Annotated in this window: 51 protein-coding genes (2 of these 51 cut by a window edge); 33 read left to right on the top strand and 18 right to left on the bottom strand. The window is 61.2% G+C overall.

The window, feature by feature from the left end:
- From CRO18_RS04730 to CRO18_RS18570, 3 genes are all read left to right on the top strand, one after another.
- Window positions 1-748 carry the 3' portion of a helix-turn-helix domain-containing protein gene (locus CRO18_RS04730; RefSeq protein WP_097081245.1) on the top strand. It extends 449 nt beyond the left edge of the window, so only the last 748 of its 1,197 coding nucleotides appear in the window; the start codon falls outside the window, past its left edge; its stop codon occupies window positions 746-748.
- A 115-nt stretch (window positions 749-863) separates the two neighbouring features.
- Window positions 864-1,985, top strand: a complete 1,122-nt coding sequence (gene ispG, locus CRO18_RS04725; RefSeq protein ID WP_076483416.1) for a flavodoxin-dependent (E)-4-hydroxy-3-methylbut-2-enyl-diphosphate synthase — start codon at window positions 864-866, stop codon at window positions 1,983-1,985.
- A gap of 346 nt (window positions 1,986-2,331) precedes the next feature.
- A complete protein-coding gene (locus tag CRO18_RS18570; RefSeq protein WP_139327781.1) occupies window positions 2,332-2,904 on the top strand; it encodes a hypothetical protein in 573 nt (190 codons plus the stop codon).
- 241 nt (window positions 2,905-3,145) lie between these two features.
- On the opposite strand, the gene CRO18_RS04720 is transcribed toward CRO18_RS18570, so the two are convergent.
- Window positions 3,146-3,892 carry a DsbA family protein gene (locus tag CRO18_RS04720; RefSeq protein WP_097081244.1) on the bottom strand — a complete coding sequence of 249 codons (747 nt, stop codon included), beginning with the start codon at window positions 3,890-3,892 and terminating at the stop codon, window positions 3,146-3,148.
- Between the two features lie 189 nt (window positions 3,893-4,081).
- Between CRO18_RS04720 and CRO18_RS04715 the strand changes: the two genes are divergently transcribed.
- The 4 genes from CRO18_RS04715 (at window position 4,082) to CRO18_RS04700 (ending at window position 10,213) form a co-directional block, all read left to right on the top strand.
- Window positions 4,082-5,221, top strand: a complete 1,140-nt coding sequence (locus tag CRO18_RS04715; RefSeq protein ID WP_076483595.1) for a pyridoxal phosphate-dependent aminotransferase — start codon at window positions 4,082-4,084, stop codon at window positions 5,219-5,221.
- A gap of 78 nt (window positions 5,222-5,299) precedes the next feature.
- Complete coding sequence (locus CRO18_RS04710) at window positions 5,300-6,529, top strand: N-acetylmuramoyl-L-alanine amidase (protein ID WP_097081243.1); 1,230 nt, start codon at window positions 5,300-5,302, stop codon at window positions 6,527-6,529.
- A 4-nt stretch (window positions 6,530-6,533) separates the two neighbouring features.
- Window positions 6,534-7,703, top strand: coding sequence for an RsmB/NOP family class I SAM-dependent RNA methyltransferase (locus tag CRO18_RS04705; RefSeq protein ID WP_097081242.1), 1,170 nt, complete (start codon window positions 6,534-6,536; stop codon window positions 7,701-7,703).
- A 242-nt stretch (window positions 7,704-7,945) separates the two neighbouring features.
- On the top strand, window positions 7,946-10,213 hold the full coding sequence (locus tag CRO18_RS04700) for an ATP-binding protein (RefSeq protein ID WP_249276001.1): 2,268 nt from the start codon (window positions 7,946-7,948) through the stop codon (window positions 10,211-10,213).
- On the opposite strand, the gene CRO18_RS04695 is transcribed toward CRO18_RS04700, so the two are convergent.
- Window positions 10,195-10,779, bottom strand: a complete 585-nt coding sequence (locus CRO18_RS04695) for a hypothetical protein (RefSeq protein WP_097081241.1) — start codon at window positions 10,777-10,779, stop codon at window positions 10,195-10,197. The two genes, CRO18_RS04700 and CRO18_RS04695, sit on opposite strands and share 19 nt — an antisense overlap.
- Before the next feature lie 224 nt (window positions 10,780-11,003).
- Between CRO18_RS04695 and recA the strand changes: the two genes are divergently transcribed.
- From recA to CRO18_RS04645, 10 genes are all read left to right on the top strand, one after another.
- Window positions 11,004-12,071: a recombinase RecA gene (gene recA / locus CRO18_RS04690; protein ID WP_097081240.1), complete on the top strand. Its 1,068-nt coding sequence runs from the start codon at window positions 11,004-11,006 to the stop codon at window positions 12,069-12,071.
- 140 nt (window positions 12,072-12,211) lie between these two features.
- On the top strand, window positions 12,212-14,869 hold the full coding sequence (gene alaS / locus CRO18_RS04685; protein WP_076483421.1) for an alanine--tRNA ligase: 2,658 nt from the start codon (window positions 12,212-12,214) through the stop codon (window positions 14,867-14,869).
- Complete coding sequence (locus CRO18_RS04680; protein WP_097081239.1) at window positions 14,869-15,159, top strand: DUF1330 domain-containing protein; 291 nt, start codon at window positions 14,869-14,871, stop codon at window positions 15,157-15,159. Before alaS ends, CRO18_RS04680 begins: the two co-directional genes overlap by 1 nt.
- Before the next feature lie 87 nt (window positions 15,160-15,246).
- Window positions 15,247-16,047, top strand: coding sequence for a class II glutamine amidotransferase (locus tag CRO18_RS04675; RefSeq protein ID WP_076483423.1), 801 nt, complete (start codon window positions 15,247-15,249; stop codon window positions 16,045-16,047).
- A gap of 165 nt (window positions 16,048-16,212) precedes the next feature.
- Window positions 16,213-17,616 (top strand): cysteine--tRNA ligase, encoded by a 1,404-nt coding sequence (gene cysS / locus CRO18_RS04670; protein ID WP_097081238.1) that lies wholly within the window; start codon window positions 16,213-16,215, stop codon window positions 17,614-17,616.
- Between the two features lie 139 nt (window positions 17,617-17,755).
- Window positions 17,756-19,378 carry a citramalate synthase gene (cimA, locus tag CRO18_RS04665; protein ID WP_076483425.1) on the top strand — a complete coding sequence of 541 codons (1,623 nt, stop codon included), beginning with the start codon at window positions 17,756-17,758 and terminating at the stop codon, window positions 19,376-19,378.
- The gene (locus CRO18_RS04660; RefSeq protein ID WP_170952558.1) at window positions 19,375-20,136 is read left to right on the top strand and encodes a squalene/phytoene synthase family protein; all 762 of its coding nucleotides are present in this window, start codon (window positions 19,375-19,377) and stop codon (window positions 20,134-20,136) included. Before cimA ends, CRO18_RS04660 begins: the two co-directional genes overlap by 4 nt.
- Before the next feature lie 113 nt (window positions 20,137-20,249).
- The gene (locus tag CRO18_RS04655; RefSeq protein ID WP_170952557.1) at window positions 20,250-23,372 is read left to right on the top strand and encodes a methyl-accepting chemotaxis protein; all 3,123 of its coding nucleotides are present in this window, start codon (window positions 20,250-20,252) and stop codon (window positions 23,370-23,372) included.
- Window positions 23,373-23,421: 49 nt separating this feature from the next.
- The gene (locus CRO18_RS04650) at window positions 23,422-24,492 is read left to right on the top strand and encodes a chemotaxis response regulator protein-glutamate methylesterase (protein ID WP_076483428.1); all 1,071 of its coding nucleotides are present in this window, start codon (window positions 23,422-23,424) and stop codon (window positions 24,490-24,492) included.
- A gap of 4 nt (window positions 24,493-24,496) precedes the next feature.
- Complete coding sequence (locus tag CRO18_RS04645) at window positions 24,497-25,021, top strand: chemotaxis protein CheD (protein WP_076483429.1); 525 nt, start codon at window positions 24,497-24,499, stop codon at window positions 25,019-25,021.
- A gap of 213 nt (window positions 25,022-25,234) precedes the next feature.
- Here the strand turns inward: CRO18_RS04645 and CRO18_RS04640 are convergent, their stop codons facing one another.
- The 10 genes from CRO18_RS04640 to CRO18_RS04595 all read right to left on the bottom strand — a co-directional run bounded on the left by CRO18_RS04640 (window position 25,235) and on the right by CRO18_RS04595 (window position 33,880).
- Window positions 25,235-25,630 carry a hypothetical protein gene (locus CRO18_RS04640; RefSeq protein WP_076483430.1) on the bottom strand — a complete coding sequence of 132 codons (396 nt, stop codon included), beginning with the start codon at window positions 25,628-25,630 and terminating at the stop codon, window positions 25,235-25,237.
- On the bottom strand, window positions 25,627-26,013 hold the full coding sequence (locus tag CRO18_RS04635; RefSeq protein ID WP_076483431.1) for a response regulator: 387 nt from the start codon (window positions 26,011-26,013) through the stop codon (window positions 25,627-25,629). Before CRO18_RS04635 ends, CRO18_RS04640 begins: the two co-directional genes overlap by 4 nt.
- A complete protein-coding gene (locus CRO18_RS04630) occupies window positions 26,004-26,873 on the bottom strand; it encodes a protein-glutamate O-methyltransferase CheR (protein WP_083951898.1) in 870 nt (289 codons plus the stop codon). The genes CRO18_RS04635 and CRO18_RS04630 overlap by 10 nt, the downstream gene beginning before the upstream one ends.
- 5 nt (window positions 26,874-26,878) lie before the next feature.
- On the bottom strand, window positions 26,879-27,346 hold the full coding sequence (locus tag CRO18_RS04625; RefSeq protein ID WP_076483433.1) for a chemotaxis protein CheW: 468 nt from the start codon (window positions 27,344-27,346) through the stop codon (window positions 26,879-26,881).
- A 5-nt stretch (window positions 27,347-27,351) separates the two neighbouring features.
- Window positions 27,352-29,667 carry a chemotaxis protein CheA gene (locus tag CRO18_RS04620; protein WP_097081235.1) on the bottom strand — a complete coding sequence of 772 codons (2,316 nt, stop codon included), beginning with the start codon at window positions 29,665-29,667 and terminating at the stop codon, window positions 27,352-27,354.
- Between the two features lie 11 nt (window positions 29,668-29,678).
- The gene (locus CRO18_RS04615) at window positions 29,679-30,044 is read right to left on the bottom strand and encodes a response regulator (RefSeq protein ID WP_076483435.1); all 366 of its coding nucleotides are present in this window, start codon (window positions 30,042-30,044) and stop codon (window positions 29,679-29,681) included.
- Window positions 30,041-30,316: an STAS domain-containing protein gene (locus tag CRO18_RS04610; protein WP_076483436.1), complete on the bottom strand. Its 276-nt coding sequence runs from the start codon at window positions 30,314-30,316 to the stop codon at window positions 30,041-30,043. Before CRO18_RS04610 ends, CRO18_RS04615 begins: the two co-directional genes overlap by 4 nt.
- Before the next feature lie 180 nt (window positions 30,317-30,496).
- Entirely contained in the window at window positions 30,497-31,474 is a 978-nt protein-coding gene (locus tag CRO18_RS04605) for a glucokinase (protein WP_097081234.1), read from the bottom strand.
- Between the two features lies 1 nt (window position 31,475).
- Window positions 31,476-32,804 carry a GH1 family beta-glucosidase gene (locus tag CRO18_RS04600; protein ID WP_097081233.1) on the bottom strand — a complete coding sequence of 443 codons (1,329 nt, stop codon included), beginning with the start codon at window positions 32,802-32,804 and terminating at the stop codon, window positions 31,476-31,478.
- Window positions 32,801-33,880, bottom strand: a complete 1,080-nt coding sequence (locus CRO18_RS04595; protein ID WP_076483598.1) for a LacI family DNA-binding transcriptional regulator — start codon at window positions 33,878-33,880, stop codon at window positions 32,801-32,803. Before CRO18_RS04595 ends, CRO18_RS04600 begins: the two co-directional genes overlap by 4 nt.
- A gap of 279 nt (window positions 33,881-34,159) precedes the next feature.
- Here CRO18_RS04595 and CRO18_RS04590 point away from each other — a divergent pair, with 279 nt between their 5' ends.
- The 6 genes from CRO18_RS04590 to CRO18_RS04565 all read left to right on the top strand — a co-directional run bounded on the left by CRO18_RS04590 (window position 34,160) and on the right by CRO18_RS04565 (window position 42,071).
- Window positions 34,160-35,512, top strand: coding sequence for an ABC transporter substrate-binding protein (locus tag CRO18_RS04590; RefSeq protein WP_097081232.1), 1,353 nt, complete (start codon window positions 34,160-34,162; stop codon window positions 35,510-35,512).
- 58 nt (window positions 35,513-35,570) lie between these two features.
- On the top strand, window positions 35,571-36,566 hold the full coding sequence (locus CRO18_RS04585; protein ID WP_097081231.1) for a carbohydrate ABC transporter permease: 996 nt from the start codon (window positions 35,571-35,573) through the stop codon (window positions 36,564-36,566).
- Window positions 36,566-37,699: a carbohydrate ABC transporter permease gene (locus CRO18_RS04580; RefSeq protein WP_097081230.1), complete on the top strand. Its 1,134-nt coding sequence runs from the start codon at window positions 36,566-36,568 to the stop codon at window positions 37,697-37,699. The genes CRO18_RS04585 and CRO18_RS04580 overlap by 1 nt, the downstream gene beginning before the upstream one ends.
- A 3-nt stretch (window positions 37,700-37,702) precedes the next feature.
- Window positions 37,703-39,349, top strand: coding sequence for an alpha-glucosidase (locus CRO18_RS04575; protein ID WP_076483441.1), 1,647 nt, complete (start codon window positions 37,703-37,705; stop codon window positions 39,347-39,349).
- Entirely contained in the window at window positions 39,342-40,427 is a 1,086-nt protein-coding gene (locus tag CRO18_RS04570; protein ID WP_097081229.1) for an ABC transporter ATP-binding protein, read from the top strand. Before CRO18_RS04575 ends, CRO18_RS04570 begins: the two co-directional genes overlap by 8 nt.
- Window positions 40,428-40,508: 81 nt before the next feature.
- On the top strand, window positions 40,509-42,071 hold the full coding sequence (locus tag CRO18_RS04565; protein ID WP_097081228.1) for a trimethylamine methyltransferase family protein: 1,563 nt from the start codon (window positions 40,509-40,511) through the stop codon (window positions 42,069-42,071).
- A 72-nt stretch (window positions 42,072-42,143) separates the two neighbouring features.
- Here the strand turns inward: CRO18_RS04565 and CRO18_RS04560 are convergent, their stop codons facing one another.
- From CRO18_RS04560 to CRO18_RS04540, 5 genes are all read right to left on the bottom strand, one after another.
- Window positions 42,144-42,677, bottom strand: a complete 534-nt coding sequence (locus CRO18_RS04560) for a hypothetical protein (RefSeq protein ID WP_097081227.1) — start codon at window positions 42,675-42,677, stop codon at window positions 42,144-42,146.
- A 77-nt stretch (window positions 42,678-42,754) separates the two neighbouring features.
- The gene (locus tag CRO18_RS04555; RefSeq protein WP_097081226.1) at window positions 42,755-44,074 is read right to left on the bottom strand and encodes an HlyC/CorC family transporter; all 1,320 of its coding nucleotides are present in this window, start codon (window positions 44,072-44,074) and stop codon (window positions 42,755-42,757) included.
- Window positions 44,075-44,108: 34 nt separating this feature from the next.
- Window positions 44,109-45,050 carry a site-specific tyrosine recombinase XerD gene (locus CRO18_RS04550; RefSeq protein WP_097081225.1) on the bottom strand — a complete coding sequence of 314 codons (942 nt, stop codon included), beginning with the start codon at window positions 45,048-45,050 and terminating at the stop codon, window positions 44,109-44,111.
- On the bottom strand, window positions 45,047-46,624 hold the full coding sequence (locus tag CRO18_RS04545; protein ID WP_097081224.1) for a tetratricopeptide repeat protein: 1,578 nt from the start codon (window positions 46,622-46,624) through the stop codon (window positions 45,047-45,049). Before CRO18_RS04545 ends, CRO18_RS04550 begins: the two co-directional genes overlap by 4 nt.
- On the bottom strand, window positions 46,614-46,865 hold the full coding sequence (locus CRO18_RS04540; protein ID WP_097081223.1) for a hypothetical protein: 252 nt from the start codon (window positions 46,863-46,865) through the stop codon (window positions 46,614-46,616). The genes CRO18_RS04545 and CRO18_RS04540 overlap by 11 nt, the downstream gene beginning before the upstream one ends.
- Window positions 46,866-47,088: 223 nt before the next feature.
- On the opposite strand from CRO18_RS04540, the gene CRO18_RS04535 reads away from it, so the two are divergent.
- From CRO18_RS04535 to CRO18_RS04520, 4 genes are all read left to right on the top strand, one after another.
- The gene (locus CRO18_RS04535; RefSeq protein WP_097081550.1) at window positions 47,089-47,634 is read left to right on the top strand and encodes a shikimate kinase; all 546 of its coding nucleotides are present in this window, start codon (window positions 47,089-47,091) and stop codon (window positions 47,632-47,634) included.
- On the top strand, window positions 47,631-48,737 hold the full coding sequence (gene aroB, locus CRO18_RS04530; RefSeq protein ID WP_097081222.1) for a 3-dehydroquinate synthase: 1,107 nt from the start codon (window positions 47,631-47,633) through the stop codon (window positions 48,735-48,737). The genes CRO18_RS04535 and aroB overlap by 4 nt, the downstream gene beginning before the upstream one ends.
- Window positions 48,738-48,757: 20 nt before the next feature.
- Window positions 48,758-49,741, top strand: a complete 984-nt coding sequence (dusA, locus tag CRO18_RS04525; protein ID WP_097081549.1) for a tRNA dihydrouridine(20/20a) synthase DusA — start codon at window positions 48,758-48,760, stop codon at window positions 49,739-49,741.
- A gap of 71 nt (window positions 49,742-49,812) precedes the next feature.
- On the top strand, window positions 49,813-50,616 hold the full coding sequence (locus CRO18_RS04520) for a sulfite exporter TauE/SafE family protein (RefSeq protein WP_097081221.1): 804 nt from the start codon (window positions 49,813-49,815) through the stop codon (window positions 50,614-50,616).
- 33 nt (window positions 50,617-50,649) lie between these two features.
- Here CRO18_RS04520 and mazG read toward each other — a convergent pair whose 3' ends face one another.
- Entirely contained in the window at window positions 50,650-51,480 is an 831-nt protein-coding gene (mazG, locus tag CRO18_RS04515) for a nucleoside triphosphate pyrophosphohydrolase (RefSeq protein ID WP_170952556.1), read from the bottom strand.
- 60 nt (window positions 51,481-51,540) lie between these two features.
- Here mazG and CRO18_RS04510 point away from each other — a divergent pair, with 60 nt between their 5' ends.
- From CRO18_RS04510 to ccmA, 6 genes are all read left to right on the top strand, one after another.
- Complete coding sequence (locus tag CRO18_RS04510; RefSeq protein WP_076483450.1) at window positions 51,541-52,704, top strand: M20 aminoacylase family protein; 1,164 nt, start codon at window positions 51,541-51,543, stop codon at window positions 52,702-52,704.
- A gap of 189 nt (window positions 52,705-52,893) precedes the next feature.
- Window positions 52,894-53,232 carry a preprotein translocase subunit YajC gene (gene yajC, locus CRO18_RS04505; protein ID WP_076483451.1) on the top strand — a complete coding sequence of 113 codons (339 nt, stop codon included), beginning with the start codon at window positions 52,894-52,896 and terminating at the stop codon, window positions 53,230-53,232.
- A 20-nt stretch (window positions 53,233-53,252) separates the two neighbouring features.
- Window positions 53,253-54,920, top strand: a complete 1,668-nt coding sequence (gene secD / locus CRO18_RS04500) for a protein translocase subunit SecD (RefSeq protein ID WP_076483452.1) — start codon at window positions 53,253-53,255, stop codon at window positions 54,918-54,920.
- Between the two features lie 10 nt (window positions 54,921-54,930).
- Window positions 54,931-55,914 (top strand): protein translocase subunit SecF, encoded by a 984-nt coding sequence (gene secF, locus CRO18_RS04495; protein ID WP_076483453.1) that lies wholly within the window; start codon window positions 54,931-54,933, stop codon window positions 55,912-55,914.
- Complete coding sequence (locus CRO18_RS04490) at window positions 55,901-56,275, top strand: Mth938-like domain-containing protein (RefSeq protein WP_097081220.1); 375 nt, start codon at window positions 55,901-55,903, stop codon at window positions 56,273-56,275. Before secF ends, CRO18_RS04490 begins: the two co-directional genes overlap by 14 nt.
- Window positions 56,272-56,643 carry the 5' portion of a heme ABC exporter ATP-binding protein CcmA gene (gene ccmA, locus CRO18_RS04485; RefSeq protein WP_097081219.1) on the top strand. It continues 273 nt past the right edge of the window, so only the first 372 of its 645 coding nucleotides appear in the window; it begins with the start codon at window positions 56,272-56,274; the stop codon falls past the right edge of the window. The genes CRO18_RS04490 and ccmA overlap by 4 nt, the downstream gene beginning before the upstream one ends.

Genomic DNA, 56,643 nt, shown 5'->3' with positions numbered 1-56,643 from the left:
GGGCTCGCTCGCCGTTGTGCTGATGGTTGCGGGTGGGATCGGTTATGGCGGCTGGTCGGTGCTGCAAGAGGTACAGCGCGTGCAGCTTGCCCCGGTGGATCAGGCCCCCGGCGTAGTGGCCGAGATTGACCCGCTGCAATCGGTGGCGCCGGTGCAAATGGCGGCCAATGATGCGCTGCCGCAAGCGCCCACGACAGAAAGCTTTGATCGGCTCTATCGTCCCGCCGCGCTGGAAACGCCGGTGCTGATCGCGCGCGATGGCCCGATTGCGGCGATTAACCCGCGTGAAGCGGGCCTTCTGGCGGGCGCTGCGCCGGTATCTCCGCCTGCGCCGATGCTGATGACCGAAGCGCGTCCGCAGCCCAACCCGCAAGCGGAGCAAGTGGTGCGCACCTTGGGGGCCGATGCCTCTGAGGTTGTGGTCTTGGCGGTGCGCCCGTCTTGGGTGCGGATCACCTCGGCCGATGGGTCGGTGCTGTTTGAAAAGGTGATGGATGCGGGCGAGCGTTTCGCCGTGCCGAAACTTGCCGAGCCGCCGAAACTGCGCACCGGGGAATCGGGCGCGATCTATTTTGCCGTCAACGGTGTGCCGCATGGCCCGGTGGGGGAAAAAGGCGCCGTGACCAAGAACATCGTGCTTTCGCCCGAAGCGCTTGGGGAAAGCTATGCGCTGGCCGATCTTTCCGCAGATCGTGATCTGGCGAGCCTTGTGACCGTGGCGGATGCCTCGGCCAGCTTGGGCGACTAAGCGCCTCTATCACAGCCCTGTCATTTTTGCGCCTCATGAGGTGGAAGCGACAACCCGTCCGTTGCCCTAGCGCAGCGGCTGACCTATGTCTTGGGCAATGAATTGGAGGCCTCTCATGTCGCACAACCCCATCCGCCCGTGGCGCAACATCGCGCGCCGCCCCTCGCGTCAGATTTGGGTGGGCAATGTGCCCGTGGGCGGCGATGCGCCGATTGCGGTGCAAACGATGACCAACACCATCACCTCGGATGTGAAGGCGACGCTCGATCAAGTGCTGCGCGCTGCCGATGTGGGCGCCGATATCGTTCGCGTTTCGGCCCCGGATGAAGATGCCACCCGCGCGCTGAAGGAAATCTGCCGCGAAAGCCCGGTGCCAATCATCGCCGACATCCACTTCCACTACAAACGCGCGATTGAGGCGGCAGAGGCGGGCGCGGCCTGCCTGCGCATCAACCCCGGCAATATTGGCGATGCCACCCGCGTGCGCGAGGTGATCAAGGCCGCCAAAGACCACGGCTGCTCGATGCGCATTGGCGTGAATGCGGGCTCGCTGGAAAAGCACCTGCTCGACAAATATGCCGAGCCCTGCCCGGAAGCGATGCTGGAAAGCGGTCTCGACCATATCAAAATCCTCGAAGACAACGATTTCCACGAGTTCAAAATCTCGGTCAAAGCCTCGGATGTGTTCTTGGCCGCTGCCGCTTACCGCGCGCTGGCCGAAGCCACAGATAAACCGCTGCACCTTGGCATCACCGAAGCTGGCGGGCTGATGGCGGGCACGGTGAAATCCGCCGTGGGCTTGGGCAACCTTTTGTGGTCCGGCATCGGCGACACGATCCGGGTGAGCCTTTCGGCCGATCCGGTGGAAGAGGTGAAAGTGGGCTATGAGATCCTCAAATCTTTGGGCCTGCGCACGCGCGGCGTGCAGATCATTTCCTGCCCCTCTTGCGCGCGCCAAGGCTTTGACGTGATCAAAACCGTGGAAACGCTGGAAAAGCGGCTTGAGCACATCAAAACCTCGATGAGCCTGTCGATCATCGGCTGCGTGGTGAACGGGCCGGGCGAGGCGCTGATGACCGATATCGGCTTCACCGGCGGCGGCGCGGGCTCGGGCATGATCTATATGGCGGGCAAGCAAAGCCACAAAATGTCCAACGATCAAATGGTCGAGGAGATCGTGCGCTTGGTCGAGGCCCGCGCGGCAGAACTCGAAGCTGCCGAGCAAGCGGCGGAATAAGGGTAGGGGGGCGCTGCCCCCTCTTGGCCTGCGGCCAATTCACCCCTGGGGTATTTGAACAAAGTCGAAGAAGGGCGCTCGGTCAGGGCGCCCTTTCGGTTTTGGGTGGGGTGGCGATCGCCTCGCAGTGAGCGCGCATAAAGTCGGGTCTGGGGGGAATGACTGGTTTGAGCCCCGAAAGTCCCCATATCAGGTGCAGTCCCTGTGAGTGGTTCTGCGGATATACCGGCGATGTTGCACCGTCTGTTTCTGCAAAGCATTGCACGTTGACGCTCTGAAAAATGCAACCCATTGTGCAACCGTGGGTGCGGCATTTCGTGGCGCATGCAAAGCAAATAGAGGCGACATGGCAGCTTTGCTTTCTGAACGTGGCAAACTCGTTGTTTATACACGCGGCGCTGCTCTCTTGCTTTGCGCATTTACTCCATTCTCAGAAATCTTGCTCAAACCTAATGTCGTACCGTCTGATGAGTATATTGAAAGCACTTGGCCGATCTACTTTTTGGTTATTGTTGGCTTTGGCATGGTAAATTTTCTGGCCATGGACTACTCTGATTTTGCAGCAACGTTCTCTCGAGAAATATCACATTTTGAATACTTTACGTCTCGAGTTGCTCTCATGTTGACTTTTGCCGTTTGCTTTCAGGTATTCTTGCAGAGCAGCGTACCATCTTTGGTTCTGAGGGTATCTGGTGCGAATACTGAGATTGAAATGGAGATAAGTGATCTGAACCCCAATCGGGATAGAAAATACTGTATTCGCGGTGTTTTCCTGAGACATAAGCCTTATTTTGCGGACGATATTTGCAACATCGATCCAAGTGTTTTGAACACTCTAAGTGCCGACGATTTCATTGTCGTTTCTGGAAACGGCAATTGGATGGGGGTCATACCAGAGCATGTTGCCCGTGCTCGTTGAGGTTTCTGCGCGTGCTGTGGGCGAGGTCAGTTTTTGCGCAACGCTACCCTTTTACACACAAGGCGCAATGACCGGCGAGACGTGAAGCAAAATGGTAGCAAAGTCCGCAAACCAGCCCCCATCCGCGCAACACACTTTTGCTCCCCAAACAAAAAAGGCGCCCGTCCCGGCGCCTTTCGACTTTGCGTGAACATCCCTTAGGGAACTTTCCCAAAGGGCAAAGGGGGCCGCGCCCTCCGCTTTACCCGCGTTCTTGGGCGATGATTTGGTGCATCGCCTCGGTCGGCGCATAGCCGCGCAGCAATTGGCCGCCCACGACAAAGGCCGGGGTGCCGGCAATGCCCATCCGCTCGGCCAATTGCGCGTTCGAGCGCAGCACGGCGGTGACCTCTTCGGTGTTCATCTTGGCAATCACCAGATCCGGGTCGATCTTTTGCTCCGAGGCAAGGCGCGACAGGCTTTCAAGCGTCATATCCCCCCGAAACGCCATCAGTTCGTTGTGCACCGCTTCATAAGCCGCGTCGCCCGCGACCTGTTTCACCGCCACGGCAAAGCGCGCGGCCAGCACCGATTGATCCGACAGGATCGGGAATTCCTTGACGACAAAGCGGATGTTGCGGTCCGATTTCAGAACCTCATCGACGACCTCATAGGCCTTTTTGCAATAGCTGCACTTATAGTCGATGAACTCGACCATGGTGATATCGCCCTCAAGGTTGCCGCCGACCCAATCGCCCGCAAACTCAAAGATATCTTCGGCATTGGTCTGCACCAAAATGCGGTCATCTTGTGCAGCTTGGGCTTGTTGGCGTTCTTCAAGCTTGTTGATCGCTTCAACCAGCACTTCGGGGTTTTCCATCAAATAGTCGCGCACCGCACCGCCAAAGGCTTCTTTTTCGGCGGGGCTCATCGCGCTGAGGTCAAAGGCTGCGGCGGGCAGCGCAAGGGCGGTGGACAGCGCGAAAGCAGCAAGCGAAAGACGGGTCATGAGAATATCCTGAAAAGGGCTAAAGGCACGAGGCCGGTCCGGCGCACCTTGGCCAATGGGGGCGGAGGGTGCAAGAAAAAACCCGGCTCTTTTGTTCAGGCTTTTGTCATTGGCCGCCTGCGCGCGCCGCGTCCGATTGACCTTGCCAAATCGCGGGCCTATCCCAAGCGCAAAGGAAAGGAAGCCGCTATGCGTATGTCCAACCGTGGTCAGGTCGATGCCTTCATCGTGATGGATGTGATGGAGGCCGCAAATGCCGCCGAGGCGGCGGGGCGGCACATCATCCATATGGAGGTGGGCCAACCCTCAACGCCCGCGCCCGCCGCCGCGCGCAAGGCGCTTGCGGCGGCGCTGGAGCGTGACAGTTTGGGCTATACGGTGGCGCTTGGCCTGCCGGAATTGCGCCGCGGCATCGCCGATCTTTACGCGCGCTGGTATGGGGTCGATCTGGACCCGGCCCGCGTGGTGGTGACGCCGGGCTCTTCGGGGGCGTTTCTTTTGGCCTTCTCGGCGCTTTTTGATGCGGGGGATCGGGTCGCTTTGGGCGCGCCGGGTTACCCCAGCTATCGGCAGATTTTGCGCGCGATGTCGGTGACCCCGGTGGATCTGCTCACCAAGCCAGAAAATCGTTATCAGCCCGTGCCTTCGGAAATTCCCGAAGATGTGCAAGGGCTAATTGTGGCCTCGCCGGGCAACCCGTCGGGTACGATGCTGGGCAAGCCCGAACTCGCGGCGCTGATGGGGGCGGCTGCGGAGCGTGGCTTGGGCTTTGTCTCGGATGAGATTTATCACGGGTTGCAATATGAGGGCCGCGCCACCACGGCGCTCGAAATCGGCAACGAGGCCTATGTGATCAACTCGTTTTCGAAATACTTCTCAATGACCGGTTGGCGCGTGGGCTGGATGGTTGTGCCCGAGGACCATATTCGCACCGTTGAGCGGCTGGCGCAGAATATGTTCATCTGCCCACCCCATGCGAGCCAAGTGGCCGCGCTTGGCGCGCTTGAGGCCACCGATGAGCTAGAGGCGAACTGCGCCGTTTATGCCGCCAACCGCAAGCTGATGCTGGAGGGTCTGCCGAAAGCGGGCTTTGACAAGATCGCCCCGCCCGACGGCGCGTTTTACATCTATGCGGATGTGTCCGAGATCACCCAAGACAGCCGCGCCTTGGCGGCAGAGATTTTGGAAAAGGTGGGTGTGGCGGTGACGCCGGGGCTCGATTTTGACCCGGCGCGGGGGCACACCACTTTGCGCTTTTCCTATGCGCGGGCGACGGCGGATATTGAAGAGGGGCTTGCGCGCCTCACCGCGTTTATGGCGGCACGCTAAGCCTTTAGGGGGGATTCCCGTCGCGCTCCGGTTGCGCTATAGTCGGGCCAAACGGGCGCTAAGTCCCGCGGAGCAGGCATGAGACATCTTCTTTCCCCCCTTGCGGTGCTGATCGCGCTTGCCGGGTCGGTGGGCGCGCAAGCGCCCGAGCTTTCGGCTTTGGCGCGGCTGGAGGCTGATCGGAGTTTTGTCGCGCAACCCTCTGCCAGTAAAACCGAAATCACGCTGGGGCTGAGCCAGCCGGTGCCGTTTCGGGCGTTTTTACTGGATGATCCGCCGCGCTTGGTGGTGGATTTCCGCGAGGTGGATTTTGCTGAGGCGAAGCCGGAAGACTATGAAAGACGCGGGCTTTTGGGCGATATCCGCTGGGGGCGCTTTCGCGCGGGTTGGTCGCGCTTTGTCGCGGAATTGAATGGCCCGGTGAAGCTTGTTTCCGCCGAAGAGCGGACGGGCACCGAAAGTGGCAGCTTGCCCGAACTGCATATTGTGCTTGAGCGCACCACCGCGACGGAATTTGAAGCCCGCCAAGGCGCGGCGCAATCGGCGCTTTGGGATTTGCCGCAACCCGCGCCCACGGGGGCATTGCTTACGCGCCAAGATGGCACCCGGCCCTTGCGGGTGATGCTTGATCCCGGTCACGGCGGCATTGACCCCGGCGCCGAGGTGGAGGGCTATTCGGAAGCCGTGTTGGTGCTGACCTTCGCACGGATGCTGAAAGAGGCGATGACCCGCGCGGGCATGGAGGTCGCGATGACTCGCAAAGAAGATATTTTCGTGCCGCTTGAGGAACGTATCACCGCCGCCCATGCCTTTGGCGCGGATCTGATGATCTCGCTTCATGCGGATGCTTTGGCGGAGGGGGAGGCGATGGGCGCAACGCTTTATCTCTTTGACGAGGCGGCATCCGATGAAGCCGCGCGCAAACTGGCCGAGCGTCATGATCGGTCGGACCTTTTGGCGGGCGTCGATCTGGAAGGCCATGATGATGCAGTGGCGGGGGTGCTGATGGACCTTGCCCGCCTTGAAACCCAACCGCGCGTGGTGCGGCTGGGCCAGGTGCTTTCGGGCGCGATTAAAGGGGCGGGGTTGCGGATGCATCGCCACCCGGTGCAAGGGGCGGATTTCGCGGTGCTGCGTTCGCCCGATATTCCCTCAGCTTTGGTGGAGTTGGGATTCATGTCTTCTGAAGTGGACCGGGCGCGTTTGCACGACCCGGAATGGCGCGCCGAAATGGCGGCAGCCTTGGTCGCCGGGGTGCAACGCTGGGCCGAGGCAGACGCCGCCGAAGCGCGGCTGTTGCGGCAGTGATCCGATGACGCCCGCCGCCCGCCTTGCCGCCGCCATCGACCTTCTGGATGCTATTTTGGAAGGCGCCCCCGCTGAACGCGCGCTGACCAATTGGGCCCGCGCCAACCGCTATGCAGGCTCGGGCGACCGCGCCGCTGTGCGCGACCATGTGTTTGACGCTTTGCGCTGCCGGGGCAGTTTTGCCGCCCTTGGTGGAAGTTTGTCAGGGCGCGGGTTGATTTTGGGCCTATGCCGGGCCGAGGGGCGCGATCCGACCGCGCTTTTCACCGGCGAAGGCCATGCGCCTGCGGTTTTGAACGACGCTGAGGCTAGGCATCTGGCCAGCGCCGCGCCGCCGCGCGAAGAGCTTCTTACAAGCGATTGGCCGGAGTGGCTTTTGCCGCAATTGCGCGCCGATCTTGGGGCGGATTTCGCGCCCGTTTCCGAGGCGATGCAGGCTCGCGCGCCGGTGTTTTTGCGCGCAAACCTTGCCAAAACCACCCGAGACGGCGCCGCACAGGCTTTGGCCGCCGAGGGGATTGAAACCCAACCGCACCCGCTGGCTGACACGGCGTTAGAGGTCACCGCAGGCGCGCGCAAAATTGCGCAAAGCCAAGCCTATGCGCAGGGGTTGGTTGAGCTGCAAGACGCCGCCTCGCAAGCGATGCTACAGCTTGTCGATCTTGCCCCCGGTGCGCGCGTGCTCGACTATTGTGCGGGTGGCGGTGGCAAGGCGCTGGCGCTGGCGGCGGCCTTCCCCAAAGCGCAGATCACCGCGCATGATATTGACGCCGGGCGGATGCGCGATATTGCGCCGCGCGCCAAACGCGCCGGGGCCAAAATCACTTTGGCCGAACCGGGCAAGGTCACGGGGCAATATGATCTGGTGTTGGTCGATGCGCCCTGTTCGGGCGCGGGCACGTGGCGGCGCACGCCAGAGGCGAAATGGCGGCTGGCGCCCGCGCGTTTGGCCGAATTGGTCGCTTTGCAAGCCGAGATCCTCTCCCATGCGGCGGGGCTTGTCGCGCCGGGAGGGCGGCTTTGCTACATGACCTGTTCGCTTCTCGATGTTGAGAATGCGGCGCAAATCGCGGCTTTCACGGCGCGCGGCGGCTGGGAAAGCACGGCGCATCTGCGGTTGACGCCCTGCGATGGGGCGGATGGTTTTTTTGGGGCTGTGCTCTCTCGGATCTAAATAGATCCTGAAGATTTGCACATCTTTAGGTTGCGTTGGGTATTTGTTAACTAGGCTTTAACCGAAATGTCTCGCAATGCGAGGAGGCGATTCTGGAAAGGAAGACATCCGTGGCGCACCCCGACCAAACCTTGCAGCCCATCGGTCGCACGGCCGCGTTAATCGCTCCGGGGGCGATTTATCTTCTGGTGCTGGCCATCTGTGCTGGCGTTGGCGCTTATTTCGTGAAGGATCAGGTGCTGATGACCGTGCTTATCTCGGTGGCGGGCAGCTTCCTTTTGCTGGCGGTGCTGGCAAAGCTTGCGCAACGCCAGATCGCGCAAAGTAAAGACACGATGCAAGATGCGCTTGCGGCGTTCATCGCCCATGACGCGTCGCCCTCTTTCACCACCGATGCCGAAGGCGAGATTGGTGCGCAAAACCGCGCCGCGATTGAGCGGTTTGGCTCACGCAGCGGGCAAACTTTGGCGCGCGCCTTGGGGGAGTTGTTTGCAAATCCGGGGGCGATGCTCGCGCGGCTGCAATCCAAGGCTGAAGCGCTTGGCGCGGCCCGGGAAGATTTGGTGACCCGGCGCGGCCACGTGCGGCTTTCGGTGCATAGGGTCGATGGCGGCGGTTATCTGTGGCGGCTGGAAGACATGGCCGAACGCGCCGTAGGGGGGCGCGGTGGCGAGACCCTGTCTTTGCCGATGCTGACCGTGTCGAAAAACGGCACGATTTTGTTTATGAACGAGGCGCTGCGGCGCTTGGTGGGCGAACGTGTCCGCACGCTCGACCGTATCTTTACCGAATTGCCGATCCGCTCCGGCGAGGAGCAGGAAATCACCACCTCCGAAGGCCCGGTACGCTGCATGGTGGCGCAGATCGAGGGCGCGGGCGGGCGTGACGAGATTTATCTGATGCCGGTGGCGCCCGGTCGTCCGGCAACGCATGACCCCGCGGCGTTTGAAAGCCTGCCGGTGGCGCTGATGCGGCTCAATGTCGATGGCCGCGTGTTTGAGGTAAACCGCGCCGCGCGTGGGCTGTTGGGCCAAATTGCCCCCGGCTCGCGGTTGTGTGAGCTTTTTGAAGGGCTTGGCCGCCCGGTTGAAGATTGGGTCGCCGATGCTGTTGCGGGCCGTACCGATCGCCGCCCCGAGGTGTTGCGCGCGCATCGCGGTGACCGCGAGGTGTTCTTGCAAGTCACGCTGAGCCGCGTGATTGAGGAAGGCCGCGCCGGGCTGATTGCTGTTCTTTCGGATGCGACACAGCTCAAAACGCTCGAAGGGCAGTTTGTGCAAAGCCAGAAGATGCAGGCGATTGGCCAGCTTGCGGGCGGTGTTGCGCATGATTTCAACAACCTTCTGACGGCCATTTCGGGGCATTGCGATTTGCTCATGCTGCGCCATGAAAAGGGCGACCCGGATTACACCGATCTTGACCAGATCAGCCAAAACGCGAACCGTGCCGCCTCGCTTGTGGGGCAGCTTCTGGCCTTTTCGCGCAAGCAAACGCTGAAACCGCGGATCATGGATCTGCGCGATACGCTGTCTGATTTGACCCATCTTTTGAACCGTTTGACCGGCGAAAAGATCATGCTCACCTTGATGCATGATCCGGGCCTTGCGCTGATCCGCGCAGATCGGCGTCAGTTGGAACAGGTGATCATGAACTTGGTGGTCAATGCGCGCGACGCCATGCCCGGCGGCGGTGAAATTCGCATTGAAACTGAGAATATGCGCTTGCTGGAAGACCTGAAGCGAGACCGTGCCGCAGTGCCGAAGGGCGATTATGTTGTCGTGAAAGTGACCGATGAAGGGGTTGGGATCTCGCCCGATAAACTCGGCAAAATCTTTGAACCGTTCTTCACCACCAAAAAGCCGGGGGAAGGCACGGGCCTTGGGCTTTCCACCGCTTACGGGATCGTCAAGCAAACCGGCGGCTATATCTTCTGTGACTCGGTTCTGGGCTCTGGCACCTCTTTCACGCTTTTCCTGCCCGCGCATGGACAGCGGGGCGAGTTGGAACCGGAGCCGACCGTCACGCCGATGGATCTGCCGCAAATCGAAGAAAACCCCACCTCCAAAGTTCTGTTGGTTGAGGATGAGGCGCCGGTGCGGGCCTTTGCGTCGCGGGCACTCAAATTGCGTGGCTATACCGTTTTTGAGGCTGAAAACGCCGAGGAGGCGCTGCGCATCTTGGAAGATGAAAGCCTGTCTTTCGATGTCTTCGTGACGGATGTGATCATGCCCGGCATGGATGGCCCGACATGGGTGGCCGAGGCACTGAAAGCACGCCCCGATGTGCCGGTGGTCTTCGTTTCGGGCTATGCGGAGGATGTGTTCCGGGAAGGTCGTCCGCCGATGCCGAATTCGGTCTTTTTGCCGAAGCCTTTCTCGCTGAGCGAACTCACCGCGACGGTGCAAAACCAGATCGCACGCCGGGCGCGTAAACTGGCGGCGCGGGTTGGTGCGGCAGAGCCGGTCGAAAGCCAAGAGGACGAGGCGGAGGCTCAGGCCAAGCTGTCGTAAAGCGCAAAGTCGGCAGCGAGGGCTTCGCGCAGCGCGGCGAGTGTTTCGGGCGAAATCGCGGTATCCGCCGCAGCGGGCACATTCACGCGGGGCAGGGTGATCGCGCAATCCAGCCGATCTTCCAAGAACTGCACGAAAGTGTCGATCTCTTCGTAGCGAAAGATTCGATCCACTGCGGGGGTGCCATCGGCCCCGCAGAGATGCGCGGCTTGGCTGCCAATTTCCGCGCGAAGGGCGCCGCCCGTTTCCATATAGGCGCGGGCAAAGGCCTCAAAGCTTTGCGCGGCGACGGTGGGCTCGGGGGCCTCTTCTACCCGGAAGCGATACCACGAGCGCAGCCATTCAACCGGTTCGCGCATCAGCGCAAGGGTGGTGAAAGGCGCCCCCGCTTGCGCTGCAAGCCAAGGCGCCAGCGTGGCTTGAAAATCTTGTGCGGGCATATGTTTGAAGGGCGCGGGGCGCTGGATCGTGACCGAGGCAAGCGAGTCGAGCGCGACCTCAACCGCTGTTGATCCCGTCTTTGGGGTCGCCAGAAAGACCAAGCGCTGATCCCAGAAAATCAACATGATAGACCCTTTTCCGAATGGGTCTTGCATAGGCTTCCGGCGCTCTGCGGTAAAGCCCGCGGTCTTGGTAACCTTTCCTTAACCTTGGTTGTTCAATATTTGTTCTCACAATTTGATTGCAATGTTTCCCGTTTGTGCTCATATGGATGAGAACAAGATGGGAACAAAAAGCGCCCCTGGGCCGATGGACGCCCGGCTTGCGCTGTGGGATAAGGGGACGAGAAATGGCAACGGCAGGCCTTATTGAGATGAACGACAAAAGCAAGGCAGACAAGCATAAGGCGCTGGAATCGGCGCTCGCGCAGATCGAGCGCCAGTTCGGCAAAGGCTCGATCATGAAGCTCGGTGGCGACAACGCGCCGCCTGAGATTGAGGCGACCTCGACCGGCTCGCTTGGCCTTGATATCGCGCTTGGCATTGGCGGTCTGCCCAAGGGCCGGATTGTAGAGATTTACGGGCCGGAAAGCTCGGGCAAAACCACGCTGACGCTGCATTGCATCGCCGAAGAGCAAAAGAAGGGCGGGGTTTGCGCCTTTGTGGATGCCGAACACGCGCTTGACCCCTATTACGCCAAGAAGCTGGGCGTGAACCTTGATGAGCTGCTGATCTCGCAGCCCGACACCGGTGAACAAGCGCTTGAAATCGTCGATACGCTGGTGCGCTCGGGCGCGGTGAGCCTTGTGGTCGTGGACTCGGTCGCGGCGCTGACACCCCGCGCCGAGATTGAGGGCGATATGGGCGATGCCACGGTCGGCGCGCAGGCGCGGCTGATGTCTCAGGCGATGCGCAAGCTTACCGCCTCGATTGGCCGCTCGAATTGCATGGTGATCTTCATCAACCAAATCCGCATGAAGATCGGCGTGATGTTCGGCTCGCCCGAAACCACCTCGGGCGGGAACGCGCTGAAATTCTACGCCTCTGTGCGCCTTGATATCCGCCGCACCGGCGCCATCAAGGACCGTGACGAGGTGATCGGCAACCAGACCCGCGTCAAAGTGGTGAAGAACAAGGTCGCACCGCCGTTCCGCGAAGTGGAATTTGATATTCTATACGGCGAAGGCATCTCGAAGGTCGGCGAATTGGTTGACCTTGGCGTGAAGGCTGGGATCGTGGCTAAATCGGGTGCTTGGTATTCGTTCGGTGATGAACGGATCGGGCAGGGGCGTGAAAACGCCAAGCAATTCCTGCGCGACAACCCCGATATCGCCTATGAGATCGAAGACAATATCCGCGCCAGCCACGGGCTCGATTTTGACGTGCCGCCGGGCGAGGATGATCTGACCGAAGAATAAGCGCGGTCCTGCGGCGCGCAGCTTAGACAGGCGGCACGATGCCGCGTTGAAACGGCCGGGGGTGTCCCGGCCGTTTTGCTTTCTGGACAGGGCCGGGAAGCATCGCTAAACGGGGGGAAATCTGCAAAAAAGGCCCGCCCATGCCCAGCCTCAACGATATCCGCTCCACCTTCCTCGGCTCGTTTGAAAAGAACGGTCACAAGGTGGTGGAAAGCTCGCCGCTCGTGCCGCGCAACGACCCGACGCTGATGTTCACCAACTCCGGGATGGTGCAGTTCAAAAACTGCTTCACCGGGGTGGAAAAACGCGACTATGTCCGCGCCACGACGTCGCAAAAATGCGTCCGTGCCGGCGGCAAGCACAACGACCTTGATAACGTTGGCTATACCGCGCGCCACCACACGTTTTTTGAGATGCTCGGCAACTTCTCTTTTGGCGATTACTTCAAAGAAGGCGCGATCCCCTTTGCTTGGGAATTGCTGACCAAAGACTTTGATATCCCGAAAGAAAAGCTGCTGGTCACCGTCTATCACACCGATGATGAAGCGGCGGAGATTTGGAAAAAAGTTGCCGGTCTGACCGATGACCGGATCATCCGTATCGCCACCAAAGACAACTTCTGGCAAATGGGGCCGACCGGGCCTTGCGGCCCCTGCACCGAGATTTTCTATGATCACGGCGATCATATCTGGGGTGGCCCGCCCGGCTCCGCCGAGGAAGATGGCGACCGTTTCATCGAGATTTGGAACCTCGTTTTCATGCAAAACGAGCAGTTCGAAGATGGCTCGATGCGCGCGCTCGATATGCAGTCGATCGACACGGGCATGGGGCTTGAGCGGATCGGCGCACTGCTGCAAGGCAAGCACGACAACTACGACACCGATTTGATGCGCAGCCTAATCGAGGCCTCGGCCCATGCCACCTCGGCAGACCCCGATGGCCCCGGCAAAGTGCATCACCGCGTGATTGCGGACCATTTGCGTTCGACCGCCTTCCTGATTGCCGATGGCGTCATGCCCTCGAACGATGGCCGGGGCTATGTGCTGCGCCGCATCCTGCGCCGCGCCGCGCGCCACGCGCATATGCTGGGCGCAAAAGACCCGGTGATGCACAAGCTTGTGCCCGCGCTTGTGCGCCAGATGGGCGCGGCCTTCCCGGAACTGAGCCGTGCGCAAGCGCTGATCGAAGAAACCCTGAAGCTCGAGGAAACCCGCTTCAAGGTCACGCTCGATCGCGGTTTGAAGCTGCTGGATGATGAGCTTTCCGCGCTTCCTGATGGGGCAGAACTGCCGGGTGCAGCGGCGTTTAAGCTCTATGATACCTATGGCTTCCCGCTTGACCTGACCCAAGATGCTTTGCGCGAAAAGGGTCGCACCGTCGATACCGATGGCTTTGATGCCGCGATGGCCGAGCAAAAAGCCAAAGCCCGCGCGGCTTGGTCCGGCTCGGGTGAGGCGAGCGATGCGCGCATTTGGTTTGAGATTGCCGAAGCCAAAGGCGTGACCGAATTCCTTGGCTACGATACCGAAACCGCCGAGGGCCAAATTCTGACTTTGGTGCAAGACGGCGCCGAAGTGGCCGAGGCTACGGGCACGGTGCAGATCGTCGTGAACCAAACGCCGTTTTACGGCGAGTCGGGCGGTCAGGTCGGCGATAGCGGGATCATCCGCACCGAAACCGCAGAGGTGAAAATCACCGACACCAAGAAAGTGGCGGGGGTGTTCATTCACATCGGCGAGGTGGTTTCGGGCAAGGTGGCCAAAGGCCAACCCGCGAAGCTGGAGGTGGATCATGCCCGCCGCAGTGCCATTCGCGCCAACCACTCCGCCACCCACCTGCTGCATGAGGCGCTGCGCCGTGCGCTTGGCGACCATGTCGCGCAAAAAGGCTCGCTCAATGCCGAGGATCGGCTGCGGTTTGACTTTAGCCACGCCAAGGCGATGAGCGCCGAAGAGCTGGAGCAGGTCGAGGCCGAGGTGAACAGCTTCATCCGTCAAAACACCGCCGTGGAAACTCGGATCATGACGCCTGATGATGCGCGCGGTCTGGGCGCGCAGGCGCTCTTTGGGGAGAAATACGGCGATGAGGTGCGCGTCGTCTCGATGGGCGAATTGCTTGGCTCGGGCAAAGGCCAAGACGGCAAGACCTATTCGCTTGAACTCTGCGGCGGCACCCATGTGGCGCGCACGGGCGATATTGGCGCCTTTGTCGCGCTTGGCGACAGTGCCTCCTCGGCCGGTGTGCGCCGGTTTGAAGCGTTGACCGGCCAAGCCGCGCTTGATTACCTCAAAACCCAAAACGCGCGGCTTTCCGAAGTGGCAGGTGTGTTGAAAACCGCCCCCGCCGATGTGGCCGAGCGCGTGAAGGCTTTGGCCGAAGAACGCAAAGCGCTCGCCAATGAAGTGGCGCAACTGCGCCGTGAATTGGCCATGGGCGGCGGCGCGGCTGGTGGCCCGGAAGTTGAAGAAATCAATGGCTTGCGCTTCATTGCTCAGGTGGTTTCGGGCGTGTCGGGCAAAGACCTGCCCGCGCTGGTGGACAGCCTGAAAGAAAAGGTTGGTTCGGGCGCGGTTTTGGTGATTGCCGATACCGGCGCGAAACCGGCCTGTGCGGCAGGCGTCACGGCGGACAAAACCGATACCGTCTCCGCGGTCGATCTGGTCAAAGCGGCGGCGGCTGCCCTTGGCGGCAAAGGGGGCGGTGGCCGCCCGGATATGGCGCAAGCCGGTGGGGCCGATATTGCCAAGGCCGATGAGGCTTTGGCCGCTGTGCGCGCCGTGATTGCGGGGGAAGTGTAATGCCCTCGGCCCTTTGGATCGCCCATGTCGAAGTGCTCGACCCCGAAGCTTATGGCAAATATGCCGTGGCGGCGGGGCCGGTGATTGCCGAACATGGCGGGGTCTTTTTGGCCCGCGCCACGCGCTACGTACAGCTTGAGGGCAACGACCGCGCCCGCAATGTGGTGGCGCGCTTCCCCAGCCTAGAGGCGGCGGTCGCCTGCTACAATTCAGACGCCTATCAAGCCGCGCTTGCCCATGCCAAGGGCGCTTCGGTGCGCGATTTGGTGGTGGTTGAGGAAAACGACTGACTTTTGTTCCGCCCGGAAAAGCGTTAACGTGACACTCATGTGTCACTGCTAAAACCGGGCGGAGCCAACCGCCTTGAGAGGCAAAAGATGTGCCGTTGGGCCGCCTATATTGGGCAACCGATCTTTCTGGAAGATATCGTCTCGAAACCGGGGCATTCGCTGATCCACCAAAGCCAGTGCGCCACGCAATGCACCACGGCGATCAATGCCGATGGCTTTGGCATCGCTTGGTATGATGCGCGGCCCGAGCCGGGGCTTTACCGCGATGTCATGCCCGCTTGGTCGGATCCGAACCTTAAGTCTTTGACAGCACAGGTGAAATCGCCGCTCTTTTTGGCCCATGTGCGCGCCTCTACCGGCACGGCGACCTCGCGCAACAATTGCCACCCGTTCGTGGTGGGGCGGTGGAGCTTCATGCATAACGGCCAGATCGGCGGCTATGATGCGTTTCGGCGCGCGGGCGAAATGCTGATCCCCGATGATCTTTACCCGCACCGCAAGGGCGCGACCGATAGCGAGGCTTTGTTCCTGCTTGCGCTCGCCGAGGGGCTGGATGAAGACCCCAAGGGCGCGTTGGAACGCGCCACCGCGCGGCTAGAGGCGCTGTCGCGGGAGCGAGGTGCCGCCCCGCATATGCGGCTGGCGGCGGCCTTTTCCGATGGGCAGCGGCTTTACGCGGTGCGCTATGCCTCTGATGAAAATGCGCCCACGCTTTACCACCGCTGGTCGGGCAGCCGTAAGGGCCGCGCCGTGGTGTCTGAGCCGCTCGAAGACGGGCAGGGCAATTGGCAGGCGGTGGACCCGGGCACCTTTTGCATCTTTGAAGGCAAAGAGATGCGCTTTGAGCCCTTCGCCCCGCCGCAATCTGCCGCTGCGGCTGCGGCCTAAGCACCGCTTGACCTTGCGCAAGGCCCGCGCCTAAATAGCGCCATGAAGACCCTGATCACCCGCATTTGCCTGATTTGCCGCTGACCAAAGTCACGCGGGCCGTTCTTCTGTTTTCATGTAGGATCGAATGAGCTAAGCCCGCGGCGAGAGCCCCGTGAGGAAGCCATGACCGAACCCGCGATCCGCCTGCACAATTCGAAAACCCGCCGCAAAGAAGCTTTCACCCCGCTTGATGCGGAGAATATCCGCCTCTATCTCTGCGGGCCGACGGTCTATGACCGCGCCCATTTGGGCAATGCGCGCCCGGTGGTGGTGATTGATGTGCTCTATCGGCTGCTGCGCGAGGTCTACGGGCCAGAGTGTGTCACCTATGTGCGCAACTTCACCGATGTGGATGACAAGATCAACGCCTCGGCCCAAGCGCGCAAAGAGGCGGGGGCTATAGAGACGCTCGAAGAGTTGATCCGCCAGCGGACCGAGGAAACGATCGGCTGGTATCATGCCGATATGGATGCTTTGGGCGCGCTGCGCCCGACACATGAGCCCCGCGCGACCGATTTCATTGGGGCGATGATCGCGATGATCGAAGATCTGATCGCCAAGGGCCATGCCTATGAAAAGGAAGGCCATGTGCTCTTCCGCGTGCGGTCTTACAAAGACTATGGCGCGCTCTCGGGCCGTTCGGTCGATGATATGATCGCGGGCGCGCGGGTTGAGGTTGCGCCCTTCAAAGAAGACCCGATGGATTTTGTGCTCTGGAAGCCCTCCGATGCCGATCTGCCGGGCTGGGAGAGCCCCTGGGGCCGGGGCCGTCCGGGCTGGCACATTGAATGCTCGGCCATGTCCTACGAGCTATTGGGCGCAAGCTTTGACATCCACGCGGGGGGCATTGATCTGCAATTCCCGCACCATGAAAACGAGATCGCGCAAAGCTGCTGCGCGCATCCCGAAGGCGGTTTTGCGAATGTCTGGCTGCACAATGAGATGTTGCAGGTGGAGGGGAAGAAAATGTCCAAGTCCTTGGGCAATTTCTTCACCGTGCGCGATTTGCTGGACCAAGGCATTCCGGGCGAGGTGATCCGGTTTGTGTTCTTGCAAACCCATTACGGCAAGCCGATGGACTGGACCGCCGAGAAGGCGCGGCAGGCGGAGGTGACGCTGCGCAAGTGGTATCGCATTGCCGAACAAGGTTTGGATGGCGTCTCCGAACCCTACATTGCAGTCATCTCGGCTTTGTCAGATGACTTGAACACCGCTGAGGCAATTGCTCAGTGCCATCAACTTGCACATGCAGATGACATTTCGACACTGCGCGCGACTCTGCAGTTCCTTGGGTTGATGGGCCGCAGTGTTCCGGAATGGGCCAGCGCGCCTGAGGCGGACCTGTCGGGTTTGGCCACAAAACTCGCCGCACTCCGCACGACAGCGATGGAAACCAAAGATTTCGCGCCCGTCGATGCAATGAAAACCGCGCTTTTGGCGGCGGGCGTTGAGGTACGGATGTCGAAAGCGGGCGTTGAGCTTTTGCCCGGTGCGGGCTTTGATGCTGCAAAGCTGGAGGGGCTGTGATGCGCTTGTTTGGCAGTGAGAAGGGCGGCGCACGACCCGAGGGGGGGCGCAATCGCGCCCGCCCGTGGGGGCGGGGCGGGCGCGGCCCGGCGTGCCGCCGGGCGACACGCAGATCTGAAGCGGGGCAGGGAGGCGCGCAATGACCAAAGAACGCCTCTACCTCTACGACACCACGCTCCGCGACGGGCAGCAAACGCAGGGCGTGCAATTCTCGGTGCCCGAGAAGATCGCCATTGCCGAAGCGCTGGATGAAATCGGCATTGACTATATCGAGGGCGGCTGGCCCGGCGCGAACCCGACCGATAGCGACTTTTTCGCCGCGCGCCCGCAAACCCGCGCCACCTTCACCGCCTTTGGCATGACCAAACGCACCGGCCGCTCTGCCGCGAATGATGAAGTGCTGGCGGGGGTGATGAATGCGGGCACGCCGGCGGTTTGTTTGGTGGGCAAGACGCATGATTACCATGTCACCACCGCGCTTGGCATCACGCTGGAAGAAAACCTCGACAACATCCGCGCCTCGGTTGCGCATATGGTGGCGCAGGGGCGCGAGGCGTTGTTTGACGCCGAGCATTTCTTTGATGGCTACAAAGCCAACCCCGACTATGCCGTGGAATGCTGCCGCGTCGCCTATGATGCGGGCGCGCGTTGGGTGGTGCTCTGTGACACGAACGGCGGTGCGCTGCCGCGCGAGGTGGCCGCTTGCACCGAGGCGGTGATTGCCGCCGGTGTGCCGGGCACCCATTTGGGCATTCACACCCATGATGATACGGGCTGTGCCGTGGCCAATTCGCTCGCCGCGATTGAGGCGGGTGCGCGGCAGGTGCAAGGCACGCTCAACGGGCTTGGCGAGCGCTGCGGCAATGCGAACCTGATCACGCTGATGGCGACGCTTTCGCTGAAAGAACCCTATAAAAGCAAATACGAAACAGGGCTTTGCACGGAAAAGCTAAAGTCGCTCACTCGGCTCTCGCGCAAGCTGGATGACATTTTGAACCGGGTGCCTTTGCGCTCGGCCCCTTACGTTGGGGCCAGTGCTTTTGCGCACAAGGCCGGGCTGCATGCCTCGGCGATTTTGAAAGACCCGACGACTTACGAACATATTGTGCCCGAACGCGTCGGCAACAGCCGCCTTATTCCGATGTCGAACCAAGCCGGGCAGTCGAACCTGCGCGCGCGGTTGAAGGGCATGGGGATCACGGTCGATCCCAAAGACCCGCGCTTGGCCGAGATATTGGACGAGATCAAAGCGCGCGAAGATCGCGGCTATGCTTATGACGGTGCGCAGGCAAGCTTTGAGCTGGTCGCGCGGCGGATTTTGGGGCTGGCGCCCGAGTTCTTTGAGGTGACGCGCTACCGGGTGACGGTGGAGCGGCGCAAGAACCCCGCCGGCCAAATGGTCAGCATGTCCGAAGCCGTGGTGGTGGTGACCATTGGTGGCGAGCGGATGCTCTCGGTCTCGGAAAGTGTGGATGCCGAGGGCCATGACCGGGGCCCGGTGAACGCGCTCTCCAAAGCGCTGGTGAAAGACCTTGGCCCCTATCAGGCGCTGATAGAAGACATCAAACTGGTCGATTTCCGCGTGCGGATCACCCAAGGCGGCACCGAGGCGGTGACGCGGGTCATCATTGACAGCGAAGACGGGCAGGGCAGCCGTTGGTCCACCGTGGGGGTCAGCCCGAACATCGTGGATGCCTCGTTTGAGGCGCTTTTGGATGCGATACAATGGAAGCTGATCCGCGACGGGGCGAAAGCGGTATGAGCGACGCAATTGCCCTCTGCGCCCAAAGGCTGGAAACCGGCGATCCGGACCGCTTTGCCGCCGTGATGGCGCTGCCGGGGCCGATGCGCCCGGCGGGGTTTGCGCTTTATGCGCTGAACTTGGAGCTTGCCCATGCGCCTTGGGCCTCGCCCGAGCCGATGGTGGCTGAAATTCGCTTGCAATGGTGGATTGAAGCGCTTGAGGCACAGGGGAAAGAGGGGCGTGAGATCCCCCATGATATTGGCCCCGCGCTTGCCAACATCGCCCCGCAAGCGATTGAATTGATGATGGAAGCCGGCGAGGCGCGGCGCGCCGATTGCTGGTCTGACCCGTTTGAGGATGCCGCCCGGCTTTGGGATTACCTTGATGCCACGGCGGGCGCACCAATGGCCGCTTTGGGGCTGTGCCTTGGGGCCGAAGCAGAGGTGAGCTTGCGCGCCTATGGGGCGGCGGCGGGGCTTGCCAATTGGCTTGTGGCGCAGCCCGAACTCACCGCGCGCGGGCGTCTGGGTCTATCGGGCGCAACGCCGCAAAACTTGGCCGCTTTGGCCAAGGAGGGCCTTGCCCGGCTCAGCGCAGCCGAAGCCGCCTTGAAAGCCGCCGATCAACCCGCGCGGTTTGCCGCCTTGGCGGGATGGCAAGCTCGGGCGATCTTGCAAAAGGCGGCCCGCACCCCAGAGGCGATTACCAAAGGCACCCTGCGCGGATCGGACTTCAGCCGCCGCTTTACGCTTTTGAAAGCGCGGCTTGCGGCTTAGGCGTCCAAATTTCGCCATTTAAGTGAATCTTCAAAAGTTCCGTCCATGTTGCGGGCTGTGACCTAGGCACAGCTGCAATGTCGCCCCGTTTCCGGGGGGGATGGAGAACTGGCATGATCTTTCGTAAGCGCCTCTCTTTGGGGTTGAAACTTCCGCTGATGCTTGTGGCCATTGCGATGGTCGCGCTGACGGTGATGGGGGTTTCCTCTTATCGTGAAGCGCGCGCGCTTTTGGAAGAAGAAGCAAGCCAACGCCTTGAACGCACGTTAGAATCTCGTGTGCAGGCGCTGGAGCAATGGGCCAGTCAGACGCAGTCGGAACTGACCTCGCAAGCGGCAAACCCCGGGATGCAGCGCTTGGTGCGCGATTTCACCAATGGTTGGAAGATGCTTGGCGAAGAGGCCGCGCAAAGCCTGCGGGCCTCTTGGGTTGAGGGCAATCCGAATCCGCCGCAAGAGCGTTGGAAGCTTGATTTTGCAGGCGATATCAATGATTTCGGGATCGTGCATCGGCGTGCCCATCCGGGGCTTGTGACGCTCGCGCAGGAAAAAGACCTGCAAGACCTCTATTTCGTCGATGTCACGGGCCATGTGCTTTATTCGCTGCGTAAGGGCGATGAATTTGCAGCCAATTTGAATGATCCGACCCAAGCCACCGGTCCGCTTGCCACCACGGTGGCGCAGGCGATGGCCGATGCCTCTGGCGCGGCGGCGGTGTCGGATTTCGTTGCTTTGTCCGATGGCAGCCGGGGGATCTATCTTGCGCAGGTGATGCACTCTGAACAAGGTGTGGCGCTTGGCGTTTTGGCCTTTGCGGCGCGGTTGGATCGTGTTGGCGCGGTGATGACGATGCCGCGTTCGCTTGGTGACACCGGGCAGGCCTATTTGCTGGATGCGCAGGGGCAGTTGCAAAGCCCGCTGCGGATGCCCGGCGGCCCCGAGGCGGGGACGGTGCTCTCCAATACCGCGTCTGCGGCCGTGTTGGGCGGCGAGACCGGGCGCGCAACCTACAAGGGGCTGACCGGCAAAACCGTTGCCGGGGTCTATGCGCCGGCGACGCTTTTTGGCCGTGCGATGGGCGTGGTGGTGGAGCAAGATGCCGCCGAAGTGGTCGCCCCCGCGCGCAAGCTCGCGCGCAAGCAATTGCTCAACGCAACCTGGCTGATTGCTTTGTTGGCGGGGATGTCGGCATGGATGGCGCGCGGCATTGCGCGGCCGATGCATTGCGTGGCGCAATCGGTTGGCCGCATTGCCGGGGGCGATCACAGCATCACCGTGCCCGCAACCGAACGTGGCGATGAATTGGGCGAGATCGCGAAAGCGGTCGAAGGTCTGCGGGATGATTTGGCGGCCAGCCATGAAACCCGGCGCGCGGCCACAATCCAAGGCACGGCGTTCCAAAACTCCTCTGCCGCGCTGATGGTGGTGGCGCCCGATCTGTCGATCTGTTTTGCCAATGCCGCGCTGAGCAAGCTTGTCTCGCAAAAGATCGAGGACTTCCGGGGGCGTGCTCCGCGGCTTGATCCGGACCTGCTGATGGGTGTCTCGCTTAGCCAGCTTTACCCAATGACGCCAGAAATTGAGGCGCGGCTGGCCGATCCGTCAAAATTGCCGTTCCACCAAGATGTGGCCGTGGGCGAAGGGCGCTTTGGCGTTGATTTTTCTGAAATTCGGGCCGCCGATGGCACCTTGATGGGCTATGTCGTCGAATGGCGCGATGTGACCGAATTGCGGATGACGCGCGCGCTGCTCAATGCGCTCGATTCCACGCAATTGATGGTCGAGTTTTCGCCCGATGGCCGGGTGACGCGCGGCAATGACAATATCCTGAGCGCGCTTGGCGAAAGCGCCGAGGGGCTGATCGGGCGCGACCATGCCGGGCTGATTGAGGGCGAGGGCGATCTGGCCGGTTTCTGGAGCCGCCTCGAACGTCTTGAGCCGGTGATTGGCCGCTTCGTGCTGCAAGGCGCGAATGGGTGCCGCGTGGTGGCCGAGGGCAGCGTGACCCCAGTGCCGGACCGCGAAGGAGCGATGCTGAAGATCGTGCTCATTGGCAATGACATCACCCAAGCGCAGGCGGCTTTGGCCGAGGCGCAGGCGCGGGCCGAGGCGATGCTGGTGGGCCAGCGCGCCGTGGTGGAAGGGCTGCGCGTGGGGCTGGAGCATCTGGCGCGCGGTGATCTGAAAAGCCGGATCGAGACCAAATTCCCGGAAGAATACGAACAGCTTCGCACCGATTTCAACAATGCGGCCAGCACTTTGGCCGATGCGATGGCGGTGGTGATCGAATGCGCCCATTCGATTGATAGCGAAGTGAGCGAGATCAACAATGCCGCGGCCGATCTGAGCCAGCGCACCGAAAAGCAAGCGGGCACTTTGGCCGAGACGGTGACGGCGCTCGATCAGCTGACCTCTTCGGTCGGCGCCGCAAGTGCCGGGATTTCCGAAGCCGATCAGATGGTGGAACGCGCGCGTGCGGGGGCGGAAAGCTCGGGCCAAGTGGTGCAGCAAGCCGTGACCGCGATGGGCGAAATCTCGCAAAGCTCGGAACAAATTTCGCGCATCATTTCGGTGATCGAGGACATTGCCTTCCAAACGAACCTTTTGGCGTTGAACGCGGGGGTGGAAGCCGCGCGGGCGGGTGAGGCCGGGCGTGGCTTTGCCGTGGTCGCCTCTGAGGTGCGGGCGCTTGCACAGCGCTCGTCGGATGCCGCGCGCGAGATTGATACGCTGATTTCCACCTCGTCTGAAAACGTGCGGCGCGGTGTGGATTTGGTGGGCGAAACCGGCCAAGCGCTGCAAGGTATTCTGGTGTCCGTCAACGAGATTGCGGGCCGGATGTCGGGTATTGCCAGTTCCGCGCGCGAGCAATCGGCGGGCCTGAGCGAGATCAACAATGCGATGATCCAGTTGGATCAGGTGACCCAACAAAACGCTGCGATGTTTGAAGAAACGACGGCGGCTGCGCAGGCGCTCAGCCGTGGGGTGCAATTGCTGACCACGACCACCGCGCGCTTTGATGCCGATGTGCCTTCGGCAGCCAAAATGGCCGAGCCGATGCTGGCTCCGGCGCCCGCGCCGACGCCTGTGAGCAAACCCGTCGCGGTCCCGGCAAAACCAGTGGCAAAAGCCGTGCCGTCCGCCAAACCCAAGCCCGCGCCAGCGGCCGCCCCCGTGCCGCGCAGTGCGGGCGCGCTCGCCCTCAAACCCGAGGTGAGCGATTGGGAAGATTTCTGAGAAGGCGCAACCAATTGAAAAATAAAACCAACATAGATCGAGGGAGCCCATGACCCCGAAACGCGTCCTGATTGTGGATGACTCCCCGACCATCCGGGCTCTGCTGCGCAACCATCTTGCGCAGGATCCTCGGCTTGTGGTGGTGGGCGAGGCGTGCGACCCGTTTGATGCGCGCGAAAAGATCAAAGCCCTACTGCCCGATGTGCTGACGCTGGATGTCGAGATGCCGCGTATGAACGGCCTTGAATTCCTTGAAAAGCTGATGCGGTTACGGCCGATGCCGGTGGTGATGATCTCCACCGAAACGCAAAAGGGCTCGGCCGCCGCGCTGGAGGCTTTGTCGCTGGGGGCGGTGGAATGTATCGGCAAACCGAGTTTTGACCGGCTGTCGGATACGTTCTTCAACCTGCCCGATCTGTTGGTGGCGGCGGCCAATGCGCGGTTGCGCACCGGGCCGCGCGCGCAAATTTCGCCGTCGGCCACGGCGTTCAACTGGAACGGAAAATATGTGCTGATCGGCTCCTCGACAGGAGGCGTGGATGCGCTTGAGACCTTCTTGTCGTCTTACCCGCGCAACTGCCCACCGACGCTGATCACCCAGCACATGCCGGAGGGGTTCTTGGCCTCTTTCGCGCGGCGCTTGGAAAGCAAGATGCAGCCGCATGTGGCGCTTGCCACAGAGGGCGCGCCGCTCTTGCCGGGCAATGTCTATCTGGCGCCGGGCGGCGAGTATCACCTTGCCGTCGCAGGGGGTGCCGATCGGCCGAAATGCCGCCTGCTCAACACCGAAAAGCGCAATGGGCACCGGCCCTCGGTCGAGGTGCTCTTTGACAGCGCCGTGCCGATGGGCAAGCGCTGCGTCGGCGTGATGTTGACGGGCATGGGGAAAGATGGCGCCGAAGCGATGGTGCGGCTGCGCCAAGCGGGCGCGCGCTGCTTGGCGCAAGATGAAGCAAGCAGTGTTGTTTTTGGTATGCCGCGTGCGGCGCTTGAACTGGGGGCTGCGGAACAAGCGGTTCCCATCGGACAGATGGCGGGAAAGGTACTCGGTTTGTGCAGTGGTAGCGGTAGTGGCAGTGGTAGCAGCGCCATGAAATTCAGTTCGGTCAGGAGGGCCTGAGATCATGGCAGGACATAAACCCCATCATATCGCACAGGGCGAATACGCAACGGCGCGCGGCCCAGATGCCTCGATCTCGACGATCCTTGGTTCTTGCGTGGCGACCTGTCTTTATGACGAGCAGGCACAGGTTGGTGGCATGAACCACTTCCTGTTGCCCGATGGCGCGGGCGCGTCGCTCAATTCGGCGCGTTTTGGCGTGAACGCGATGGAGCTGTTGATCAACGCGCTGATCAAGGAAGGCGCGAACCGGTCACGGCTGAAGGCCAAGGTGTTTGGCGGCGGGCGGATGATCGCGGGTCTTTCGGATGTGGGTGCGAAGAACGCGAGTTTCGTGCTCGACTTCCTGCGCCGCGAGGCGATTGAATGCACCGGTCAAAGCCTTGGCGGTACGCAGGCGCGTCGGGTCGAGTTCTGGCCGGGCAGCGGGCGCGCGCGGCAACGGCTTTTGGGCGAAACCCAAGTGGTCGAGGCGCCGCCGCCGAAAATGCCGGCCGCACCGGTCGGGGGCGGGCTCGAACTCTTCTGAGCCGCGCTTGCAATCTGATTTGGATGGGCCGCCCTTCGGGGCGGCCTTTTGCATCGGTGGCGCGCCGATCCCGCGCCTGATCGGGCGGGCCGAACCATGCGCCGTGCCAATCCAGAGTGAAGACCAAAAAAAACCGGGCAGCGCCCGGGGTTATGGAAGACACAAGAAAGCCGCCGTCGGCATAGGGCCAGACGGCGGGTTATTTCGGCGGTGTCAGAACCATTGGATGTCCCCGACCTCTTCCTCGACCGGGGCGGTGTGCCGGGCCTGCTCAGGGTCGAGATTATTGACCAGTTCATGCAGCCGCAGCCGCGACAGAAGCGGCACCGCATGCAGTTTGACATCTTGCGGCATTTCGGTCGAGACCGCTGCCATCAGCCGCCCCAGATCCTCAAGCGCTTGGGTGATCCGGTCGATGCCTTGCAGGCCCCGGATCGCCTCAATATCGGTATGTTCCGCGAAATGGCACATCGACAGCGCGCGTTGCACCTCTGCCGACAGCCGCGCCAGCGTGTCAAGCTCGTCGCCCACACGCGCCGCCAGCGCATCAAGCGGCAGATCTCTGCGCTCGATGGCTTGGGCCATGAGATCGTGGGGCAGATTGATCATATCCGCCCCACCACTTGCTCGATGCAGGCTTTGAGTTCTTGTGGCGTGAAGGGCTTTTTGAGGAAGTTGTTCATCCCCAGACGTTTGCCATTCTCGATGATCTCACGATCGGCGCGACCGGTGATCAGGATGAATCCCAGACCCTTGGTGCGTTGGTTCGTGCGCAAAGCATGCAAGAGCTGCAGCCCGTCCATCCCCGGCATGTTGTAATCCGAAATCACCAGGTGAACCGGCGTCTTTTCAAGGATTTGCAGCGCGCCGGGGCCGTCGGTGGCATAGCCCACCTGACGGATTCCCATCGCATCGAGTGCCTGGGTGATCAGACCGCGCGAGGTGGACATGTCATCCACCACCATGATCCGCAATTGGTCTCTCAGTGCCATTTTGGGCCTCCGTTCAGGCCTGCCGTTTCGGGCAGCCGATAAGTCGTGATGCCGGCGGTGGTAAGCGCCGTATTGCCGTCAAGCGGCACGCGTTCCGAATGGCCGACAAAGAGCCAGCCGCCCGGCGCAAGCTGTGCCTCAAAGCGGCGCCAAAGTTTCAGCTGATCTTCGGGGCTGAAATAGATCACCACGTTGCGGCAGAAGATGATGTCGAACTGCCCTTTCATCGGCCAGTTCTGATGCAGGTTCAGCTCTTTGAAGCTGACCAGTTGGCGCAGCGGTTCAATGACCCGCACCCCGCCCGGTTCGGGCTTCACAAAGCGTTGCATCGCCTGCGGGATTGAGTTCAGCGCGCCCACATCGTAAAGCGATTCCCGCCCCCGCTCGACCATGCGCGGGTCGATATCGGTGGCCAGAATGCGAATATCGAGCTTCGCAAGATCCTGCGCCATATCGGACAGCACCATCGCAATGGTGAAGGCTTCTTGCCCGTTCGAGCAGCCCGCCGACCAGATCCGCACCTTCTTGCCAGCGCGCGCCTTTTCCAAAAGCGGCGGCAGCGTGGTGCTTCGCAGGGTCTCGAAATGGTGGTTTTCGCGGAAGAAGTTGGTGACGTTGGTGGTCAGCGCCGAGATCATCTCGCGCCGTTCTTCCTGCCCCGCATCCGAGGTGACCAGCTTGATATAGCTGGCATAATCTTTCAGCCCAAGGGCACGTAGCCGCTTGCCGAGGCGCGATTGCACCATCGAGGCTTTGCCCGGTGCAAGGACGATCCCGGCGTGTTCATAAAGAACCCGCGCGATCGTGCCGAGCTCGGCCTCGTTTGGCGTGGCCGTGCCGCCAATGGGAAGGGGGCTCATGTTGGTCATGCGGCCTCGACATTGTCGTCCGGCAGGACGGCGGAAAGATCAAGGACACGGATCATGCGACCATCGACGATGGTGAGCGCTTCGATAAAGCTGTGCGCGGCATCCGCAGCCAGTTCCGGCGGCGGTTGCAGTTCGGTGCGCGGCAGTGCCAGAATATCCGACACCGCGTTGACCAGCAGGCCCGCCGTTTGGCTGCCCACCTGCACGACGATGATCACGTTGCGGGCATCACCTTCGACCGGCTCCATGCCCAGACGCACCGAAAGATCCACCACCGGCAGCACCGTGCCGCGCAGGTTGATCACCCCCCGCACGTGGTAGGGCGCATGCGGCAGCGGCGTGGCGCGGGTCCAACCGCGGATTTCGCGCACCGACATGATGTCGACCGAGTATTCTTCGTCCGCAAGCCGGAACGACAGAAGTTCAAGTTCGGAAGAGTTTTGCGAGCTTTTTTCCAGTTCCATGACGGTTATCCTGCAAGAGCGAAGCTTTGGCTCCGGGTACGACCAGAAGCGTTAGAGACAAGATCGGCGGGGTCGAGGATCAGAGCGATCTGACCATCGCCGAGGATGGTAGCGGCGGCGACGCCGGGGATATGGCCGTAGCTGCGTTGCAGCCCTTTGATGACCACTTGGCGCTGTTCGAGGATCGAATCGACCACCAGTGCCGAGCGGGTGCCATTTTCCTGTGCGGTGAGCAGAACGATGCCGCCCGCATAGCTTTCCATCGGTGCGCGGTAGCCCAGTTCGGCCCCCAGGTCGTAAAGCGGCACAAAGGCGCCCCGGACATGGATCACGTTGGTGTTGGGCCCAAGCGCACGGATGTCATCATCGGTGAGCGTGGCGGTCTCAAGGATCGACGAGAGCGGCACGACCAGCGTTTCATTGGCGACATTCACCACCATGCCATCAAGTACGGCGAGGGTGAGCGGCAGCGAGATCGAGAAGCGCGTGCCTTTGCCGGGTTCCGAGTGAATGGTGATCCGGCCACCAAGGCCTTGGATCGCCTGACGCACCACATCCATACCCACGCCACGGCCCGAAAGCGCCGAGACCTGATCGGCGGTCGAGAAGCCGGGGAGGAACAGAAGGTTGTCAATTTCGCTATCGGACAGTTGCGCATCCGGTGCGATCAAACCTTTCTCAATCGCTTTGGCGCGCACTTTCGGCCGGTTGATCCCGGCGCCGTCATCGGTGATTTCAATCACCACGCGGCCCGAACGGTGTTGCGCCGAAAGGGTGATCACCCCCTCACGCGTTTTGCCCGCAGCTTCGCGTTTGTCCGGCGTTTCCAGACCATGGTCGACCGAGTTCCGAATCATATGGGTCAGCGGATCAGCGAGCCGTTCGATCACCGTTTTATCGACCTCGGTCGTTTCGCCTTCGGTGCGCAGGCGCACGTCTTTGCCAACAGCGGAGGAGGCTTCGCGGACAATCCGGCCCATGCGCTGGAACAGCGGCTTCACAGGCTGCGCGCGGATCATCATCACGCTGTCCTGAATGTCGCGGGTCAGCATCATGAAGGCTTCAAGCCCGGTCATCACCGCCGAGTTCGGCGGCAGCCCAGCTTCGGCCACGCTTTGTGCAAGCATCGCTTGGTTGATCACCAATTCGCCCACAAGGTTTACCAGCCGGTCGATCCGGTCCAGATCCACCCGCACCGTGGCGGACGGCTCGGAACTGTTTTCCTTCGCAGCCGGCGGGTTGCCCGAAGGCACAGAGGCGCCGGGACCCGTGCTCGGTGCGCTCGCTGCCGGATCGGGCGCAGGGGCGGCCGGGGCAATCGGGGCCTCGGTCGGCGCAGGCGTGGCCGAAAGCTCGTTCAGTGAGGGCGGGTTGTTCATTTCAAGGGCCGAAGGGTTTTGCGGCGGGGCTGCCACCGGGGTCGGCGCGGGCATGCCGGGCAGATCACTCGGCAGTTCCAGCATCGGTTCCGAGCCCGGCGTCCCGGCAAAAGGGTCGGCGCTCAACGGATCGGCGCCCTCCAGCCCATCCAGCGGGGGCAGATCGAACCCACCTACAGCGGCAGCGGTGCCGCCACTGGTGATCTCCAGTTCGCAGACATCTTCCACGAAATCAAAGACTTCGCGAATATCAAAATCGGTCACGTCCCCGGTGATCTCGACCACCCAAGTGACATAGGCGCCTTCGGGATCAAGCTCTGCAAGGCTCGGCAGATCGTCGGTTTCGCACCGCGTCGTGCAGGTGCCAAGTTTGGCGAGCGCGCGCAGCAGATGCAGCGGCTCATTGCCCGAGGCATAAAGCGCAGCGGTCGGCTTGAACCGCACCGTCCAGACCGGCTGGCTCGGCGTTGTTTCTTCATCGGCGGGGCCGAAATCGAAGCTCAACCCCATCGGTTGGAAGTCGGTGACTTCCTCGACTTCTTCTACAACCGGTGCGCCACCCATCAGCGCTTCCAGCGCGACCAGGCAAGGCTCCGATCCGTCAGGCGGCGGGGCGCCATCGCGCGCAGCCCGAACATGGTCTTGCAAGAAGTCCGCTGCTTGGAAAAACAGCTTCATCGCTTCGGGCGTGATCTCCATACGCCCGCAGCGCACTTCGTCCATGACGGTTTCATAGCGGTGGGCAAAAGCCACAAGGGCATTCAGCCCAAAGGCCCCGGCCCCCCCCTTAATGGAATGAACCGCGCGGAAGACGACGTTGATCGTCTCGTTATCGTGACTGCCTTCGTCCATATCGGACAGGGCATCTTGCAGGCTTTCGAGCAATTCTTCGCATTCTACGAAGAAACTGGCCCGGATTTCTGCCATCGGGTCCGTTGCCATGGGTATTCTCCTTAACCGGCGACCATCTGCAGCGCTTTGACCAGCTTCGGCGGGTCAAACGGTTTTACGATCCATCCCGTCGCGCCAGCGGCACGCGCACGAGCTTTCAGCTCGGGGGCAGATTCGGTGGTGAGCACCAAGATCGGGGTGCCCCGGTGCTTGTCTTGTTGGCGCACCGCCTCGATGAAGCCAAAGCCATCAAGACGCGGCATGTTGATGTCGGAAATGATCGCATCCGGGGCGATACCCTCGAGCACTTCCAACCCATGCACGCCGTCTTCGGCAAGGTGCAGAGTGATCCCCGCTTCGCTCAGGGCAAGCTTGAGCATGTCGCGGATGGTGCGGCTGTCATCGACGGCCAGAACAGTCAGGCTCATGCGGCCTCTCCGGTTTGCAGATCCGCGGGGACAAGACCAAACAACTCAAGAGCTTGCTCAAAAGCTTCGGACCGCGGGGTGATGGTGAACGAGGTGCCAGCGGCCTGCGCATCTTTTGCGGCCGAGGCGATGACTTGAAACGCCAGCCCACCCAGATGGGTGACACCGGACGCATCGATAACAAGGTCGGTTCCAGAGGCCTCCCGCAGCGTAGTTGCGAGCGGGCGGACCTGCGAAAGATCGAGCCGGGGGGCGAGGGTAATGGTCTGCATCACGACCCCGCAAAGATATGGTTTTGGAAAAGGATCACGCGTTCCCCTTTCATTCCTGCATGAAAGAGGCTTAGCCGCTGCGGGTTAAGATTGACTTGACGCGAAAGGGAATTTCACACCCCGATGGAAGAGTGTGTGCCGTCCCTTGGTATGGCGGCTAATTTTCGGGCAAAAACGCGCTTAAAGTTGGGGGGCGCGGGCGTGAATATAGGCTGCGCAGCCCGATAGCGCGGCGTAATCATCTTCGATCATCCGCACCGGGAAGGCTTCCAGGAACTCTGCAAAGCGGCCTTTGGCGCGCAAAGCTGCTGCAAAACCGAATTCTTCCAACAGCGGCGCAAAAGCGCGCGCCACGCCGCCACACAGATGAATGCCGCCAAAGGGCAGGTGAATCAGTGCCAAATCGCCCACCACCGCGCCCAAAAGCCGAATGAAAATGCGCGCGGTTTCACAGCCGAGCGGTGTGCGCGCGGTAATTTCTTCCATCACTTGCGCGGCAGGCAGCGTTTTTTCTTGCCCCGCTTCGCGCGCGACAAACGCAAAAACCCGTTCCAGCCCGCGCCCCGAAAGAACATCTTCCACCGCCGCAAAGCCGTGCACCTCTTCGACAAAACGCATCAAGCGAATGTCTTCATCAGTGACGGTTGGCAAAGTAACATGGCCGCATTCAGAGGCCGCCACGATCCGCCCGCCCGGCGCTTCATGCACCGGTGCCGCGTTAAAGCCGGTGCCCACGCCCACCACCAATTGGCTGGAGCCGGGCAGCGCTTCTGCCCCGGCAACCACATCGCGCACAGCCCCCTCAGCAAGGTAGCCAAGTGCATGACCTTGGGCTTGCAAGTCATTGAGAACGGCAACAGTTTCGGCTTTGGTGACCTCGGCAATCGCGCTGTCTTTGATCACCCAAGAGAGGTTCGTCATATGCGCCACGCCATCGCGCACCGGCCCCGCAGCGGCGACGCAGGCGCCGGCGAGATCGCGCACGCCCTCGGTGTCCATATAGTCCGCCAAGATCGGTTCCAGCGCCGGGCGGCCCGCATTGGCATAGCGTTTGATCGTTTCGGGCAGCAACCGTCCATGATCCGCCAGCGCCACGCGCGTGTTCGTGCCGCCAATATCGGCCAAAAGCGTGTAGCGGTTGGGGGAGGACGAGATCATGTTAGCGCTCCAAAGCCTGTTTAAAGGCGTGATAAGACGCCTTCGGGGTGCGCTGCAAGCTTTCGAAATCGACATGGATCAATCCGAAGCGCTTCGCATAGCCCAAGGCCCATTCATAATTGTCCATCGCAGACCACGCCATATAGCCTTTGAGCGGCACGCCTGAGGCAATCGCTTTGCGGCAGGCGTCCAGATGGGCGGCATAATAAGCGATGCGATCTTGGTCGTCGCAGGCGCCGTTTTCGAGCCGGTCCGGCGCGGCCATGCCGTTTTCGGTGACATAAAGCGGCAGCTTGCCAGTGTAATCGCGCGCAATCCGGGTCAGGAATTCGGTCAGCCCTTCTGGGCGGATTTCCCAACCCATTTCGGTTTTGGGCAGCGGGCCGGGAATTTCTTGCAAGGCGGGCCAAGGGCCATCATCGGGGGCAATGCGTTTGCAGGTGTAATAATTCACCCCAAACCAATCGAGCGGTTGCGCGATGGTGACAAAATCATCCTCCCACCCCTCGGGCAGATAGGGTTCTAGGCCCTCAAGCGCCTCGGCCGGGTAGCGGCCTTTGAACATCGCCTCAATGAAGAAGCGGTTGTAGATCGCGTCGTAACGTTTTGCTGCGGCTTGGGTAAAGGGCGATGGGTCTGCGGGCAGCGCGGTTTCAAAATTGCACACGGCGCCGAGGTTTTTCATCCCCGCGATGCGCAGCACTTTGGTGGCGCGGCCATGCGCCAAAAGCACGTGATGCATGGCGCGGGCGGCGGCACGAATGTCGCGCAGCCCCGGCGCATGGTGGCCAAGAAAATGGCTTAGCCAGCTCACACACCACGGCTCGTTGATCGGCGCGGTGGACCAAATCCGGTCGCCCAGCCGCACCGCGATCACCTGCGCAAAATCGGCAAACCAGCGCGAAATATCGCGGTTGCGCCAGCCGCCTTTGTCGGCCAGTGCCGCGGGCAGTTCCCAATGGTAAAGCGTCATTGCGGGTTTCAGTCCGCGTTCCAGCATCCCATCCACCAGACGGTCGTAGAAATCGAGCCCTTTCATATTCACCGTGCCGCGCCCCTCGGGCAGAACCCGCGCCCAAGAGGTGGAAAAGCGATAAATATCAAAGCCCGCCGCAGCGACCAGATCCAGATCTTGTTCCCACAGGTGGTAATGATCGCAGGCCCGCGCGCCATTTTCTGCTCGCACCACATTGCCTGGTGTGGCGGCGAATGTGTCCCAATGCGTTGGCCCCGCACCGCCCGCGCCATGCCCTTCGATTTGGTAAGAGGAGGTCGCCATGCCGAACTTAAATCCGCGCGGAAAGGTGGAACGGGGGGGCAGGGCAGTCATAGGGGTAATCCTTGAGCGGTCGTCATGGGAGGAACAGAGCGGTCGGGGGCAGGGCCGGTGGAGGCCCCCAGCACCAAAACCGCTTCCATCAATTGGGTGGCCGGAGCCATATCTGTGGCCATATCTGGTGTGGCGATCATATCGAGCAAGAGGCTGGCACAGCGCCGCCCCGCTTCGCGCACCGAGGCGCGGGTGGCGGTGAAAATCGGCTCTTCGGCACCATTACGGAAATATCCAAGCTCATCATCATGGGTCAAAATCGAGACATCGCGCCCCATGCGCAACCCCAATTCCCACAAACCCCGCCGCACGCCGACAGCCGACAGCAGCGAGGCGGTGATAAACGCGGTGGGCGGGTCGGCGCGGCGCAGCATGTCGCAAGCCGCATCATGACCCTGCGCCTCTGTCATCTCACCGGCGATCATCAGGCTTGGGTCGGGTTCTAGCCCCCGCGCGGCAAAGGCCCGCGCAAACCCGCGCTGGCGACGCAGGGCGAAATCCATCCCCTCGACCCCATTCAAAAGCGCAATCCGGCGATGGCCAAGGTCGAGCAAAAAATTCGTCGCGCGTTCAAAGGCGCGGGCATTGTTCACATCCACATAGGCATAGGGCAAATCCACGCCAGAGGCGCGGCCATGCACGACAAAGGGCAAGCCAAGCTCGTGCAAAAGCGCAATCCGCCCATCACCCGCGCGCGGCGCATGGACAATCACCCCATCGACATTGCGTTTTGCGCGCAACTCCCGATAGGCCTGCGCGTGATCTTCGACCGGGACCGAAATCAGCACCATGTCATAGCCTTCGCGCGCGTAAACCTCGCCTGCACCGGCGATGAAATCGGCAAAAACCGGGTTCACAATCTCATGCTGGCTGCACAGCGGAATGACATGGCCAATCGCCATCGCGCGGCCTGTGGCGAGCCGCTTGGCCTGTGTGTTGGGGCGGTAATGGTGCAGTTGCGCCGCCTCCTCGACCCGCTTGCGCGTGGCCTCCGCCACCTCGGGAAAGCCGTTGAGCGCCCGGCTCACCGTGGTGGGCGAGAGCCCCAGCAGATCGGCAAGGTCTTTCAGGTTCATGGCATCCGTCCCGGGCGCCGCATTCAAAGCGGTTTGAATTGGATCACGATACGCCGTGGCTAAGGGGGCGTCAATGCGCGCTGCGGGCAGGACCGCCGTGCTGCGCTTGCAGCATTTTTGAGGATTTCCAAGTGTTTTGCCCCCGCGGCGCGGTTGACTTTCGCCCCCCATTGCGGGACGCTCGGCCATCCAAAGCGCTTTGGGGCGAGTCGGATTTTCCCCGTGGATCAAGGCGCCTGTGGGTCAAAAGGGCCTTTGGCTCGGTCTCGGGAGGACTGAATGTCGAAACATTTGTATCTGGGCGTGGCGCTGGCTGCGCTCACTGATTCTGGCGCTTTGGCGCAAGATCTCAAATTTGCCCCCGGCGAGGATGCGCGGTTCAATTGGGCCTCTTACGAGGCGCTGCAGCAGATGGATTTGTCGGGCCAAACGCTGACCGTTTTGGGGCCGTGGCTCGGGCCGGATAAGGATCTCTTTGAAAGCGTGATCGCCTATTTTGAGGCCGCGACCGGGGCAAATGTGGTTTATTCCGGCTCGGACAGTTTCGAGCAACAGATCGTCATTGATGCCGAGGGCGGCAGCCCGCCAGATGTCGCCGTTTTCCCGCAACCCGGTCTGGCGGGCGACTTGGCCCAAAAGGGCCGCCTTGTGCCGCTGGCCGAGGGCACCGGAGACTGGATCAAGGCAAATTACGCCGCGGGTGATAGCTGGGCCGCTTATGGCAACTACATGGGCCCCGATGGCGCGGCGCATCAATATGCCTTCCCCTTCAAGGCGGATGTGAAGTCGCTTGTCTGGTATGTGCCTGAAAACTTTGAAGATGCGGGCTATGACGTGCCGCAAACGATGGAAGAGTTGAAGGCGCTCACCGAACAGATCGTGGCCGATGGCGGTACGCCGTGGTGCATTGGCTTGGGCTCGGGCGGGGCCACCGGCTGGCCCGCGACCGATTGGGTCGAAGATTTTATGCTGCGCCTCAACACCCCTGCCGATTATGATGCTTGGGTCGCCAACACGCTCAAATTCGATGACCCGAAAGTGGTTGCCGCGATTGAAGATTTTGGCTGGTTTGCCCGCAATGATGCCTATGTGGCGGGCGGCGCGGGTGCTGTTGCCACGACCGACTTCCGTGACAGCCCCAAAGGCCTCTTTACCAGCCCGCCGCAATGCTACCTGCACCGTCAGGCCAGCTTCATCCCGTCCTTCTTCCCCGAAGGCGTGGTGGTCGGTGAAGATGCCGATTTCTTCTACTTCCCGGCTTACGCGGAAAAAGACCTCGGCCAGCCGGTTTTGGGCGCGGGGACGATGTTTGCCAAGCTCACCGACAATCCGGCGGGCGATGCGTTCATCACCTTCCTCGAAAGCCCGATCGCGCATGAGGTTTGGATGGCGCAAAAGGGCTTTGTTACGCCCTATAAAGCTGTGAACACCGCGCTCTATGGTGATGAAACACTTGCGAAAATGGGCGCCATTCTACTCGATGCCACGACCTTCCGCTTTGATGGTTCTGACCTGATGCCGGGGGCGATTGGCGCGGGGGCGTTTTGGACCGGGATGGTCGATTATGCGGGCGGTAAACCCGCCGCAGACGTGGGCGCGCAAATTCAAGCGACATGGGACACGCTGCAATAAGCGGCCCCGCCCGCCCGGGCGCTGGCTTGGGCGGGTGACCATGACCGGGGAGGGGTGAATGGAACAGCTGATGCTGGCAGGCGGCACGATTCTGACCGGGGTCTTTGCCTGCGTGGCGTGGTTTTGGGGCGCGAATTTCTTGCTCGACACGCTTTACCCCCCGCGCGGCCCCAATATTGGCCGCAATATCTTGCGCGCCAATATGATCCGGCCTTGGCTCTTCATCGGCCCGGCGATCTTGTTCTTAGGCGTCTATCTTGTCTATCCGGTCTTCAAATCCACGCTGATGAGCTTTCAAGACAGCGATGCGAAAGCCTTTGTCGGCTTTGCCAATTACAACTGGCTGCTCTCAGACGCGAAATTCCGCGAGTCGATCTTCAACAACCTGATGTGGCTTTTGGTGGTACCTGCGGCCTCCACCTTCTTTGGGCTGATCGCTGCGCAAATCACCGACCGGATCAAATGGGGCAATTTTGCCAAATCCATGATCTTCATGCCGATGGCCATTTCCTTCGTTGGCGCCGGGGTGATTTGGAAATTTGTCTATGATTACCGCGCAGAAGGCCAAGAGCAGATCGGGCTTTTGAACGCGATTTGGGTGTCTTTGGGCAATAGCCCGGAAACATGGCTGACGGTGCCGTTTTGGAACAATTTCTTCCTGATGATCGTGCTGATCTGGATCCAAACCGGCTTTGCGATGGTGATCTTATCGGCGGCGCTTCGGGGCATCCCCGAAGAAACGATTGAAGCGGCGATCTTGGATGGGGCGAACCCGTGGCAGTTGTTCTTCCGTATCAAAGTGCCGCAAATCTGGGGCACGATTGCGGTTGTTTGGACCACGATCACGATCACCGTGCTCAAGGTCTTCGACATTGTCTTTGTGATGACCAATGGCGAATGGGGTACGCAGGTGCTCGCCAATATGATGTATAATTGGATGTTCCGCGGCGCGCCCGATTATGGTCGTGGTTCGGCGATTGCACTGGTGATCATGGCGCTCGTTACGCCGATCATGATTTGGAACATTCGCAATGCCCGCAAGGAGATGGCCTGATGGACAACATTGCAGGCACTCGTGCGCGGCTGGTTTGGGCGGTTAATCTGGCGGCGGCCGTCTTGGTGATTTTATGGGTCGTGCCGACGGTTGGGCTGTTGGTGTCGTCCTTCCGCGACCGCGATCAAATCACCGCCTCGGGTTGGTGGCGTGCGGCCTTTCCGGCCACCGCGACAAGCTTTGTGCGCGCGGGCACGGCGCAAGATCAGTTCCAAGAAAATGACCTTTGGGTGATTGAGGGGAACGTGCTGGAACCGGGGCAGGGGTTGGAGCGCTGGGGGACATCTTCGCGCGCGCCAGAGGCTTATGCGCCGGGCGAAACGGTTGATCTGAAAGACGGCGAGGTGATCACCGTCGCCCCCGATGGCGACTACCGGCTCACCGCCCCGCAAGAATTCACCAACACGCGCGGTATGCGGATTTTCATCACCACCACCACACCGCCACGCTTCACCACTGACAATTACGCCCGCGTGATCGGGGCGGAGGGGCTTGGGCGCGCGTTCCTCAACACGATGACCGTCACCATCCCGGCGACCGTGATCCCGATTTTGATTGCCGCCTTTGCCGCCTATGCGCTGGCATGGATGCAGTTTCCGGGCCGGGCGCTTTTGGTGGCGGCTGTGGTGGGGCTTTTGGTCGTGCCGCTGCAACTTTCGCTCATTCCGCTCTTGCGGTTCCACAATGAGATTGGCCTTGGCAAAGGCTATTTGGGCATTTGGCTGGCGCATACGGGCTTTGGCCTGCCGCTCGCCATTTACCTGTTGCGCAACTACATGGTCGGCCTGCCAAAAGAGATTATTGAAAGTGCGCGCGTCGATGGCGCGACCGAATTTCAGATCTTCCGGCGCATCATTCTGCCGCTCTCTTTCCCGGCACTTGCCTCTTTTGCGATCTTTCAGTTCCTTTGGGTGTGGAACGATCTGCTTGTCGCCACCGTTTTTCTAGGCAACCGCCCCGATCAGCTTGTCATGACGGGGGTGTTGCGCGAACTTTTGGGCTCGCGCGGGGGCGATTGGGAAATTTTGGCAGCCTCGGCCTTTGTGTCGATTGCGGTGCCGCTTCTCGTCTTCTTTGCGCTTCAGAAATACCTTGTACGCGGCCTTCTGGCTGGCTCGGTGAAAGGCGGATAATCCATGAACTTGCTCAACAAATCTCCTGACTGGTGGCGCGGCGCGGTGATCTATCAGATCTATCCGCGCTCGTTCCAAGACACCAATGGCGACGGCGTGGGCGATTTGCTGGGGATCGTGCAGCGCCTGCCGCATGTGGCGAGCCTTGGCGCCGATGCGGTCTGGATTTCGCCCTTCTTCACCTCGCCGATGAAAGATTTTGGTTATGACATCGCCGATTATTGCGATGTCGATCCGATGTTTGGCTCCTTGGCGGATTTCGACCAAGTGATTGCCACCGCTCATGCTTTGGGGCTGAAAGTGCTGATTGATTTGGTGCTTTCGCATACCTCAGACCAGCATCCGTGGTTCAAAGAAAGCCGCGATAGCCGCGACAATGCAAAAGCCGATTGGTATGTTTGGGCCGACCCAAAGCCCGATGGCACGCCGCCCAACAACTGGCTGTCGATCTTTGGCGGCCCGGCGTGGCAATGGGACTCGCGGCGCGAACAATACTATCTGCACAACTTCTTGGTGGCGCAGCCCGACCTCAATTTCCACTGCACCGAGGTGCAGCAGGAATTGCTCAGCGTGGCGAAGTTTTGGCTCGATCGCGGGGTGGATGGCTTCCGCCTCGATACGATCAATTTCTACATGCATGACGAGGAGTTGCGCGATAACCCCGCGCTGCCGCCCGCAGAGCGCAACGACCAAACCGCGCCCAAGGTGAACCCCTACAACCACCAGCGCCACATCTACGACAAGAACCACCCCCGCAATGTGGAGTTTCTGCGCAAGCTGCGCACGCTGATGAACGGCTATAATGCGGCGGCTGTGGGCGAGGTGGGCGACAGCCAGCGCGGGCTAGAGATTTTGGGCGAATACACCTCGGGCGAAGACAAGATGCAGATGTCTTACGCGTTCGAGTTGCTTTCGGGCCATGAACCGCTGAAAGCGGGGTTCATCAAAGACACCTTTGAGCATTTGGAGCGCGTCGCGGGCGAAGGCTGGGCCTGTTGGGCCTATTCCAACCACGATGTCGTGCGCCATATCTCGCGTTGGGGGCTTAATCCGGCCTCATCAAGGGTTTACACGACGCTGTTGATGTGCCTGAAGGGCTCTATCTGCCTCTATCAGGGGGAGGAATTGGGGTTGCCAGAGGCGGATCTCGCCTATGATGATTTGCAAGACCCATATGGCATCCAGTTCTGGCCCGAGTTCAAAGGCCGCGATGGTTGCCGCACGCCGATGGTCTGGCACAAAGACGCCGCTTATGGCGGGTTTTCTTCGTCCAAACCGTGGTTGCCGGTGCCCTCGGTCCATTATCACCTCGCCCCCGATGCGGTTGAAACCGACCCGGCTGCGCTCATTCACCATTACCGCCGCGCGATCGCCTTCCGCCACCATCACCCGGCGCTGAAGGCGGGCAGCATGACCCATATCTGGGCGCATGGGGATGTGCTGAGTTTCCACCGGATTTGTGATGAAGAAGAAATCTTGTGCTTCTTCAACCTCTCGGATCACCCGGTCGATACCACCGTGCCCGCGGGCGATTGGGTGACGATTGGCGGCGAGTTGGGCTCGATCCGGCCGATGCCCGACCACACTTTGCATTTGGGGCCGTGGCAGCCCTCGCTCCTCAAGCTCAATCAAGGAGGCCGTGATGGCTGACCTAACGCTTACGGGCGTTGCAAAATCTTACGGCGAGGTCGATGTTCTGCGCGACATCAACCTCGAGATCAAAGCGGGCGAGCTGATCGTCTTCGTCGGCCCCTCGGGCTGCGGAAAATCCACGCTGTTGCGGATGATCGCGGGGTTGGAGCGGATCACCGGCGGCGATCTGACGATTGATGGCGTGCGGGTCAACGATATGCCGCCCGCACAGCGCGGCATTGCGATGGTGTTTCAGTCTTACGCGCTTTACCCGCATATGACGGTGCGCCAGAACATGGAGTTCGCGCTCAAAATCGCAAAGAAATCGCGCGCAGAAATTGACGCGGCAGTGAATAAGGCCGCCGAAATCTTGCAACTCACGCCCTATCTTGACCGTTTGCCGAAGGCGCTTTCGGGCGGGCAGCGGCAACGGGTGGCGATTGGGCGGGCGATTGTGCGCGACCCGAAGGTCTATCTGTTCGATGAGCCGCTCTCGAACCTTGATGCCGCCTTGCGCGTGGCAACGCGGATCGAGATTGCGCAACTCAAAGAAGCGATGCCAGACCGCACGATGATCTATGTCACCCATGATCAGGTGGAGGCGATGACGCTGGCCTCGCGCATTGTTGTTCTGGCGAATAAAGGCATTGCGCAGGTGGGCACGCCGCTCGAACTCTATGAACGCCCGCAAAATGAATTTGTCGCGCAATTTATCGGCTCGCCGCAAATGAACCTTTTGCCCGGCAGGGTGGTGGAAACGGGCGATGTGACCACGGTCAAGCTGGCGGATGGCGGCACGGCGCGCTCGACCGTGCCGACCCGGCCCGAAGATATGGGGCTGGTCGTCAATATCGGCGTGCGGCCCGAAGATTTGACCCGCACAGACGGGCAGGGGCTTTTCACCGGCAAGGTAGAGATTGTGGAAGCTTTGGGGGAGGTGACGCTCCTTTATTTCGGGGCGGAACCCGGCGCACCGCATGTGATTGCCAAACTCCCCGGCATTCATGCTGATTTGCGCCGCGCCAAGGTCACGCTGACCGCAGCGCCGGAAAAAGTGCATCTCTTCCACGCGGGACAGTCGCTTCTTTATCGCTGATGTCGCAATCCGCGCACGGGCACAGAGTCGCATCGGATAGAAGATTCCGAAGCCATTCAGGGCCGAGTCGGGGAGAGCGTGATGAATCAGGTCGTCGAACAACCAACCGCAAGCGCCGGGCGTCGGGCCCGTGGGGGCGGCGGTGCCGCGCGTCGTGCCGAGCGCACGGCGGTCAAATTCGAATTTGCGCGCTATATCGAGCGCAACATTCCCAATCTGGAAATCCTGAACGAAGAAGCGCTGGCGATCATCGAAGCCAATGCCGAAACGGTGCTGGAAGAGATCGGCGTCAACTTCGTTGACAACCCGGCTGCGCTCGATCGTTGGCGTGAAGCCGGGGCCGATGTGCAAGGCGAGCGCGTGCGCTTCCCCAAAGGCTTGGCGCGCGAACTGTGCAAAACCGCGCCCTCGAGCTTCGTGCAACACGCCCGTAACCCCGAGCGCAACGTCACCATCGGCGGCAAAAACCTTGTGCTGGCACCTGTTTATGGCCCGCCCTTCGTGCGTGACATTCACGGTGGCCGCCGCTACGCCACCCTGACCGATTTCCGCAACTTCGTGAAACTCGGCCAAATGTCGAAATGGGTGCACCATTCGGGCGGCACCGTTTGCGAACCGACCGATGTGGCGGTGAACAAACGCCACCTTGATATGCTGTTCTCGCACATGACGCTTTCGGACAAACCCTACATGGGGTCGGTCACCGAGCGTTCGCGTTGCGTCGACTCGGTCGAGATGTCGAAGATCCTCTTTGGCGATGACTTCGTTGATCAGAACACGGTGATGACCTCGCTCGTGAACATCAACTCGCCGCTCACCTTCGACCCGATCATGATGGACGCGCTTGAGGTTTATGCGGCGGCGAACCAAGCCTGCATCATCTCGCCCTTCATCGTGGGCGGGGCGATGGCGCCGGTCTCTGTCGCGGGCACGCTGACCCAAGTTCTGGCCGAGGTGATGGTGGGTGTGGCTTATAGCCAGCTTATCCGCAAAGGCGCGCCGGTGATTTTCGGGGCCTTCGTGACCTCGATCGACATGAACTCGGGCGCGCCCACCTTCGGCACGCCGGAAGCTGCGCAAATCACCCTTGGCGCGGGCCAATTGGCGCGCCGCATGGGGCTGCCCTATCGCTCGGCGGGCTCGTTCAACGGTTCGAAACTGCCCGATGCGCAAGCCGCTTACGAAACCGCCAACACGCTCAACATCGGTCTGTTGTCGGGCGTGAACTTCATGCTGCACGCTTGCGGCTGGCTTGAAGGCGGTCTGGTGGCGTCTTACGAAAAATATGTGATGGATGCCGACCAATTGGGCGTGCTGCATCGTTTGGCGGCGGGCGTAGATATGTCTGAAAACGGCCAAGCGATGGATGCGCTGCGCGAAGTTGGCCCGGGCGGCCACTTCTTGGGCTGCGCGCATACCCAGTCGAACTTCAAAGAAGCCTTCTGGAAAACCAACCTGCTCGACTACAAACCGTTTGAAACCTGGGAAGAGGAAGGCGGTCGCGATACCTCTTCCATCGCCGCAAAACGGGTTGAGAAGATGCTGGGCGAATACCAAGCCCCGGCGATTGATCCGGGCATCAATGAAGCCCTGGCCGAATATGTCGCGAAGAAAAAAGCCGCTGAGCCGGATGCGTTCATGTAAGCCAAGGCTGCAAGGCGAATAAAGAAAGGCGCTCCAATAGGGGCGCCTTTTCCTTTTGGGGCAAGCGGTTGGTCAGCCCATCTTCAGGCTGGCCAAAATATCGACCGGGAAGTGATCTTTGATCCCGTAAAGGAACATGTCGATTTCAAGCGCAAGCTCGGCCTCAAATTCGTTGAGTTCCGTCCCGCTCCAGCGGTGGTTTTCTAGCCGGTCTTGAAAGGCACGGCGCTCTTGTTCGGAATGCGGCTCTAGCGGGAACATTTCGGCCGCGCGCAGCAGATCAATGCGTTTATGCACCTCACGCATGGCCGAAAACGCCTCCATCATCACCCGCATCAGCCGCGGCTCTTGTTGCCAAGTCTGACCGGCAAAGACCTCTTGCACCACTCGGTTGCCTGCGCCCAAGCAATCATAGGCGATGCAGCCGGGCATCCCCGCCTCATTCAGGCGATCATGGATCGCGCAAAGATGCCCCGACAGGTTCCGGCAGGGCTCGCAGGGGTTCTTGCTAAAGGCGAAGTCCTTGCCCTGATCAAAGGCGAGCACAAGGCAGCACAAAGCGGCGCATTGGGAGCAATCGGTCTTGAGACAATCGGCTTGGGGCATGGCGTTCGACTTTCCGCACGGGGCTGGGCGGCCTTTCTGGCGCAAAACCGCCCCGGCGTGCAAGAGGGGCGCTTGCCCTATTCCTGCGCCAAAAGCGGGCGGATTTTCAGTTGCGTGATGCGGTTGTCTTTGCGCCCAGCCACCTCAAAACGGAAGCCGTGGAAGGCAAAAACCTGCCCCACCTCGGGGATCGTTTGCGCCTCATGGATCACCAAACCTGCCACGGTATTGGCCTCGTCATCAGGCAAGGACCAATCGGTTTCGCGGTTGAGATCGCGGATCGTCATCGCGCCTTCAACAAGGTAATCGCCGTTTTCGGTGGGCTTTAGCTGGCGCTCGCCTTTGGGGTCAAACTCGTCCGAAATCTCGCCAACGATCTCTTCGAGAATGTCTTCGAGCGTCAAAAGCCCTTTCAGATCGCCATATTCATCCACCACCAGCGCAAAATGGGTGCGGCGCTTCAAAAACTCGCGCATCTGCTCATCCAGCGGCGTGGTTTCGGGGATGAAATAGGGCTTCATCGCCACTTTCATCAGATCAAGGTCAGAGACGGAATCGAGCTTGCCATCCCCTGAGCGCAAGAAGCGTTCGACGGCGCGCAGAAGGTCTTTGGAATGCAGAATACCCACCACATTTTCGCGCTCGCCCTTATACATCGGCAGCCGGGTGTGGGAGGAGGCGAGCACTTGGGCCAGCACCTCATTGGGGTCATCTTCGGCGTCGATCATTTCCACCTGGCTGCGGTGGCGCATGATTTCCTCAACCGTGCGGTTGCCCAGATCCAGCGCGCCAAGTAACCGGTCGCGGTCGTCTTTATCCACCGCGCCTTCGGAGGCGCCGAGCGCAATGGCCCCGGCAATCTCATCTTGGAAGGTGAACATATGTTGGCTGGCATCGGTGCGCAGACCAAAGATCCACAAGATCCCGCGCACGATCATCCGCACCACGCTGACGATGGGCGCCAAGATTTTGGTCAAAAGCCCCACCGGGCGGGCCACGGCGCTGGCAAAGGTTTCCGCATTTGTGATGGCGTAAGTCTTTGGCAAAACTTCCGAAAAAATCAAAACCAAGGTGGTCATAACGAGCGTCGCCAAAGCCACACCCGATTGACCAAAGAGCCGGGTCAGAAGTGCTGTGGCGAGCGAGGCCGAAAGGATGTTGACGACGTTATTGCCCAAAAGCAGCGCGCCAATCAGCCGCTCGTTGTCTTCGGTGATTTCCAGCGCGCGTTCCGCCCCCTTTTCCCCCTTATCCGCGCGGGCGCGCAGTTTGGGCCGCGAGGCAGCGGTCAGCGCGGTTTCGGAGCCGGAGAAAAAGCCCGAAAGCGCCAGCAAAATCACGATGGCGGAGGCAGAGAGCCAGAAGGCGGTGTCGAGAAGGGCGGTGATGTCGCTCATGATCGCAAAAGAATGGGGGTTTGAGGGAAGATCATCAAGCCTTGCGCGCCAGCGGATGGTGCCCCAGCACCAAATCTTTCAGCCGCGCGTCAAGAACATGGGTGTAAATTTCGGTGGTGGACAGATCCGCATGCCCCAAAAGCGTTTGGATCACCCGCAAATCCGCACCGCGCTCCAGCAGATGCGTGGCAAAGGCATGGCGCAAAACGTGGGGCGTGACGCGGGCGGGCGAAATACCCGCCGCCACGGCGATATCTTTCAAAAGCCCATGAAAGCCTTGCCGGGTCAGATGCCCTTCTTTGGCCGAAGACGGGAACAGGTAGCGCGAGGGCGGCGCGCGTTTGGCAAGGCGGGCTTCTTCTTCCGCCGCATCGCGGGTGGTGAGCCAAACGGCCAAAGCCTCCCGCGCGGGGGGAGAAAGCGGCACCATCCGTTCTTTGCCGCCTTTGCCGCGCACCAAAAGCATCGCCGGGTTCCCGCGTGCGGCGGCCACGGGCAGGGTGACCAATTCGGTGACCCGCATCCCGGTGGCGTAAAGCAGTTCCATCAGGCAGCGGTTGCGAATCTGGTCTTGCACCGTGCGTCCCTGTTCGCGCCCCGCCTCCAAAAGCGCCTCCACCTCGTCGATGCTGAGCGTTTTGGGCAGACGTTTGGCCTTGCCGGGGCCAGAGATTTGCATCGCCGGGTTGTCGCTCCTCCAGCCTTCTTCATAGGCGAAGCGGAAGAATTGTTTGACCGCCGAAAGCCGCCGCGCGCGGGTGGATTTGGCCAAGCCCTCGGCCTCAAGCCGCACGATCCACGCCTCGATTTCATCGCGGGTAAGGGTCAGGATATCGAGCTTTTTCACCTCAATAAAGTCGGCGAAGTCCTTGAGATCACGTTCATAAGCCAAGATCGTGTTGCGCGCGGCTCCGGCCTCTGCCGCTTGCGCCTCAAGAAAGACAATGATCCGTTCACGCAAAGACAGGCGGATCATCCGCGCCGCTCCAGCACCATCAATTCAAGCGCGGTGCGCCGGGCCAAGCTTTCCATCCCCGCTTTGCGCAGAAGTTTCAGCCCCGTTTCCACGCGGCGCTGATCGCCCTTGGCGCCTTCGGAAATATCATCAATCGCGGCCAAAAGTGCCGCGCCCAACTGGTCGGGCACCAGTGTGGCATAGGCGGCGGGCACCTCCTCGGGCGGGGCATCAAAAACGCGTTTGAGCATCATGCCCAGCACATCGGGCGCGCGCGTGCCATTGGTGTTGCCCCGCGCCAGCGCCGCCAAGAAGCGGGTGGTGGTGCCGGTATCAGGTGGCGAAAGCGCGCTCATTTCAAAATCGGGCGTCAGCATCGCCATGCGGAAGGCAAGCGTTGCCGCCTCGCCCGAAAGCTGCAGGCCCGCCAAGCGTGGCACGATCATCGCGGCAAAGGGGGCTTCCAACTCTTGCGCCTGCATCTCTTCCCAAGCCTGCGGCAGCAATTGCTCCACGCGGGCGCTGCGGCCATCCGACAGCGCGCGGTCGAGTTCTGAAATCAGCGCAACACGCTCCCACACCCCACCCGAGGCAGAGGCGCGCTCTTGCGTGTAAAGCCCCAAAAGCTGGTTCGGGTCGATCACCCCCATGCGCGCCAGCCGTTCGGCGGCATCCAGTTGCGTTTTCCAGCCGGAGTTGGAGCGCAAATCCGCCTGCGCGAAGGCCACCGGCAGCATGGTCGTCGCCATCGGCTGGCCGATCGCCTCCATCAGCCGGAAGGTCAGCGGCGAGGGGCGCGCGGGCGGCGGCAGATCATCGGCCCCATCTGCGGCCTCGTCATCCAAGAACAGTTCCAGCAGATCGGTCATTTCCGGGGTGATCTGACCCAAAGCATGCCCGGTATTGAGGTTCAGCTCCGCATCTTCCCAATTGCCACGCCGCGCGAGGCAAAAAATCCGCGCCGGCGGCGAGGGGGCGACGGCGGGGCTTTTTTCCATGATCTCGCAGGCGCGATCTTCTTGCCCCAAAAGCAGCGCCACATCAAAGCGGCGGCGGAAAATCTCGGCATCATCCGGGTCGGCTTGTTCGAGCAAGGCCATCGCCTGTTCGAGCGCGCCAAGGTCCAACAGCCGGTCAATACGCGCCAAGAACAGCACATCATGCCCGTTTGAGGCGCGGTTTGTGGGCGGATCAAGCTCTGCCAGCATCAGATCGAGCAAAAAGCCTTGGACCGAGGGCAGGGTATCGAGCCGCTCTTTCCGCAACGAGGTGGCAAGTTCGCGCTCAGGCGTGGTGCCCCAAAGGTTTGCAGGCAGGCCGAGCCGCGCGGCGGGCACCAGCCCCAGCCCATCGGCGCTGGGTTGATCAAGCGAATGCACCGTGACCGTTTCAACCGGCCCGGTGCCACTGACGGGCGGCTCCCCCGGCACAGGCGGAAGCACCGCAGCGGAAGAGCCTGGCTGCATCGAAATCGGCATTGCCCCCGAAACCGAGGAAGACAGCCAATCAATCGCCGACATTGGCTCTTCTGCGGGCAGCGGTGTGGCCGCGCAGCCGAGCAATAGCGCAAAGGTCAAGCGCCGGTTATTGCCCACTCGCTGCCTCCGCAGGGGTGCTGCTTTCCGGGGCTGCGGAGGGCGCCACAGAGGGTGCCACGGGAACCAGCGCAGCACCGGGCACAGGTTGTGCGGGCGGCGGTGGCGCAAGGCCGGGCAGGGTGACCGGGGTGCGGGTTTGCACCGGATCTGCTTCCATATCGCCAAAATAGGCATAGCCCAAAACGCCCAATGCGCCGAGCACGACCAGAATGAAAACTGCCTGAAGGATACGCCCCATTGTCTTTCTTTCTGTTATCTCTCATCGCAATGCGCGCGCGAGGCCGCCTGAAAGCCCCGCTGCGGGTGCTTTCGAATGCAGCCGAAACGTCGCGCGTGCAAGATTATATATGGCTTTTCGGGAAACTTCACGCCATTGAGGGGCGCAAAGATCACGATTGCGCAAGCTCCCGCTCAAGGCGCGCGGGACGAGGGAGGGGCGCGTGAAAGGCGAAGGGGACACGATGCCGCGTCTGCAAAAGACGATTGTGCTCGTGGGCATGATGGGCGCGGGCAAGACCGCCGTCGGCACTGCGCTGGCGCGGGCCTTGCATGTGCCGTTCCAAGACAGTGACGAGGAAATCGTCAAAGCCGCGCAGATGTCTGTCGCGGAGATTTTCGAACGCGATGGCGAGGCGTTTTTCCGCGCCCGCGAATCGGAGGTGATTGAACGGCTTTTGACCGGGGCACCGGCTGTTGTGTCTACCGGCGGCGGCGCGTTCATGTTTGAGGCAAACCGGGAATTGATCTCGCGGCTTGGCGTGTCGTGCTGGCTCAAGGCCGATCTGGATCTGCTGTGGAGCCGGGTGAAGGGCAAAAACACCCGGCCACTTTTGCGCACCGCCGACCCGCGCGCGACGCTTTCTGGGCTGATCGAAAAACGCTATCCGATTTATGGCCGCGCGCAGGTGACGGTGGAAGCCGAAGCCGCGCTGAGCATCGAGGCGATGGCGCAAAAGGTGATTGCGGCGCTCAAATCCCAACCGGGCCTGTTTGCGGAGGAACCATGAAAGAAGTGGTGAAGGTCGAGCTGGGCGAACGCGCCTATGAAGTGCGCATTGGCACCGGGCTCATTGCGCAGGCGGGCACTGAAATTGCGCCGCTGTTGCGCCGCCCGCGCGTGGCGGTGGTGGCCGATGAAACGGTGGCTGATCTGCATCTGGAGGCATTGCGCGCGGGGCTTGGTGAGATTGAAATGGTCACCTTGCGCCTGCCGCCCGGCGAAGGCACCAAAAGCTGGCCGCATTTCACCCGCACGGTGGAATGGCTTTTGGAACAAAAGGTTGAGCGCAAAGATATTGTCGTGGCCTTTGGCGGCGGAGTGATCGGCGATCTGGTGGGCTTTGCGGCCTCGGTGTTGCGCCGGGGCGTGCGATTTGTGCAAATCCCGACCTCGTTGCTCGCGCAAGTTGACAGCTCCGTGGGTGGCAAAACCGGCATCAACGCACCGCAGGGCAAGAACCTGATTGGGGCGTTTCACCAGCCAAGCCTTGTGCTGGCCGATATCGACCTTCTGGGCACTCTGACCGAGCGCGATTTTCTGGCGGGCTATGGCGAGGTGGCGAAATACGGCCTGTTGGGCGATGCCGCTTTCTTTGAATGGCTGGAAGAAAACGGGCCCAAGCTGGCTGCAGGCGATAAAGCCGCGCGGCTTTATGCGGTGAAACGCTCGGTCGAGATGAAGGCCGAGATCGTTGCGCGCGATGAAACCGAAGAAGGCGACCGCGCGCTGTTGAACCTTGGCCACACGTTTTGCCACGCGCTTGAAGCCGCCACGGGCTATGGCCAACGGCTTTTGCATGGCGAGGGCGTGGCGATTGGTTGTGCGCTGGCCTTTGAGCTTTCGCAACGGCTGGGGCTGTGCAGCCAAGAGGCCCCCTCGCGCGTGCGCGCCCATTTGCGCAACATGAAGATGAAGGTCGATCTTGCTGATATCGAAGGCGAATTGCCCGATACGGATGGGCTGATTGACTTGATGGCGCAAGACAAAAAAGTGCTGGATGGCAAGCTGCGCTTCATCTTGGCGCGGGGCATCGGTGCGGCCTTTGTCACCGCCGAAGTGCCGCGCGACGTGCTGCATAAAGTGCTGTCCGAAGCACTCGCCCAGCGCTGAACCAGCTTAAGGACGCGATGATGAGCACCGATCTGCGCGAAAGTGCCCGCCTCTCTGTGGCGCCGATGATGGATTGGACGGATCGGCATTGCCGGATGTTTCATCGCACCATTTCGCGCCAAGCGCTTCTTTATACCGAAATGGTCACGGCGCCGGCGGTGATCCATGGCAAGCGCGCGCAGCTTTTGGACTATAGCCCCGAAGAACATCCCGTTGCGCTGCAACTTGGTGGCTCGGACCCGGCAGAATTGGGCGAAGCAACGCGGATTGCCGCCGATTGGGGCTATGATGAGATCAACCTCAATGTCGGCTGTCCGTCGGACCGCGTGCAATCGGGGGCCTTTGGCGCGGTTTTGATGAAAACGCCCGATCTGGTGGCGCGCTGCGTGGAAGAAATGATCAAGGCCTCCCCGGTGGAGGTCACGGTGAAATGCCGCATCGCGGTGGATGATCAGGTGGCCGAAGAGGTTCTGCCCGCGTTTTTGCGCAAAGTTTCCGCTGTGGGGGTGACGCGCTTCACGCTGCATGCGCGCAAAGCTTGGTTGCAGGGGCTGAGCCCCAAGGAAAACCGCGAAATTCCGCCGCTCGATTACCCGCTAGTGCATGCGATGAAGCGGGAGTTTCCGCATCTGCACCTGAGCCTCAATGGCGGGGTCGCCAGTTTGGCAAAGGTGCAAGAGCATCTGGCCGCGGGCATGGATGGGGTGATGGTGGGCCGCGCCGCCTATGGCGAGCCGATGGATGTCTTGGGCGGGGCCGATGCCGCGCTTTGGGGGCAGGGCGCGGAGCGCTCGCCCTTTGATGTCGCTGAAGAGATGAAACCCTATATCGCGGCGCATATTGCGCGGGGCGGGCGGCTGCATCAAATCACCCGGCATATGCTGGGGCTGTTCCACGGTCGCCCCGGTGCGCGGGGCTGGCGGCGCGTTTTGTCGGAAGGGGCAACCCGCGACGGCGCCGGTTTGGCGCTTTACGATCAGGCCTTGGCGCAGCTTCAGCGCTAGGATGCTGCGTTGAGATACGGCGCGCCGGGGCAGAGGAGGCCAAGGCGCGGCGGCAGGAGGGGGAGACCGGAATGACGCTTGCGTTTCTGGGGCTGGTGCTGATTGCGGTCGGCGCCTTTGCCGGGTTGATGGCCGGGCTTTTGGGGGTTGGCGGTGGCATCGTGCTGGTGCCCGCCTTCTTTTACCTGTTCGAGGGGCTGGGCTACGGCGGCGACAACCTGATGCAGGTTTGTCTGGCCACCTCGCTTGCGACCATCATCCTGACCTCGGTGCGCTCGGTGCTGGCGCATCACCGCCGCGGCGCGGTGGATATGCAGATCTTGCGCGATTGGGCGCCGCCAATTGCACTTGGGGCCGTGGTGGGCGTGGGGGTGGTGGATCACCTGTCCACTCACAGCCTGCAAGTGATCTTTGGGGTGATGGTGCTCGCCATCTCTGGCTATATGGGCTTTGGCAAGCCCGATTGGCGGCTTTCCGATCAGCTTCCGGGCTGCCGGTTTCGGCTCAGTTTCGGGCCGCTGATGGGCTTTGTCTCGGTGCTGTTGGGGATTGGCGGCGGCTCGATTGGCACGCCAATGCTCACCCTCCATGGCGTGCCCATTCACCGTGCCGTCGCCACTTCGGCGGGCTTTGGGGCGACCATCGCGCTGCCCTCGGCGGTGGCGTTTTTGTTCACCCCCGTGCCCGATGCGCCCCCCTATACGGTGGGGGCGATCAACCTGCCTGCCTTTGGCATCGTGATCGTGATGACGCTGATCACCGCACCAATGGGGGCCGCGTTGGCGCACCGGCTTGACCCCAAAAAACTGCGCGCGGTCTTTGTGGGGTTCTTGGCGCTGGTGGCGCTCAATATGCTGCGTAAAGCCCTGTTTTAAAAGGTCCGGGCGCCTTGCCCGGACCAAGAGGCGTTACAGCCCCGCGCGTTTGGACGCGTTCCACAGCCCATCCATCTCTTCCAGATCGCTCTGATCGGGGCTTTTGCCCGCTTTCGCCAGTTCCGCCTCGATAAACTCAAACCGGCGGGTGAATTTGGCATTGGCGGCGCGCAAACAGGCTTCAGCATCCAGCCCCAAATGGCGGCCCAAATTCACCATCACGAAGAGCATATCGCCATATTCCTCGGCGGTTTCTTCGGGGCCCAACTCGTCGCGCGCTTCCACCAGTTCATGCGCCTCTTCAACGATCTTTTCGACCACTTCCTTGGTGGAGGGCCAATCAAACCCGACCCGCGCCGCGCGCTTTTGCAATTTCAACGCACGGGTGAGCGCCGGTAGGCCCATCGCCACGCCATCCAGCACACCTTTTTCGGCCTTGGCTGCGCGTTCAGCGGATTTGATTTTCTCCCAATCTTCCGTCTGTTGCGCAGCGCTCTTGTCACGGGTGTCATCTCCAAACACATGCGGATGACGCGCGATCATCTTGGCCGAAATCGCCCGCAAGACGCCGCCCAGATCGAAATGCCCCGCCTCTTCGGCCATTTGCGCGTGGTAGACGACTTGCAGCGCCAAATCGCCCAATTCGCCCTCCAACTCGCCCCAAGCGCCGCGTTCAATCGCATCGGCAACCTCATAGGCCTCTTCAATCGTATAGGGCGCGATCGAGGCGAAATCTTGCTCGATATCCCAAGGGCAGCCGGTGTCGCGGTCGCGCAGGCAGGCCATGATCGCCGCCAAGCGGCGCATTTGGTCGCCCAAGTCACCACGGTCATCAAACAGGATCGGATCGGTCGGTTTCACCATTGCCTCTTGCCTCTTTCAGGGTCATCTACTCCTAACCCTCACAACAAACCCGAGTCCACTATGCCCGTGATCAACCGCATTGCCGCTCTTGCCCCCGAAATGAAAGAATGGCGGCATTGGCTGCACCGCCACCCCGAATTGGAGTTTGACCTGCCGCAAACCGCCGCCTTCGTGGCCGAGCGTCTGCGCGCGATGGGGGTGGATGAAATCCATGAAGGGATTGCGACCTCTGGCATCGTGGCGCTGATCAAAGGGCGGCAAGACGGCCCCACCATCGGGCTGCGCGCCGATATGGATGCCCTGCCGATCACCGAGGCGACCGGGGTCGATTATGCCTCTGAACATGAAGGTAAAATGCACGCCTGCGGCCATGATGGCCACACCACGATGCTTTTGGGGGCGGCGAAATACTTGGCCGAGACGCGCAATTTCGCGGGCACGGTCGCGCTGCTCTTTCAACCGGCCGAAGAAGATGGCGGCGGTGGCGAGGTGATGGTGCAAGAAGGCGTGATGGAGCGCTTTGCCATCAAAGAGGTTTACGGCATCCACAATGCGCCGAACCTGCCATTGGGCCATTTCCACACCACGCAAGGCCCGCTGATGGCGGCGGTGGATACCGCATGGGTGACGGTGACGGGACTGGGCGGCCATGGGGCTACGCCGCACGAATGCGTCGACCCGATCCCGGCGATCACGGCGATGGTGGGATCGCTGCAAACCATCGTGTCGCGCAACCTTTTCCCGCTCGATGAACTGGTTGTGTCGGTGACGCAAATCCATGTTGGCTCTGCCAACAATATTATCCCCGAAAGCGGCTGGTTCTGCGCCACGATCCGCTCTTTCACCCCCGAAGTGCGCGCGATGGTGGAAAAACGTTTCCATGAGATTGTCGAGGGTACGGCGGCGGCCTTTGGCGTGAAGGTCGAGATCACCTATGACAAGGGCTATCCGCCCACTGTGAACGATGCCGAACGTGCCCGCTTTGCCGCCGATGTGGCGCGGGAAATCTCGGGCCCCGATGCGGTGCTCGACGATGCGGGCCGTGAAATGGGCGCAGAGGATTTCTCTTATATGCTCGAGGCGCGTCCCGGCGCTTACCTCTTTATGGGCACTGGCCCCGGGGCTGGGCTGCATCACCCGGCCTTTGATTTCAACGATGAAGCCGCGCCGGTGGGGGCGAGCTTCTTTGCGCGGCTTGTGGAGCGCGCGCTGCCGGCAAGCTAAGGCGAGCAAGCTGAGGACGAGTAAGGGGGGCGGTGCCCCCCTTTTTCTTTCTCTCTGACACCCCCGTGATCTGGCGGCAGCGCGGGCCTGATTGCCTTGCCAAGGCCAAGGGCCGCCGCTAGGGTGCGCGCCGACACTGGGGGGAAGTGCAAACCCCCCTGCCCAAGGCCCCAAAGAGAGGACCAAGATATGTTCGTGACCCCCGCCTATGCTCAGGAAGCCGGTGCCCAAATGGGTGGCTTTGCCGCCATTGGCCAGTTCCTGCCGCTGATCCTGATCTTCGTGATCATGTATTTCCTGCTGATCCGTCCGCAGCAAAAGAAAGCCAAAGAGCACAAGCAAATGGTCGAGGCGCTGCGCCGCGGTGACAGCGTGCTGACGCAAGGCGGCATCATCGGCAAAGTGACCCATGTGCGCGAAGATGGCGAAGTCGAAGTCGAAATCGCGCAAGGCGTGAAGGTGCGTGTGCTCAAGCAAACCATTCTTCAAGTGCTCTCGAAAACCGAGCCGGCTTCGAACGACAACTGATCCCAAGAGGCCGCGCCGCCATGTTGCAAATCTCGCTTTGGAAGCGTCTCGTCATTCTTTTGCTGTGCCTTGCAGCTTTGGTTTCGGCGGCGCCCAACCTCTTTTACAATCGCGTCGAGGGCCATAACGACGCTGTCATGGCCTTCGAGAAAACCGGTGCGCTGACCGAAGAACAGGTCGCCGCGCGTGCTGCTTGGCCCGATTGGCTGCCCTCGGGGCTGGTCAACCTTGGCCTCGATCTGCGCGGCGGGGCGCATTTGCTGGCCGAAGTGCATCTGGACGAGGTCTATAAAGGCCGGATGGATGCGCTTTGGCCCGAAGCCCGGCGCACTTTGGCGGCGGAACGGGCCACCATTGGTTCGATCCGCCGTGTGCCCTCGCCGCAAGACGAGCTGCGCATTCAAATCGGCAACCCCGATCAAATCGCCAAAGCCGTGGAAGTGGCGCGCACGCTGACGAGCCCGGTGATGGGGCTTACGGGCGTGGGCCAATCGGATTACGAAGTGACGGGGGAGGGCGATACGCTCACCTTCCGGCTTTCGGAAGCGGAGAAAACCGCCACTGATGACCGCACGATGGCGCAATCGCTTGAAATCGTGCGCCGCCGTGTGGATGCCGCAGGCACCCGCGAACCCACGATCATGCGCCAAGGCACCGACCGCATCTTGATTGAGGTGCCGGGCATTGGTTCGGCGCAAGAGTTGAAAGATCTGATCGGCACCACCGCGAAGCTGACCTTCCACCAAGTTTACGGCCCGCCGATCTCCAACCCCGACGCGAACCCCGGTGCGAGCCGGATGCTTTTGCCCTCGGCAGAGCGCGAGGGGATTTATTACATCATGGATGATGTGCCGGTGGTGACAGGCGACGATCTGACCGACGCCCGCCCCGACACCGACCAAAATGGCTATCCCGCCGTCGCCTTCCGCTTTAATCCGACGGGCGCGCGCGCCTTTGGCGATTACACCGCCAGCCATATCGGCGAGCCCTTCGCGATTGTGCTCGATGGCAAGGTGATTTCCGCGCCGACGATTCAAGCCCATATCGCGGGCGGCTCTGGCATCATCACCGGGAACTTCTCGGTCGAAGAGGCCACGAACCTTGCGCTGCTGTTGCGCGCGGGGGCATTGCCCGCTGGCATGACCTTCTTGGAAGAACGCACCGTCGGCCCGGAACTGGGCGCCGATAGCATCGAGGCGGGGAAGAAAGCCGCGATGGTGGGCTTTGGGCTCGTGGTGATCTGGATGATCGCTTCTTACGGGCTTTTTGGGGTCTTTGCCGCGATTGCGCTCACCATGAACGTGATCATGGTCTTTGGCTTCATGTCGGCGGTGGGCGCGACGCTCACCATGCCCGGTATCGCCGGGATCGTGCTGACCATGGGCACGGCGGTCGATGCCAACGTGCTGGTTTACGAACGGATCCGCGAGGAATTGCGCTCGGCCAAATCGGCGGCCCGCGCGATTGAGCTTGGCTACGAAAAGGCGATGTCGGCAATTATCGACGCCAACGTCACCACCTTCTTGACCGGCGTGATCTTGTTCGTGCTCGGCGCGGGCCCCGTGCGCGGCTTTGCCGTGACGCTGATTGTGGGCATTGCCACCTCGGTCTTTACCGCGATCTTCGTCACCCGCCTGATGGTGGTGACATGGTATGCGCGCAAGCGCCCGAAAACCCTGACCGTGTGAGGAACGACCCATGGCTTTCCGTCTTAAACTCGTTCCCGATCATACCAATATCGACTTCTTCCGCTGGCAGTGGCTGACCTTCGGGATTTCTGGTGTCGCGGTGGTTGCCGCGCTGATCATCACGCTGATCATGGGGCTCAACTTCGGGATCGACTTCCGCGGTGGCACCACGATCCGCACCGAATCCACCCAAGCGCTGGATGTGGGCGTTTATCGCCAAGCGATGGCTCCGCTCAATCTTGGCGATGTGTCGATCACCCAAGTCTTTGATCCGACCTTCCGCGAAGATCAGCATGTCGCCTCGATCCGCATTCAGGCGCAAGAGGGCCAAGATGCGATCGCGCCCGAGCAAATGGCTGCGATTGAAAGCGCCCTGCAAGAGGTTGATCCGGCTGTCAAATTCGTTTCGACCGAATCCGTTGGCCCGAAAGTGTCGGGCGAGTTGATCTGGACCGCGATCTGGTCGGTTCTGGCGGGCACGGCGGCGATTGTGGTCTATGTCTGGCTGCGGTTCGAATGGCAATATTCGGTCGGCGCGCTTGTCGCCCTTGTCCATGATGTGGGGCTGACGATTGGCCTTTTCTCGCTCTTCCAGATCAAGTTCGATTTGGCCATCATCGCTGCACTGCTGACGATTTTGGGCTATTCGATCAACGACACCGTGGTTGTGTTCGACCGGCTGCGCGAAAACCTGATCAAATACAAAACCATGCCGCTCAAGGACGTGATGAACCTGTCGGCCAACGAAACGCTTAGCCGCACCGTGATGACCTCTGGCACCACGCTGATCGCGCTGATTTCGCTTTTGGTGCTGGGTGGCGATGTGATCCGGGGTTTTGTCTTTGCCATGACATGGGGCGTGGTCGTGGGGACCTATTCCTCGATCTATGTTGCGAAAAACATCGTGCTGTTCCTTGGGCTTGACCGCAACAAAACCCCCAAAGATCCGGCGGCGAAGTTCTTCACCGAGGGTGCGCAAGATGCAAATCCGTGAGTCTTCCTTCGGCGGCGCCCTGCCTGTGGATGGCTACGGGCCGGGCTTTTTCCGCGTCGGCGGGCAGGTGCATGAAGGGGGACTGTTGATCCAAGCCGAGGGCGGGCAAAGCTGGGCGGGGTTGGAAGACCGCGCGCCTTTGTTGGCGCTGTCTGGCAAAGTCGATGTGTTGTTCGTAGGCATGGGCGCGGAAATCGCGCTTTTGCCGCGCGACTTTGTGGCGGAACTCGAAGCGGTTGGGGTGTTTTGCGAGGCGATGGCTACGCCCTCTGCCGCGCGCAGCTATAACGTGCTTTTGTCTGAAGGGCGCCGGGTCGCCGCCGCGCTTTTGCCCATGCCGGGCGCGGTGCCCACCGCATGAGCCTTTTGTCGGTTGAAAACCTCACCGTCAGCCGGGGCGGCTTGGCCGTGCTGGAGGGGGTGACGTTTTCGCTGCAAGCCGGGCGCGCGCTGGTGCTGCGCGGCCCAAACGGGATTGGCAAAACCACGCTTCTGCGCACGCTTGCGGGCCTGCAACCGCCGCTGGCGGGCTCTGTCTCTATGCCCGGCGAGGCGATGGCCTATGCGGCCCATGCCGACGGGCTGAAGGCCACGCTTTCCGTGCGCGAAAACCTCGCCTTTTGGGCCGCGATTTATGAAACCCAAACCGTTGAGCAAGCGCTCGATCAAATGAACCTGCGCGGGCTTGAGGGGCGGGCGGCGCATAGTCTCTCTGCCGGGCAAAAGCGC

Origin of the sequence: Rhodobacter sp. JA431 (genome assembly GCF_900217725.1) — a bacterium.
In the GTDB taxonomy this organism is placed as follows: Bacteria; Pseudomonadota; Alphaproteobacteria; order Rhodobacterales; family Rhodobacteraceae; genus Rhodobacter; species Rhodobacter aestuarii.
The sequence above is the reverse complement of the archived record's forward strand: the minus strand, read 5'-3'. Positions and strand labels throughout refer to the sequence as shown.

Excerpts from the sequence above, each read along its gene's own strand:
- ispG (WP_076483416.1), top strand. The coding sequence starts at position 864 with ATGTCGCACAACCCCATCCGCCCGTGGCGCAACATCGCGCGCCGCCCC.
- CRO18_RS18570 (WP_139327781.1), top strand. The coding sequence starts at position 2,332 with ATGGCAGCTTTGCTTTCTGAACGTGGCAAACTCGTTGTTTATACACGC.
- CRO18_RS04720 (WP_097081244.1), bottom strand. The coding sequence starts at position 3,892 with ATGACCCGTCTTTCGCTTGCTGCTTTCGCGCTGTCCACCGCCCTTGCG.
- CRO18_RS04715 (WP_076483595.1), top strand. The coding sequence starts at position 4,082 with ATGCGTATGTCCAACCGTGGTCAGGTCGATGCCTTCATCGTGATGGAT.
- CRO18_RS04710 (WP_097081243.1), top strand. The coding sequence starts at position 5,300 with ATGAGACATCTTCTTTCCCCCCTTGCGGTGCTGATCGCGCTTGCCGGG.
- CRO18_RS04705 (WP_097081242.1), top strand. The coding sequence starts at position 6,534 with ATGACGCCCGCCGCCCGCCTTGCCGCCGCCATCGACCTTCTGGATGCT.
- CRO18_RS04700 (WP_249276001.1), top strand. The coding sequence starts at position 7,946 with ATGACCGTGCTTATCTCGGTGGCGGGCAGCTTCCTTTTGCTGGCGGTG.
- CRO18_RS04695 (WP_097081241.1), bottom strand. The coding sequence starts at position 10,779 with ATGTTGATTTTCTGGGATCAGCGCTTGGTCTTTCTGGCGACCCCAAAG.
- recA (WP_097081240.1), top strand. The coding sequence starts at position 11,004 with ATGGCAACGGCAGGCCTTATTGAGATGAACGACAAAAGCAAGGCAGAC.
- alaS (WP_076483421.1), top strand. The coding sequence starts at position 12,212 with ATGCCCAGCCTCAACGATATCCGCTCCACCTTCCTCGGCTCGTTTGAA.
- CRO18_RS04680 (WP_097081239.1), top strand. The coding sequence starts at position 14,869 with ATGCCCTCGGCCCTTTGGATCGCCCATGTCGAAGTGCTCGACCCCGAA.
- CRO18_RS04675 (WP_076483423.1), top strand. The coding sequence starts at position 15,247 with ATGTGCCGTTGGGCCGCCTATATTGGGCAACCGATCTTTCTGGAAGAT.
- cysS (WP_097081238.1), top strand. The coding sequence starts at position 16,213 with ATGACCGAACCCGCGATCCGCCTGCACAATTCGAAAACCCGCCGCAAA.
- cimA (WP_076483425.1), top strand. The coding sequence starts at position 17,756 with ATGACCAAAGAACGCCTCTACCTCTACGACACCACGCTCCGCGACGGG.
- CRO18_RS04660 (WP_170952558.1), top strand. The coding sequence starts at position 19,375 with ATGAGCGACGCAATTGCCCTCTGCGCCCAAAGGCTGGAAACCGGCGAT.
- CRO18_RS04655 (WP_170952557.1), top strand. The coding sequence starts at position 20,250 with ATGATCTTTCGTAAGCGCCTCTCTTTGGGGTTGAAACTTCCGCTGATG.
- CRO18_RS04650 (WP_076483428.1), top strand. The coding sequence starts at position 23,422 with ATGACCCCGAAACGCGTCCTGATTGTGGATGACTCCCCGACCATCCGG.
- CRO18_RS04645 (WP_076483429.1), top strand. The coding sequence starts at position 24,497 with ATGGCAGGACATAAACCCCATCATATCGCACAGGGCGAATACGCAACG.
- CRO18_RS04640 (WP_076483430.1), bottom strand. The coding sequence starts at position 25,630 with ATGATCAATCTGCCCCACGATCTCATGGCCCAAGCCATCGAGCGCAGA.
- CRO18_RS04635 (WP_076483431.1), bottom strand. The coding sequence starts at position 26,013 with ATGGCACTGAGAGACCAATTGCGGATCATGGTGGTGGATGACATGTCC.
- CRO18_RS04630 (WP_083951898.1), bottom strand. The coding sequence starts at position 26,873 with ATGAGCCCCCTTCCCATTGGCGGCACGGCCACGCCAAACGAGGCCGAG.
- CRO18_RS04625 (WP_076483433.1), bottom strand. The coding sequence starts at position 27,346 with ATGGAACTGGAAAAAAGCTCGCAAAACTCTTCCGAACTTGAACTTCTG.
- CRO18_RS04620 (WP_097081235.1), bottom strand. The coding sequence starts at position 29,667 with ATGGCAACGGACCCGATGGCAGAAATCCGGGCCAGTTTCTTCGTAGAA.
- CRO18_RS04615 (WP_076483435.1), bottom strand. The coding sequence starts at position 30,044 with ATGAGCCTGACTGTTCTGGCCGTCGATGACAGCCGCACCATCCGCGAC.
- CRO18_RS04610 (WP_076483436.1), bottom strand. The coding sequence starts at position 30,316 with ATGCAGACCATTACCCTCGCCCCCCGGCTCGATCTTTCGCAGGTCCGC.
- CRO18_RS04605 (WP_097081234.1), bottom strand. The coding sequence starts at position 31,474 with ATGATCTCGTCCTCCCCCAACCGCTACACGCTTTTGGCCGATATTGGC.
- CRO18_RS04600 (WP_097081233.1), bottom strand. The coding sequence starts at position 32,804 with ATGACTGCCCTGCCCCCCCGTTCCACCTTTCCGCGCGGATTTAAGTTC.
- CRO18_RS04595 (WP_076483598.1), bottom strand. The coding sequence starts at position 33,880 with ATGAACCTGAAAGACCTTGCCGATCTGCTGGGGCTCTCGCCCACCACG.
- CRO18_RS04590 (WP_097081232.1), top strand. The coding sequence starts at position 34,160 with ATGTCGAAACATTTGTATCTGGGCGTGGCGCTGGCTGCGCTCACTGAT.
- CRO18_RS04585 (WP_097081231.1), top strand. The coding sequence starts at position 35,571 with ATGGAACAGCTGATGCTGGCAGGCGGCACGATTCTGACCGGGGTCTTT.
- CRO18_RS04580 (WP_097081230.1), top strand. The coding sequence starts at position 36,566 with ATGGACAACATTGCAGGCACTCGTGCGCGGCTGGTTTGGGCGGTTAAT.
- CRO18_RS04575 (WP_076483441.1), top strand. The coding sequence starts at position 37,703 with ATGAACTTGCTCAACAAATCTCCTGACTGGTGGCGCGGCGCGGTGATC.
- CRO18_RS04570 (WP_097081229.1), top strand. The coding sequence starts at position 39,342 with ATGGCTGACCTAACGCTTACGGGCGTTGCAAAATCTTACGGCGAGGTC.
- CRO18_RS04565 (WP_097081228.1), top strand. The coding sequence starts at position 40,509 with ATGAATCAGGTCGTCGAACAACCAACCGCAAGCGCCGGGCGTCGGGCC.
- CRO18_RS04560 (WP_097081227.1), bottom strand. The coding sequence starts at position 42,677 with ATGCCCCAAGCCGATTGTCTCAAGACCGATTGCTCCCAATGCGCCGCT.
- CRO18_RS04555 (WP_097081226.1), bottom strand. The coding sequence starts at position 44,074 with ATGAGCGACATCACCGCCCTTCTCGACACCGCCTTCTGGCTCTCTGCC.
- CRO18_RS04550 (WP_097081225.1), bottom strand. The coding sequence starts at position 45,050 with ATGATCCGCCTGTCTTTGCGTGAACGGATCATTGTCTTTCTTGAGGCG.
- CRO18_RS04540 (WP_097081223.1), bottom strand. The coding sequence starts at position 46,865 with ATGGGGCGTATCCTTCAGGCAGTTTTCATTCTGGTCGTGCTCGGCGCA.
- CRO18_RS04535 (WP_097081550.1), top strand. The coding sequence starts at position 47,089 with ATGCCGCGTCTGCAAAAGACGATTGTGCTCGTGGGCATGATGGGCGCG.
- aroB (WP_097081222.1), top strand. The coding sequence starts at position 47,631 with ATGAAAGAAGTGGTGAAGGTCGAGCTGGGCGAACGCGCCTATGAAGTG.
- dusA (WP_097081549.1), top strand. The coding sequence starts at position 48,758 with ATGAGCACCGATCTGCGCGAAAGTGCCCGCCTCTCTGTGGCGCCGATG.
- CRO18_RS04520 (WP_097081221.1), top strand. The coding sequence starts at position 49,813 with ATGACGCTTGCGTTTCTGGGGCTGGTGCTGATTGCGGTCGGCGCCTTT.
- mazG (WP_170952556.1), bottom strand. The coding sequence starts at position 51,480 with ATGGTGAAACCGACCGATCCGATCCTGTTTGATGACCGTGGTGACTTG.
- CRO18_RS04510 (WP_076483450.1), top strand. The coding sequence starts at position 51,541 with ATGCCCGTGATCAACCGCATTGCCGCTCTTGCCCCCGAAATGAAAGAA.
- yajC (WP_076483451.1), top strand. The coding sequence starts at position 52,894 with ATGTTCGTGACCCCCGCCTATGCTCAGGAAGCCGGTGCCCAAATGGGT.
- secD (WP_076483452.1), top strand. The coding sequence starts at position 53,253 with ATGTTGCAAATCTCGCTTTGGAAGCGTCTCGTCATTCTTTTGCTGTGC.
- secF (WP_076483453.1), top strand. The coding sequence starts at position 54,931 with ATGGCTTTCCGTCTTAAACTCGTTCCCGATCATACCAATATCGACTTC.
- CRO18_RS04490 (WP_097081220.1), top strand. The coding sequence starts at position 55,901 with ATGCAAATCCGTGAGTCTTCCTTCGGCGGCGCCCTGCCTGTGGATGGC.